Source organism: Vibrio sp. AIC-3 (genome assembly GCF_013114515.1).
Taxonomy (GTDB): Bacteria; Pseudomonadota; Gammaproteobacteria; order Enterobacterales; family Vibrionaceae; genus Vibrio; species Vibrio crassostreae_C.
In genome coordinates, this window is the sequence record NZ_VTXG01000027.1 from 1 (window position 1) to 55,984 (window position 55,984).

Annotated in this window: 65 protein-coding genes, 2 tRNA genes and 1 pseudogene (1 of these 68 cut by a window edge); 59 read left to right on the forward strand and 9 right to left on the reverse strand. The window is 43.7% G+C overall.

The features are described from left to right. Positions 1-183: 183 nt before the first annotated feature. On the reverse strand, positions 184-1,197 hold the full coding sequence (locus tag F0229_RS16740) for a porin (protein ID WP_136979967.1): 1,014 nt from the start codon (positions 1,195-1,197) through the stop codon (positions 184-186). 758 nt (positions 1,198-1,955) lie between these two features. On the opposite strand from F0229_RS16740, the gene F0229_RS16745 reads away from it, so the two are divergent. Together F0229_RS16745 and F0229_RS16750 are read left to right on the forward strand one after the other, a co-directional pair. After that, positions 1,956-2,032 (forward strand) — tRNA-Val (locus tag F0229_RS16745). A 70-nt stretch (positions 2,033-2,102) separates the two neighbouring features. Continuing rightward, positions 2,103-2,179: transfer RNA gene (locus F0229_RS16750), tRNA-Val, on the forward strand. Between the two features lie 144 nt (positions 2,180-2,323). On the opposite strand, the gene F0229_RS16755 is transcribed toward F0229_RS16750, so the two are convergent. Beyond that, positions 2,324-3,583, reverse strand: a complete 1,260-nt coding sequence (locus F0229_RS16755; protein WP_136978501.1) for an adenylosuccinate synthase — start codon at positions 3,581-3,583, stop codon at positions 2,324-2,326. A 214-nt stretch (positions 3,584-3,797) separates the two neighbouring features. Between F0229_RS16755 and F0229_RS16760 the strand changes: the two genes are divergently transcribed. From F0229_RS16760 to F0229_RS16775, 4 genes are all read left to right on the forward strand, one after another. Beyond that, positions 3,798-4,670, forward strand: a complete 873-nt coding sequence (locus tag F0229_RS16760; RefSeq protein ID WP_017059183.1) for a LysR family transcriptional regulator — start codon at positions 3,798-3,800, stop codon at positions 4,668-4,670. A gap of 275 nt (positions 4,671-4,945) precedes the next feature. Further along, a complete protein-coding gene (gene dmeF / locus F0229_RS16765; RefSeq protein WP_171733297.1) occupies positions 4,946-5,941 on the forward strand; it encodes a CDF family Co(II)/Ni(II) efflux transporter DmeF in 996 nt (331 codons plus the stop codon). Then, positions 5,919-6,335, forward strand: a complete 417-nt coding sequence (locus F0229_RS16770; RefSeq protein WP_017059185.1) for a MarR family winged helix-turn-helix transcriptional regulator — start codon at positions 5,919-5,921, stop codon at positions 6,333-6,335. Before dmeF ends, F0229_RS16770 begins: the two co-directional genes overlap by 23 nt. 619 nt (positions 6,336-6,954) lie before the next feature. After that, positions 6,955-8,679: a methyl-accepting chemotaxis protein gene (locus tag F0229_RS16775; RefSeq protein ID WP_171733329.1), complete on the forward strand. Its 1,725-nt coding sequence runs from the start codon at positions 6,955-6,957 to the stop codon at positions 8,677-8,679. A 145-nt stretch (positions 8,680-8,824) separates the two neighbouring features. On the opposite strand, the gene F0229_RS16780 is transcribed toward F0229_RS16775, so the two are convergent. Continuing rightward, positions 8,825-9,064: a PAS factor family protein gene (locus tag F0229_RS16780; protein WP_004733935.1), complete on the reverse strand. Its 240-nt coding sequence runs from the start codon at positions 9,062-9,064 to the stop codon at positions 8,825-8,827. Positions 9,065-9,303: 239 nt separating this feature from the next. Between F0229_RS16780 and F0229_RS16785 the strand changes: the two genes are divergently transcribed. From F0229_RS16785 to F0229_RS16800, 4 genes are all read left to right on the forward strand, one after another. Then, positions 9,304-10,302 carry an acetyltransferase gene (locus F0229_RS16785; protein ID WP_102321015.1) on the forward strand — a complete coding sequence of 333 codons (999 nt, stop codon included), beginning with the start codon at positions 9,304-9,306 and terminating at the stop codon, positions 10,300-10,302. 487 nt (positions 10,303-10,789) lie between these two features. Continuing rightward, a complete protein-coding gene (locus tag F0229_RS16790; RefSeq protein WP_171733298.1) occupies positions 10,790-12,979 on the forward strand; it encodes an immunoglobulin-like domain-containing protein in 2,190 nt (729 codons plus the stop codon). Positions 12,980-13,208: 229 nt separating this feature from the next. After that, positions 13,209-14,129, forward strand: coding sequence for a LysR family transcriptional regulator (locus tag F0229_RS16795; RefSeq protein ID WP_017059189.1), 921 nt, complete (start codon positions 13,209-13,211; stop codon positions 14,127-14,129). A 181-nt stretch (positions 14,130-14,310) separates the two neighbouring features. Next, complete coding sequence (locus tag F0229_RS16800) at positions 14,311-16,356, forward strand: TonB-dependent receptor (RefSeq protein ID WP_171733299.1); 2,046 nt, start codon at positions 14,311-14,313, stop codon at positions 16,354-16,356. Positions 16,357-16,485: 129 nt separating this feature from the next. Here F0229_RS16800 and F0229_RS16805 read toward each other — a convergent pair whose 3' ends face one another. Next, the gene (locus F0229_RS16805) at positions 16,486-17,229 is read right to left on the reverse strand and encodes a class I SAM-dependent methyltransferase (protein ID WP_029235856.1); all 744 of its coding nucleotides are present in this window, start codon (positions 17,227-17,229) and stop codon (positions 16,486-16,488) included. 459 nt (positions 17,230-17,688) lie between these two features. On the opposite strand from F0229_RS16805, the gene F0229_RS16810 reads away from it, so the two are divergent. The 7 genes and pseudogenes from F0229_RS16810 (at position 17,689) to F0229_RS16835 (ending at position 25,716) form a co-directional block, all read left to right on the forward strand. Then, positions 17,689-18,213: a GNAT family N-acetyltransferase gene (locus F0229_RS16810; protein WP_017059192.1), complete on the forward strand. Its 525-nt coding sequence runs from the start codon at positions 17,689-17,691 to the stop codon at positions 18,211-18,213. Positions 18,214-18,227: 14 nt separating this feature from the next. Beyond that, the gene (locus tag F0229_RS16815) at positions 18,228-18,824 is read left to right on the forward strand and encodes a LysE/ArgO family amino acid transporter (protein WP_171733300.1); all 597 of its coding nucleotides are present in this window, start codon (positions 18,228-18,230) and stop codon (positions 18,822-18,824) included. A 13-nt stretch (positions 18,825-18,837) separates the two neighbouring features. Further along, positions 18,838-19,011, forward strand: a pseudogene (locus F0229_RS21925) (porin family protein); the annotation flags it as partial. Between the two features lie 213 nt (positions 19,012-19,224). Then, positions 19,225-20,478, forward strand: a complete 1,254-nt coding sequence (sbcD, locus tag F0229_RS16820; RefSeq protein ID WP_017067000.1) for an exonuclease subunit SbcD — start codon at positions 19,225-19,227, stop codon at positions 20,476-20,478. Between the two features lie 5 nt (positions 20,479-20,483). Then, entirely contained in the window at positions 20,484-24,200 is a 3,717-nt protein-coding gene (locus F0229_RS16825) for an AAA family ATPase (RefSeq protein ID WP_171733301.1), read from the forward strand. A gap of 336 nt (positions 24,201-24,536) precedes the next feature. Then, positions 24,537-24,671, forward strand: a complete 135-nt coding sequence (locus tag F0229_RS16830; RefSeq protein WP_081324519.1) for a DUF2256 domain-containing protein — start codon at positions 24,537-24,539, stop codon at positions 24,669-24,671. A gap of 160 nt (positions 24,672-24,831) precedes the next feature. Then, on the forward strand, positions 24,832-25,716 hold the full coding sequence (locus F0229_RS16835; RefSeq protein WP_029235559.1) for a PA4780 family RIO1-like protein kinase: 885 nt from the start codon (positions 24,832-24,834) through the stop codon (positions 25,714-25,716). 147 nt (positions 25,717-25,863) lie between these two features. Here the strand turns inward: F0229_RS16835 and F0229_RS16840 are convergent, their stop codons facing one another. The 3 genes from F0229_RS16840 to F0229_RS16855 form a co-directional block, all read right to left on the reverse strand. Next, positions 25,864-26,604, reverse strand: a complete 741-nt coding sequence (locus F0229_RS16840; RefSeq protein ID WP_171733302.1) for an SDR family oxidoreductase — start codon at positions 26,602-26,604, stop codon at positions 25,864-25,866. Next, complete coding sequence (locus F0229_RS16845) at positions 26,604-28,175, reverse strand: cryptochrome/photolyase family protein (protein WP_171733303.1); 1,572 nt, start codon at positions 28,173-28,175, stop codon at positions 26,604-26,606. Before F0229_RS16845 ends, F0229_RS16840 begins: the two co-directional genes overlap by 1 nt. A gap of 293 nt (positions 28,176-28,468) precedes the next feature. Further along, positions 28,469-28,891, reverse strand: coding sequence for a universal stress protein (locus tag F0229_RS16855; protein ID WP_017063967.1), 423 nt, complete (start codon positions 28,889-28,891; stop codon positions 28,469-28,471). Between the two features lie 235 nt (positions 28,892-29,126). Between F0229_RS16855 and F0229_RS16860 the strand changes: the two genes are divergently transcribed. From F0229_RS16860 to F0229_RS16905, 11 genes are all read left to right on the forward strand, one after another. Then, complete coding sequence (locus F0229_RS16860; protein WP_017059201.1) at positions 29,127-30,257, forward strand: PcfJ domain-containing protein; 1,131 nt, start codon at positions 29,127-29,129, stop codon at positions 30,255-30,257. Positions 30,258-30,280: 23 nt separating this feature from the next. Then, positions 30,281-30,415 (forward strand): hypothetical protein, encoded by a 135-nt coding sequence (locus F0229_RS22015; protein ID WP_017059202.1) that lies wholly within the window; start codon positions 30,281-30,283, stop codon positions 30,413-30,415. A gap of 66 nt (positions 30,416-30,481) precedes the next feature. Continuing rightward, positions 30,482-30,916 carry a GNAT family N-acetyltransferase gene (locus tag F0229_RS16865; RefSeq protein ID WP_017059203.1) on the forward strand — a complete coding sequence of 145 codons (435 nt, stop codon included), beginning with the start codon at positions 30,482-30,484 and terminating at the stop codon, positions 30,914-30,916. A gap of 242 nt (positions 30,917-31,158) precedes the next feature. Beyond that, the gene (locus F0229_RS16870; protein WP_017059204.1) at positions 31,159-31,413 is read left to right on the forward strand and encodes a DUF3297 family protein; all 255 of its coding nucleotides are present in this window, start codon (positions 31,159-31,161) and stop codon (positions 31,411-31,413) included. A 492-nt stretch (positions 31,414-31,905) separates the two neighbouring features. After that, the gene (glpT, locus tag F0229_RS16875; protein ID WP_029235174.1) at positions 31,906-33,279 is read left to right on the forward strand and encodes a glycerol-3-phosphate transporter; all 1,374 of its coding nucleotides are present in this window, start codon (positions 31,906-31,908) and stop codon (positions 33,277-33,279) included. 77 nt (positions 33,280-33,356) lie between these two features. Continuing rightward, positions 33,357-34,412 (forward strand): glycerophosphodiester phosphodiesterase, encoded by a 1,056-nt coding sequence (glpQ, locus tag F0229_RS16880; protein ID WP_171733304.1) that lies wholly within the window; start codon positions 33,357-33,359, stop codon positions 34,410-34,412. A 262-nt stretch (positions 34,413-34,674) separates the two neighbouring features. Further along, the gene (locus F0229_RS16885) at positions 34,675-35,139 is read left to right on the forward strand and encodes an ASCH domain-containing protein (protein ID WP_171733305.1); all 465 of its coding nucleotides are present in this window, start codon (positions 34,675-34,677) and stop codon (positions 35,137-35,139) included. 96 nt (positions 35,140-35,235) lie between these two features. Then, entirely contained in the window at positions 35,236-36,180 is a 945-nt protein-coding gene (locus F0229_RS16890; RefSeq protein ID WP_171733306.1) for an NAD(P)-dependent oxidoreductase, read from the forward strand. Between the two features lie 28 nt (positions 36,181-36,208). Next, positions 36,209-36,712 carry an HAD family hydrolase gene (locus F0229_RS16895; RefSeq protein WP_171733307.1) on the forward strand — a complete coding sequence of 168 codons (504 nt, stop codon included), beginning with the start codon at positions 36,209-36,211 and terminating at the stop codon, positions 36,710-36,712. 112 nt (positions 36,713-36,824) lie between these two features. Further along, positions 36,825-37,205 carry an STAS/SEC14 domain-containing protein gene (locus F0229_RS16900; protein ID WP_017059209.1) on the forward strand — a complete coding sequence of 127 codons (381 nt, stop codon included), beginning with the start codon at positions 36,825-36,827 and terminating at the stop codon, positions 37,203-37,205. A 229-nt stretch (positions 37,206-37,434) separates the two neighbouring features. Then, complete coding sequence (locus F0229_RS16905) at positions 37,435-37,836, forward strand: NUDIX domain-containing protein (RefSeq protein ID WP_171733308.1); 402 nt, start codon at positions 37,435-37,437, stop codon at positions 37,834-37,836. 53 nt (positions 37,837-37,889) lie between these two features. On the opposite strand, the gene F0229_RS16910 is transcribed toward F0229_RS16905, so the two are convergent. Further along, on the reverse strand, positions 37,890-38,291 hold the full coding sequence (locus F0229_RS16910) for a YkgJ family cysteine cluster protein (protein ID WP_171733309.1): 402 nt from the start codon (positions 38,289-38,291) through the stop codon (positions 37,890-37,892). Positions 38,292-38,500: 209 nt separating this feature from the next. Between F0229_RS16910 and F0229_RS16915 the strand changes: the two genes are divergently transcribed. From F0229_RS16915 to F0229_RS22080, 29 genes are all read left to right on the forward strand, one after another. Continuing rightward, the gene (locus tag F0229_RS16915; protein ID WP_171733310.1) at positions 38,501-38,662 is read left to right on the forward strand and encodes a hypothetical protein; all 162 of its coding nucleotides are present in this window, start codon (positions 38,501-38,503) and stop codon (positions 38,660-38,662) included. Then, positions 38,662-39,360 (forward strand): pseudouridine synthase, encoded by a 699-nt coding sequence (locus F0229_RS16920; protein WP_102333290.1) that lies wholly within the window; start codon positions 38,662-38,664, stop codon positions 39,358-39,360. Before F0229_RS16915 ends, F0229_RS16920 begins: the two co-directional genes overlap by 1 nt. Before the next feature lie 65 nt (positions 39,361-39,425). Next, positions 39,426-39,800, forward strand: coding sequence for a VOC family protein (locus tag F0229_RS16925; protein WP_017068321.1), 375 nt, complete (start codon positions 39,426-39,428; stop codon positions 39,798-39,800). A 96-nt stretch (positions 39,801-39,896) separates the two neighbouring features. Then, positions 39,897-40,505: a sugar O-acetyltransferase gene (locus F0229_RS16930; RefSeq protein WP_171733311.1), complete on the forward strand. Its 609-nt coding sequence runs from the start codon at positions 39,897-39,899 to the stop codon at positions 40,503-40,505. Between the two features lie 218 nt (positions 40,506-40,723). Continuing rightward, positions 40,724-41,062, forward strand: coding sequence for a hypothetical protein (locus F0229_RS16935; protein WP_171733312.1), 339 nt, complete (start codon positions 40,724-40,726; stop codon positions 41,060-41,062). Between the two features lie 411 nt (positions 41,063-41,473). Further along, positions 41,474-41,887 (forward strand): GFA family protein, encoded by a 414-nt coding sequence (locus F0229_RS16940; RefSeq protein ID WP_017068325.1) that lies wholly within the window; start codon positions 41,474-41,476, stop codon positions 41,885-41,887. A 2-nt stretch (positions 41,888-41,889) separates the two neighbouring features. Beyond that, entirely contained in the window at positions 41,890-42,507 is a 618-nt protein-coding gene (locus tag F0229_RS16945; RefSeq protein ID WP_102333295.1) for an RraA family protein, read from the forward strand. Between the two features lie 80 nt (positions 42,508-42,587). Continuing rightward, the gene (locus tag F0229_RS16950; protein WP_029406105.1) at positions 42,588-43,076 is read left to right on the forward strand and encodes a GNAT family N-acetyltransferase; all 489 of its coding nucleotides are present in this window, start codon (positions 42,588-42,590) and stop codon (positions 43,074-43,076) included. A gap of 18 nt (positions 43,077-43,094) precedes the next feature. Continuing rightward, positions 43,095-43,940 (forward strand): MBL fold metallo-hydrolase, encoded by an 846-nt coding sequence (locus F0229_RS16955; RefSeq protein ID WP_029235170.1) that lies wholly within the window; start codon positions 43,095-43,097, stop codon positions 43,938-43,940. A 38-nt stretch (positions 43,941-43,978) separates the two neighbouring features. After that, on the forward strand, positions 43,979-44,536 hold the full coding sequence (locus F0229_RS16960; protein WP_017068328.1) for a nucleotidyltransferase family protein: 558 nt from the start codon (positions 43,979-43,981) through the stop codon (positions 44,534-44,536). Between the two features lie 139 nt (positions 44,537-44,675). Beyond that, positions 44,676-45,029: a tRNA-binding protein gene (locus F0229_RS16965; protein WP_017087128.1), complete on the forward strand. Its 354-nt coding sequence runs from the start codon at positions 44,676-44,678 to the stop codon at positions 45,027-45,029. A gap of 96 nt (positions 45,030-45,125) precedes the next feature. Next, the gene (locus F0229_RS16970; RefSeq protein WP_004733879.1) at positions 45,126-45,383 is read left to right on the forward strand and encodes a hypothetical protein; all 258 of its coding nucleotides are present in this window, start codon (positions 45,126-45,128) and stop codon (positions 45,381-45,383) included. Positions 45,384-45,481: 98 nt separating this feature from the next. Next, positions 45,482-45,898: an NUDIX domain-containing protein gene (locus tag F0229_RS16975; RefSeq protein ID WP_171733313.1), complete on the forward strand. Its 417-nt coding sequence runs from the start codon at positions 45,482-45,484 to the stop codon at positions 45,896-45,898. Between the two features lie 45 nt (positions 45,899-45,943). Then, positions 45,944-46,282 (forward strand): GFA family protein, encoded by a 339-nt coding sequence (locus F0229_RS16980; protein ID WP_102561981.1) that lies wholly within the window; start codon positions 45,944-45,946, stop codon positions 46,280-46,282. Between the two features lie 400 nt (positions 46,283-46,682). Continuing rightward, on the forward strand, positions 46,683-47,090 hold the full coding sequence (locus tag F0229_RS16985) for a VOC family protein (protein ID WP_171733314.1): 408 nt from the start codon (positions 46,683-46,685) through the stop codon (positions 47,088-47,090). Between the two features lie 151 nt (positions 47,091-47,241). Then, positions 47,242-47,673 carry a DUF2000 family protein gene (locus F0229_RS16990; RefSeq protein ID WP_171733315.1) on the forward strand — a complete coding sequence of 144 codons (432 nt, stop codon included), beginning with the start codon at positions 47,242-47,244 and terminating at the stop codon, positions 47,671-47,673. A gap of 80 nt (positions 47,674-47,753) precedes the next feature. Then, positions 47,754-48,173, forward strand: coding sequence for a GNAT family N-acetyltransferase (locus F0229_RS16995; protein ID WP_171733316.1), 420 nt, complete (start codon positions 47,754-47,756; stop codon positions 48,171-48,173). Positions 48,174-48,207: 34 nt separating this feature from the next. Next, positions 48,208-48,642, forward strand: coding sequence for a GNAT family N-acetyltransferase (locus tag F0229_RS17000; RefSeq protein ID WP_017078753.1), 435 nt, complete (start codon positions 48,208-48,210; stop codon positions 48,640-48,642). A gap of 89 nt (positions 48,643-48,731) precedes the next feature. Further along, positions 48,732-49,088: a hypothetical protein gene (locus tag F0229_RS17005; protein ID WP_171733317.1), complete on the forward strand. Its 357-nt coding sequence runs from the start codon at positions 48,732-48,734 to the stop codon at positions 49,086-49,088. Between the two features lie 36 nt (positions 49,089-49,124). After that, positions 49,125-49,598, forward strand: coding sequence for a GNAT family N-acetyltransferase (locus tag F0229_RS17010; RefSeq protein WP_171733318.1), 474 nt, complete (start codon positions 49,125-49,127; stop codon positions 49,596-49,598). An 85-nt stretch (positions 49,599-49,683) separates the two neighbouring features. Further along, the gene (locus tag F0229_RS17015) at positions 49,684-50,028 is read left to right on the forward strand and encodes a VOC family protein (protein WP_102447886.1); all 345 of its coding nucleotides are present in this window, start codon (positions 49,684-49,686) and stop codon (positions 50,026-50,028) included. Positions 50,029-50,147: 119 nt separating this feature from the next. Beyond that, complete coding sequence (locus F0229_RS17020) at positions 50,148-50,564, forward strand: VOC family protein (RefSeq protein ID WP_009846821.1); 417 nt, start codon at positions 50,148-50,150, stop codon at positions 50,562-50,564. A gap of 52 nt (positions 50,565-50,616) precedes the next feature. Further along, positions 50,617-51,036: a GNAT family N-acetyltransferase gene (locus tag F0229_RS17025; RefSeq protein WP_171733319.1), complete on the forward strand. Its 420-nt coding sequence runs from the start codon at positions 50,617-50,619 to the stop codon at positions 51,034-51,036. A gap of 88 nt (positions 51,037-51,124) precedes the next feature. Next, positions 51,125-51,532, forward strand: coding sequence for a GNAT family N-acetyltransferase (locus F0229_RS17030; RefSeq protein WP_050621388.1), 408 nt, complete (start codon positions 51,125-51,127; stop codon positions 51,530-51,532). Positions 51,533-51,599: 67 nt separating this feature from the next. After that, positions 51,600-52,181 (forward strand): HD domain-containing protein, encoded by a 582-nt coding sequence (locus F0229_RS17035; RefSeq protein WP_171733320.1) that lies wholly within the window; start codon positions 51,600-51,602, stop codon positions 52,179-52,181. Between the two features lie 34 nt (positions 52,182-52,215). Further along, positions 52,216-52,674, forward strand: a complete 459-nt coding sequence (locus tag F0229_RS17040) for a GNAT family N-acetyltransferase (protein ID WP_171733321.1) — start codon at positions 52,216-52,218, stop codon at positions 52,672-52,674. 209 nt (positions 52,675-52,883) lie between these two features. After that, positions 52,884-53,342 carry a DUF302 domain-containing protein gene (locus F0229_RS17045; protein WP_171733322.1) on the forward strand — a complete coding sequence of 153 codons (459 nt, stop codon included), beginning with the start codon at positions 52,884-52,886 and terminating at the stop codon, positions 53,340-53,342. A gap of 266 nt (positions 53,343-53,608) precedes the next feature. Then, positions 53,609-54,124: an adenylate kinase gene (locus F0229_RS17050; RefSeq protein WP_065583646.1), complete on the forward strand. Its 516-nt coding sequence runs from the start codon at positions 53,609-53,611 to the stop codon at positions 54,122-54,124. 132 nt (positions 54,125-54,256) lie between these two features. Further along, positions 54,257-54,499 (forward strand): hypothetical protein, encoded by a 243-nt coding sequence (locus tag F0229_RS22080; RefSeq protein WP_029235167.1) that lies wholly within the window; start codon positions 54,257-54,259, stop codon positions 54,497-54,499. 112 nt (positions 54,500-54,611) lie between these two features. On the opposite strand, the gene F0229_RS17055 is transcribed toward F0229_RS22080, so the two are convergent. After that, positions 54,612-54,944, reverse strand: a complete 333-nt coding sequence (locus F0229_RS17055) for a PBPRA1643 family SWIM/SEC-C metal-binding motif protein (RefSeq protein WP_171733323.1) — start codon at positions 54,942-54,944, stop codon at positions 54,612-54,614. A gap of 255 nt (positions 54,945-55,199) precedes the next feature. Between F0229_RS17055 and F0229_RS17060 the strand changes: the two genes are divergently transcribed. Both F0229_RS17060 and F0229_RS17065 read left to right on the forward strand, forming a co-directional pair. Beyond that, positions 55,200-55,916: an HAD family hydrolase gene (locus F0229_RS17060; protein WP_017066539.1), complete on the forward strand. Its 717-nt coding sequence runs from the start codon at positions 55,200-55,202 to the stop codon at positions 55,914-55,916. Between the two features lie 51 nt (positions 55,917-55,967). Beyond that, positions 55,968-55,984: the 5' end (the start) of a nuclear transport factor 2 family protein gene (locus F0229_RS17065; RefSeq protein WP_171733324.1), read on the forward strand. Its footprint extends 367 nt past the window's final position; only the first 17 of its 384 coding nucleotides appear in the window; its start codon is at positions 55,968-55,970; the stop codon falls past the right edge of the window.

The window sequence follows — 55,984 nt, forward strand, 5'->3', positions numbered from 1 at the left end:
ATATATCAAGGAACGCTCAAAAGTCCGCGCAGAGGAAGTCTAAAGAAAACATTACGTTAGACGGAATTTACGCTGAGCTTAGTGCTTAAGGTTCTGTCTATGAGATACGAATAAGTTATACAAACTAAAAAGCCGAGCATTGATTATGCTCGGCTTTACTAATATTAAGTGGATTGGTTTAGACTAAAACGCGTAACGCATACCGAGCTGTAGCTCATCTTCGTCGTTATCGCCTTGCCCACCTTCGCCCTCGTCTAACATGTTAAACTTATAACTACCAAAGAAGGCCACATCGCCAATATAACGTGCGTATTCTAGACCGATAAAGTTAATGTCGTAATCTGCAATATCGTCAGCTTCAAAGTAGCTGTAGGTCAGGTTGACGGTGTTGGCACCAAACGAGTATCCCAAGTAAGCATCGGCAGAATCGTAGTCTGAATCTTTTACGCCTAGACCTGAAATACTACCAAATTGATAGAGTGCGGCGAACCAAACCCCCTGATCGTTGGTGTACTTAACCGCACCAATATAGGCATCAGAAGTTTCTGTATCTGTCCCAACGCCATAGGTTTCATCACTTGACGCATAACCGACGCCAATATCTAACCCAATCGAAGTGCTGCCGGCGACAACTGCACCGAAGCCGTCACTTTGTGCTGATTCACTATCTGAATTGAAATTGCCATCAATTTGAAAGGTGATGTTGTCGCTTGTCAGTTCATAACGTAAAACATTTTTTGCTCGATCAGCAGTCGACACCGTGTATTCATTGATATAGCCGCTGAAGGTTTCAGCCATATCCGTCCAATCGGTTAAGTAGGTAACGGCATTATTTTGGTGGCCATAATAGACGTTACCGTGATTGGTTTGAACACCCGTATATAAGAATCGAGTGTTAATGCCGATATCATCTGATGCGCCATCTTCAGACTCTGTTAGTTCGAATTCATATTTCCCAAAAAAGGAAACATCGTCCGACGCTTTTTGTGTGCCATCGACACTTAAGCGGACACGTGATCTATCACTATAGGTGCTACTATTACCAGCACTTTTATTCGCATCAGAGAAATTCCCTCGAACTTCTGCGCGGCCGCCGATATTGAATACTGTTTCATCTGTCTCATAAATGGTCGCCGCCGATACGGCAGATGTCGATAGTATGCTCACCACTGCAATGGCGATATGTGATTTTTTCATAATTTATTCCCTATTTTTCACACTTGTATTTATCGTAAACCATAAATTCACGTATAGCATTGAATTTAGATTATTAATTCCTACAGATTATGAATATAGGCGCGCTTTACCATTATGCAAATTTCATTATGTATTACTGTGCTGTATGTATTCAAAATAGCTATGATGTGTGGGGTTGGGTTTTGAATTGCTTATAGATTGTTGCTCTTGAGGGAGATTAATTGTAGCTGATGTTTTTCGACTATAGAGTGCTATCGTATTTATGTATGTTGGTAATAACCCGGCCACTTTATATGAAAAATCCGAATTTAGTCATTGCGGCCTAGTAATTCGATGACGACGATTACAAAATCGTGGTGATTTTTATGAATGATGTATTTCAGTGAGTTACAAAGCCTCTACGTGCCTTTCACTTATAATGATCAAAATACTACGGTAACCCAATGGGCAAGCAAAATTTTTGACACTAAATATAGGCATTGATCTATACCTGTATGGTTACTGTAAAGGCCAAGAAAAACGGTATAGACAACAAAAATCCCAAATTGAACACATTAGGTTAGTTAATTGGTTGTAATCAAGGATTAGAATTTTTTCTAACTAAACTTTGTTTTTCAGCGGTTTGACGATAATCTGGGTGTAAAATCGACATGTTGTTATGTCTTTGATTGCAAAGTGAGCAAACGAATCGCAAGATGCCAGTTAATACTTGCACCATCTGTTTATCATAGATATCATCGTTGGCGTTCTAAGGGAATGCGTCCGTAGCTCAGTTGGTTAGAGTACCGCCTTGACATGGCGGGGGTCGGTGATTCGAGTTCACTCGGACGCACCATTCCTTCTTTAGTTTTTATTGCATAACTATTGAGTTTGTCACAATGGTAGTAATAAGAAATTAGAACATCGCCCGCTTAGCTCAGTTGGTTAGAGTACTTGCATGACATGCAAGGTGTCACTGGTTCGAGTCCAGTAGCGGGCACCAAATTCGTTCTTTCTGAACAAGCAAAAAGCCCACCTAGCGTGGGCTTTTTTGTGTCTGTAATTCCTTGTGTTATCTCGTTCTTTATGAACAATCAAAAAAGTCCACTGAATGTGGGCTTTGATGTAGATCTTGTCGTCTTCTAAACTAAGCGCGAATGATCATTTGCTCGCGCTCAGGACCTACCGATACCATCACGATTGGCACACCCATCAGCTCTTCGATACGAGTAACGTAATCTTGCGCTGCTTGAGGAAGGCTCTCAAACGTGCGGCAACCCGTGATGTCTTCATCCCAGCCTGCCATATCTTCATATACAGGTTTTAGTTCAGCCGTTTGTGGCCAAATTGGGTTCTCTGTATGCTCACCTGAGTAAGCGGTACAAATCTTAAGTTCAGACAAACCAGACAGGCAATCGATCTTAGTTAATGCGATTTCCGTTGCAGCTTGCAGTTCAACACCGTTACGAGTTGCTACCGCGTCGAAGTAACCCATATCACGTGGGCGGCCTGTTGTTGCACCGTATTCGTTAGAGCTTTCGCGGAAGCTGTCTTGCTCTTCCATTGCTGTTACTAGCGTGCCAGTACCAACAGACGAACTGAACGATTTAGCAACAGCGATAACACGTTCAGGACGAAGTGCAGGTAAACCGCTACCAATGCCAGCATAAGCTGCGGTTACATTCGAAGATGTTGTCCAAGGGTATTCACCGTAGACAAGGTCGCGACCTGCGCCTAACTGAGCTTCAAACAGTAGGTTTGCGTCTTGTGATTGCAGCGCTTTAAGCGGCTCAGTTACGTTGCAGATGAACGGGCGCCACGCTTTAGTTACTTCAAGTAGCCATTCTGTCATTTCAGAAGCAGTCTGGGAGAAGTCACATTGAGGGTAGAGCGCTTTAAGCTGAGGCATCTTCCAATCAAGTAGGAATTGAATACGCTGCTCTAAAATTTCAGGTTGATTCAGCCAACCGACAAGAATGCCTTTCTTCATTACACGATCGCCGTACGCTGGTGCAATGCCTTGACGTGTAGAGCCGTAAGCGCCATCGCCCAAACGCTCTTCTTCAAGCGTATCTTCAAGAGCATGTAAAGGGAGACACAGTGTCGCACGATCTGAGATCGCCATTTTCACTTTGATGCCAGCCTCTTGAACTTCTGCAATCTCTTCAGTTAGCGCAGCAGGGCTGATCACCATGCCAGGGCCAAGAACCGCCGTACAATTAGGATTAAAAATACCACTAGGTAGTTGGTGCAGTTTGAATGTACCGAAGTCATTTACCACAGTATGACCTGCATTGTTTCCGCCTTGGAAACGAATGCTAGCAGAAGCTTGGTCTGCTAAAAAATCGACGATGCGGCCTTTGCCTTCATCACCCCAGTTTGCGCCCACAACAACGATAGATGGCATAATTTTTCTCCTAACTGATTGAGGAATCATGTTAGGCCTACAAGGTGGATAAGAGAAATTAATTATCTTTATTATCTTGATAAGGATTTCATATATCCTTAAAGTCTTAAGCTACAAACGAGATTCCCTATCACGTTCGTTCCTCACTGTAGGGAATGACGATGGGGCATTCTTTACTTTTAGGGAATGATATTAGTGACACGAGAGAGAGGACATGATGCTCGATATTAATTTGTTGAAGACGTTTGTGACGCTTGCGGAGTACAAGCATTTTGGGAAAGCGGCCAATGCACTGCACATGACACAACCCAATGTGAGTTTGCACCTAAAACAACTGGAACAACAAACACGCATAAAGTTGATAGAGAGAAGCCCTTTTCAATTGACTCAAGCGGGTGAACGGCTATTGGAAACAAGCCAAAGAACGCTACTCGAACTGCAGATTTGTCAGGCCGATCTCAATGCCATTAACGACCTTAAAATAGGGACGTTAACCATTGCCGTAAGTGACATCATTTCTCGATTTTTGCTAATTCGTCCGTTCCAGAAGTTCAAAGCGCAGTATCCCGGTATTGACCTTACGCTCTTGAATACCACGTCATCTCAGGCATCGAATTTAGTTAAAAATGCTCAAGCGGATATTGGTTTTGTTATCGCCAAAGAGCAGCACAACGAGTCTTTGTATTTCACTAAGCTGCAAGAGCTTTCTTGGTGTGCGCTTGGCGATGGGTTTGATATCCGAGACTCTGATGCAGAGCTCACTTTGATTCTACTAGGTCATGATACGAGAACGCGTGACTTTATTGATGAAGGTTTACCAAGCCTTAATCTACCTAATTATAGGGTGATGGAAGTAGGGAGTGTCGATGCTCAAATCGACTGGGCAGAAGCGGGATTTGGTGTGGCTATTGTCCCGGAGTTTGCGGTATCAACCAAGCAGCACCTGCATTCGAAAGTGACACCATTGACCAACTTCTCGAGCACCAGTCTTGGTTATATTGTTCGGCAGAACCAAGTCTTGTCGAAAGCAACCAAGCAGCTGTTAGGTTGGGTGAATGATGAGATTATTTCATTGCAAAACAAATAAATACAATCATTGAGTTTGACTCAATCAGCCCACCTCGAGTGGGCTTTTTTGTCCCTGGAAAGCCTCGTTTTTACTGAATCAATAATCTTTGGAACAAACTAGCGCTCACCATCAACTATTCGTCCCGCAAATCAGAGTTTCAAAATTCATCGTTGACAAAGTTTGATAATCAAACTAAATTTCAAATTATTACTTTGATTGTCAAATTACTTGTCAATCAAAGGGCTTTATGTGCAACGATCATCTAACCACAAACACAAGCTAAGGACGCCATTTTGAGTTTTCCAACACGTCACCAACACAACTTTTCTTCACATAACAGTCAAGGTGAGAAACGCACGTTCTATGTCCTGTTATTGACCGTCGTTACCATGGTTGTCGAAATTGTTGCAGGTACTATTTACGGCTCGATGGCATTGCTTGCCGATGGTTGGCACATGGGGACGCACGCCGCAGCGTTTGGTATCACCTTATTTGCATACCGTTATGCGAAGAAACATGCCGAGAGCGAACGTTTCTCTTTCGGTACTGGCAAAGTCAGCGTGTTAGGGGGCTACACCAGCGCGATTGCATTGGGGATTGTGGCATTGTTGATGCTGGTGGAATCAGTACATTGTTTGTTTAACCCACAAGCGATTCAGTTCAATGAAGCGATCATCGTTGCTTGTATTGGTTTAACTGTGAATGTGGTGAGTATGTTTTTACTTGGCGATCACCATCATGATCACGGACACGAGCATGGCCACAATCATAGTAAGAATCACGGTCATTCACATAGCCATGAGCACGACAGCGACCATGGTCATAAACATGGCGAGCATCACGGACACCATCATGATCACAACCTACGCGCAGCCTACATGCATGTGTTGGCGGATACTCTAACTTCGCTGCTTGCGATTGTTGCGCTGCTATTTGGTAAGTTTTACGGTTGGAACTGGTTAGATGCAGCAATGGGAATGGTTGGCGCATTCGTGATTGCTAAGTGGACGATGAACCTTATGAAACAAACCAGCCCAATCCTGCTGGATGAGAATATCGACCAAGATTATCGTGACTCAGTGACCAAAACCTTAACGCCTTATGCGTCGGTCACCGATTTCCATATGTGGAAGGTGAGCGGGCATCACTATTCAGCAGCGATTACTCTTGAATCAAACAGTGATAAAACCGTCTCTGAATATAAACAAATGCTCGCCAAGTTTGATAAGATTAATCATCTTACTCTTGAAGTGCATTCAAACGACCATGCGAAATATAGAACAGCTTAACCAAATACTGACTGAGTTCTACGATAAAATGTCTTCGTGGGAGCAGTCTGTTGTCAAAGAGACGGGTTATTCCCTGGCTCAAGTACACACCATTGAAGTACTTGGTATGCATGGTGCGTTAAGAATGAAAGAGCTCGCTGAAAAGTTGGGTATTACCACGGGTACACTTACTGTTCAAATAGAAAAGTTGGTTAAAGCTGAATTGATTGAGCGCCATGAACACCCAACAGATCGTCGTGCGATTGTGGTTGCCTTGACGGATGAAGGGCAGAAGATACACGTTCACCACAATCAGCTTCACTTGAATTTGGTTAATGAGCTGACGCAAGATATCGAAGAAGATGAGAAAGCGGTGTTATTGAAGTGCCTAACCAAGATGGTAAAAGCGTTTTAGTCAGTCTTGAGTTCGCACCCTAACTCTTTAGCTGCAAAGCGATTGACTAGAAAATCAAAAGATGGACCTGACTCGAATTGAGTAGGTCCATTTTTTTCGCCGTTTACGCTCTACTGTACAATCATCAATAGACGGATTCACTGTTTAAAAACCAAGTCAAAACCTCCAATATTGCGCTTCGCTCGTGCTCTTCTGGAGAGCCAAAAAAATGTCATCATAAATAATGCATCCAAATGTGCGTCAAAGTCTTTTAATTCAATGCCTTGTATACCATGACATTCAGGCCATTTATGTTCCGTCAAATAGCTGTCTCTCACTTTTATCATTCAACTAATGTACATGTATTTAATTTGTGTTATTGATGCTTTTATCTTTAGTGAAAAGATTCATTCTCTGTTTGAATACCATTGAGAATGTCACTGCTGGTGGGCTGAACAGTCGCTAGATTTAGTGCTCATTACTGATACAAAAAATATAACAATAATCAGGTCGCGTAAGTTGGATATCCATTCTTTGATGCGATTTATTTAGATACTCATAGTTAATTTAGTAAAGACGAGCCACGTATATGAACATAAAGAAAAAGCTCTATTCGTTGGGGATGTTCTCCATCTTCGGCATGATTTCACTGCTGTTTACCACATCACAATTTGCAGACACCACCGCTCAAATGAGCGAAGCCAAACAAATTACCAAAGAGCTTGAAGTGCGTTTGCTCAACCTTCGCCGTAACGAGAAAGATTTTTTACTGCGTAGCGATATGAAATACCTCGACAAGTTCGACGTAAACTACAAAAAATTCTTAGCGTCTGAATCTGAGCTAGATACAGTGCTCAGTGATTTAGGTTTAGCCAACAGCACACACCTACGTGAAGACATCGAAACCTACCACACCAGCTTTGTTAACTTAGTTAAAGCGAGCGAAGTCTATGGGCTATCACGTGACAAAGGTATGCTAGGCGAGTTTCATGTTTTGCTCGATAACATCAGCGCGACAGCCAGTGCGGAACAAAAAATCGAGCTTTACCTGTTCAATGACTTAATTGAGAAGGGGGAGTTTGACCCGAGTGTTCTTTCTATAACTTCAAATATGAGTAGCTCAGCTGCTTTGATTGACGCTGCTCGCCAAGTGGTTGAGCAAAAGCGAGTGATTGGCTTGAAGCACAACGAAGGTCTGCTTGGGCAAGCTCGCTCGGGTTCTCATGCTATCGAAACTCAATTTAAAGAGTTCTCCGCGGTGCTAGACCAACAAACGCAGCAAGAGATGGACAAGCTATCGCTGATCAACAACATCCTTTGCGTCACGCTACTCGTGTTGATCATTCTGTTCAGCTGGTTAATCGTCCGTTCTATCATTGGCAAAATTGAGTCACTGCTTTCGGTGATTCGTAACATCGTTGATTCTAACGACGTGTCTATTCGTTCGCACCTTGATGGCAAAGACGAACTCAGCACGTTAGGCCAATACTTCAACCAATTGCTTGATCAGCTAGAAGGCTTGATCGCGGCATCTCAATCTAAGTCTCTGCAACTGACACAAAGCACGTCGAACATGCATGACGAGCTAGAGTCAGTAATCAAACAGTTTGAAGTTCAAGCAAATCACACCTCTACAATGACGACGTCAGTGCAAGAGATGGTACTCACCATTGGTGAAATATCAGAAAGCACATCAGTTGCGGCTGAAGGTGTTCATCAAGCAAAAGTGAATGCCGATAAAGGCCGTGAAGTGGTGGTAGATACGATCAGCAACATTACTCAGTTGTCTGAACGCCTTTCTAGCAGCCAAGATTCGATCAGCTCATTGAACCATCATGTTGATCAAATCGGCGATGCAGTAAACATCATCCAAGGCATTGCAGAACAAACCAACTTGCTGGCACTGAACGCAGCTATTGAGGCAGCACGTGCCGGTGAACAAGGCCGAGGCTTTGCCGTGGTTGCAGATGAAGTTCGAGCTCTTGCAAGCAGAACGCATCAATCAACAACCGAAATCACCAGCGTTGTTACAGCAATTCAAAGCCAAATGAACGCTTCGATGACCGAGATTGGTGAATGTAACCAACAAGGTCAACTAACGCTGAAAGATTCGGAAGAGCTGGATGCGAGCTTGCAACTTATCTTGAGCGACATGGAAAGCATCCAAGGTAATTCAGAACGTATTGCTTCAGCGATTGAAGAGCAGGGAGCAGTAATGGCGCAAGTGAATGACTTAATTACTGAGCTGAACACTATCTCGAACGACAATAACGCTTCGGCGCAGCATTGCTTAGTTGAAGTGGACAAGGTAGCAGAGCAAGCGAACGATATGGACCAAGCGGTCGCGCAGTTCAAGACTTCATAAACAACATAGAACTTACTAAAACAAAAGGCGTGGATCATCTACGCCTTTTTTGTGCCTGAAATTCAAATAGATAAATGACGAGAATAAAAAAACGGCCCGATCTGGGGGAAGATCTGGGCCGTTATGTTACGTATTTTAAGGGGAATTACTTATTTCGGCCTTCTAGCACATCCAGTGCCAGTTCAACCGCTTTATCAATATTGTCGCATCCCGCTAACTTACCTGAACTGATAGGACCAAGCACATTAGCGTATAACGAGAGCTGCTTGTTAAATGGCAGGCTCAACTGCTCATATAAACGCTGGCGAATCTCGGCATGTTGCTCAGGAGCGTGAGCAGCAAGGCTTTTCAAAGTGTCATAAACAAGAGTGGTGGTAGTGTTCATTCGTCTCTTTATCATTAAGTGGGAGGCGCTTATTTTATAATCTTTTCGTATTCGTTTACTGTGATATAAGTCATACAATATTATTAATGTGTTTATCTTTTCAATCTAATGAGAATAAGGCATTCCAAAATAGACTTAAGTATCTGTGAAATATAACTAAAATAATGACAGACTATCGAACACACGAACGAATTGGCGCGTTTCTGGCAAACGGTCAAATCTATAGGAAGAGGAACAACATGCACTACGACGTATTCAACGGAGACGCAGATGGCATAATCGCGTTGTTACAGCTGCGATTAAGTGAGCCAAGAGAGAGCGTGCTCATTACTGGTGTTAAGCGTGATATTAAGTTGGTCTCTCAAGTTGTTACTCAAACTATGGAGCCGGGTAAGCAAGGTGATGTTTCTTCCGTTACCGTTTTAGATGTATCGATGGAGAAAAACCTGCCTGCACTGCACTCACTGCTAGACGCAAACATCAATGTATTTTATTGCGATCACCACCGAACAGGGGATGTCCCAACTTCTAGTCATTTAGATACTCTGATTGATACCGCGCCAGAGAGCTGCACGAGCTTGCTGATTAACCAGAAGCTGAATGGTGCGCATGTGGCTTGGGCAATCGCAGCTGCCTTTGGCGACAATCTAAAAACGGTGGCGGCGCGGCTAGCGGATGAAAATGGATTCGCTCAATCTCAAAAAGAGTTTCTAGAAGAGCTAGGTACCTTGGTTAACTACAACGGTTACGGTTCGTCACTGAGTGATTTGCATTTCACGCCAGCTGAGCTCTACAAAACCCTTTATCAATACCCGAATCCGTTTGATCTTTTGGATGATAAAGACTCTGTGTTTTATCGACTACGAGATGCTTATCAAAATGATCGCCAGCAGTTATCAAACCTTGCTCCTGTTTATGAAAGTGAAGTCGCACGTGTGTTTGAACTGCCAGGTGAGACGTGGGCAAGGCGCATCAGTGGCGTATTTGGTAATGAAATCGTTAATCAAGATCCAAACCGAGCGCAAGCAGTATTAACGAAAAACCAAGACGGCGAGTCTTACACGGTGAGCTTACGTGCGCCATTATCAAATAGAACGGGCGCAGACGAAATTTGCTCAAGTTTTGCGACTGGCGGAGGAAGAAAAGCAGCGGCTGGAATTAATCAACTTAATGAACTTGATAAGGTGAATTTTATTTCACTATTGGATGCATATTATTCATCTGGCACTGACGGTTAACTGAAAAACTCCCGACGTATACATTCAAAATTCTACAAACTCTTGCTCCTATATTCCGTTATACGTGTGTATTGCTAGCACATGTGTGATGGCTATATCCAGGCTGTTTTAGTGATATCACTCGCAATGGTATCTGGTCTGAGGTCAGTGATTACGGCGTGTTTGGGGTGATTTTTGCCGATTTAAAGTTCATTTTTTCCTATCGGTGATTTTTTATATTTTTGGTTAATTATCTTAGTGAATTAAGGTTGATTAAATATTTGCATGGTCAATGCATTCGACCGAAAATAACAGTTTTTAGCATTTCAATTTGAATGAAAAGTCAAAGTCATATTGATTCTGATATTCAATCTGTGACTTAAAATCACAAGTTAAATCAAAGGTCATCTTTTCCTATAAATTCCATTACTTCTCTATAAATATTCATGATTACAATGAATTGGTTCGGTTGTGATTGGCACAGCTGTTAAGTAAGGAAGTGGGACTAATGTTGAAACGTAAAGCTCTACAATTAGCAGTATCGGTCGGCATGGCGGCTATGTCTGGCGCTGTTTATGCGAATGGTTCAGATATGACGAATCCAGACTCTGGCGTGGTGGTTGGCTATTGGCATAACTGGTGTGACGGTGGCGGCTACCAAGGTGGTAATGCGCCATGTGTGACGCTGGATGAAGTGAACCCAATGTACAACATCGTGAATGTGTCATTCATGAAGGTCTACGATGTGGCTGATGGTCGAATCCCAACTTTTAAACTGGACCCAACCATTGGGCTTTCAGAACAACAATTTATTGACCAAATCTCGGAACTCAACAAGCAAGGTCGCTCTGTGCTGTTGGCTTTAGGTGGTGCGGATGCACACGTAGAGCTAGAAACCGGTGATGAAAGAGCCTTTGCTGATGAGATTATCCGTCTAACTGAGCGTTACGGTTTCGATGGCCTAGATATTGACCTTGAACAAGCAGCCGTAACCGCAGCAAACAACCAAACCGTGATTCCGGATGCACTTAAGCTAGTGAAAGATCACTACCGCGCAGAAGGTAAAAACTTCCTTATTACAATGGCGCCTGAGTTCCCGTATCTAACGACAGGCGGTAAGTACGTTCCTTATATCGATAATCTAGAAGGCTACTACGACTGGATTAACCCACAATTTTACAACCAAGGTGGCGATGGTATCTGGGTTGAAGGCGTGGGTTGGATTGCTCAAAACAACGATGCGTTAAAAGAAGAATTCATCTACTACATTTCTGATTCTCTTATCAACGGAACGCGTGGCTTCCACAAGATCCCACATGACAAGCTCGTGTTTGGTATTCCTTCAAGCATCGATGCTGCAGCAACCGGTTTTGTACAAGAGCCACAAGATTTATACGACGCATTTGATAGCCTAACGGCGCAAGGTCAACCGCTACGTGGTGTGATGACTTGGTCTATCAATTGGGACATGGGCACCAACAAAAACGGCCAACAATACAACGAGCAGTTCATTAAAGACTACGGCCCGTTTGTACACGGTCAAGTAACGCCACCACCAGTCGAGGGCGAGCCCGTTCTTAAAGGTGTCGAAAATACGCGTGTTCTTCACGGCACAACGTTTGATCCTATGGATGGCGTGACGGCAACAGACAAAGAAGACGGCGATCTAACGTCATCAATCGATGTTGAAGGTTACGTTGAAACCAGTGTTATTGGCACTTACGTTTTGACTTACCGAGTGAAAGACAGCGATAACAACGAAACCACTAAAGCGAGAACGGTAGAGGTTTACAGCCAGAAGCCAGTATTTAATGGCGTATCTGACACAACAGTTGTGTTGGGTACTGCATTTGATGCTATGGCAGGCGTGACGGCGAATGATGCTGAAGATGGCGACCTGACAAGCACTATTACACACACTGGCAGTGTCGATGTAAATGAAATCGGCAACTACACACTTGTGTATAGCGTGACAGACAGCGCGAACCAAACCGTAACCGTTGACCGTAAAGTGTCTGTAACTGATGGTTCTAACTGTGCTGCTGCATGGGATGCCGACACCGTTTATGTTGAAGGTGACCAAGTATCTCATGACGGTTCAACGTGGGGAGCAGGTTGGTACACTCGCGGCGAAGAGCCAGGAACAACAGGTGAGTGGGGCGTTTGGAGAAAAGTTTCAGACTCTTCATGTGGTGGTAACCCAGATCCGGGCGATGACTTAGAGCTTTCGGTTTCAGGACTTCAATCACAATATGCGCCAGATAACGGCAACGTGCGTTTAGATCTGACACTGACATCAAATGAAGCATTAGATGTTACCGCTATGGTGATCAACAGTGCAGGTACTGTGGTTGAGCAAACTAAGGTTAACGTAACGGACAGCCGTGCTATTACCATCGACTTATACGATGTAGCGGAAGGGCAATATGCACTTGAAGTAGTCGGTAAAGCATCTGACGGTGAAATGGTGATGGTAAACGATTCGTTCGCTGTTAAAGACGGTGGCGGAACAACACCTCCTCCAGGTGATTACCCTCCATATGAAGCGGGCACAAACTACGCAGCGGGTGACATTGTGGTCGGCAGCGATAATGGCTTGTACGAATGTAAGCCTTGGCCATACACGGCATGGTGTGCAAGCGCTTCTTATGCTCCAGGCGATAGCCAATACTGGCAAGATGCTTGGACAAAGCTGTAGTCTGATAGCTCAACGCTAGCAATATAAAGTAGACGATCAAAGAGAGGCCATTGTGCCTCTCTTTTTTATGTTTAAACAGTTCTGACTTAGAGCTTTAAAACCCACTTAACCTTAAACTCTGCTCAGCATATTGCTCTAGATCAAAATAGGAGTGATTATCAATTGTATTACATGTTAAGAAATAGCACTATGCGCACATTGAATTTTATATATTGTTAATATTTGCATAATGAATCTTGCTCAAGTCGACCTCAATCTACTCGTTATTCTTAAACACCTTCTTGAAGAGAAGCACGTTTCCAACACGGCATTGGCGCTGGATATGAGCCAACCTACGGTGAGCCGATCTCTGCAAAAACTGCGTACCGTTTTCAATGATGATCTATTGGTGCGAGCGGCTTATGGCTATGAGTTAACGCCAAAAGCAGAAGCCATTAAGCAAGATCTCAATTCGGTACTGACACGTTTAGAAAAGCTGGTACATGGCGATGTATTCGAACCGCAAAGCAGTGACAGTACGGTTCGCTTCTTTGGTTTAGTGCCTAATGTCGCGCACTTGCTGCCCAAGGTAGTTGCGGAGATACGTCAACAAGCGCCAAACATGACTGTTGATATCGACTCGATTCCTAAACGACACTTTGAGCCTCTGTTATCCGGTGATGCGCACTTTGTGTTGTCGACCCACGAGCCGTTAAGTTCAGAGCAAAATTTGTATCGAATGTTCGTGATTAGCCGCGATTACCGTTTGCTGATGAGTAAAAAACATCCTTTGGCGGACAAAGAGATCACGGTTGATGACTTGTTGAATAGCCAACTTGGTCAAATCTCACTGCAAGGGGATAAGAAGCTCTCGATCGAAAGTCGATTTAAAGATCTTGGCTTGATTGATAAGCAGCGCCAGCTGTCCATTCCAATTCAGCTTTCCAATTTTAACGTCGCGCCGGATATGGCAGAAGCAACCGACATCATCTTTCATTTACCGACACCTTTTGCTCAACAAGCCGCTACGCAAAGAGATCTTGTTTGTAAACGCGTGCCTAAAGCGTTGCGCCACCCATCAGAAGACGTCTACTTATACTGGCATAAGCGCTTTCATAACGACCCGATGTGTCGCTGGGTTCGCAATATATTCAAAGAGCTTTATACATAATCCATCTGCAGGGTGAATGAAAATTACGAATACCTATCGAGTTGGATATAGATCTCTTTCATTATTTGAATGGTGAATAACGAGAATCGATTTTTGGTATGAAACTTTCGTTGATAAGCGTGATAGTTGGTTATTTAATGCAAACCATTATCATTACCAATCACATATAAGAATGAATATCATGTCTGAGAGATCTCTTTTGATTCGCAAACCTCTTTTGGTTCGTAAACCCCTTTCGATCGCAGTCGCTGTTATTTGTACCTCACTTTCAGCTAACGTGTTGGCGCAAGAAGAAGCGCAAGCAACAGATGAGCAAATGGTTGTTACGGCAACTCGTACCGAGATGGCACTAAAACAAGCGCCAGCTTCAATGTCGGTTATCACCGCGCAAGACATTGAAGAAAGCCCTGGTATTACCTTGGCAGACATCGTTGCCGAATCAACGAGTGTTGAGTCTGATTTTGATAGCACACGTGCTGGCCGTCAGATGATCTCTATTCGTGGTATGGATTCAGATTACACTCTTATCATGGTGAACGGTCGTCGTTTAAGCTCTGCAAGTGCCATCATCCGTGGTAACGACTTTGACCTATCAACGATTCCTGCTGATTCGATCGAACGTGTTGAAATAATCCGTGGCCCAATGTCTGCACTTTACGGTTCAGATGGTATGGGCGGTACAATCAACATCATCACTAAGGCTCCAGAAAACGATTGGAGCTCTACACTGAGCATGGACACTTCATCTCCACTTGATGGTGATGGAGGGGAAGAGTATTCGATGGGCTTCACGACATCTGGTGCGTTGATTGAAGACGAGTTGTTTGCTCGCCTTTCTGTTAACCAGACAAGCCGTAACGCTTGGCAACCATATTCTGGTACACACAGCTTTGGTTACGATCGTTCAGATGTAACAGCTCTAGAAGAACGTGACACGTTAAGCTTACTTGCAAGCCTGACATGGAATGCGACAGATAACCAAACCATCGATTTCGATTTTGGCTACAGTGATGATGAACGTGAGTCATCTGCGGAAAACGTATCATCTGTGATTGAGTCTGACACACGTGTTGTACGTCAGAGCCAAGCGATCACACATAGTGGTTTTTGGAGCTGGGGTGACACGCAAGTACGTTATTCACGTGAAAATGTGACAGATAATGATGCTGCGGACTCAGATACTAACTATAGCAGTGACATCGAAGAGCTGACTCAAATTGTTGAAGCTTCGGCGACCACTTATCTTGGTGATAGTCACACCGTAACGTTTGGTATGGACTACCAGTTGAGTGAATTAACCAACAAAGAAAACTTAGTCAATGGTACATCTGAAGCTTATCAAGGTGCGTTATTTGTTCAAGACCAATGGTTAATGACGGATCAACTAACGGCAACCATTGGTGGTCGTTTAGATAAGCATGAACTGTACGGTGAAGAGTTCAGCCCACGTGTGTACTTGGTTCATCAAACAACGAATGACCTGATCATCAAGGGTGGTGTGGGTAAAGCATTTAAAGCACCAACATTGACTCAAAATCAGACAGACTACACAGTTAATAGCTGTAAAGGCGTATGTGATTTACATGGTAATGAAGATCTTAAGCCCGAAACCAGCTTGAACTATGAGATCGCTGCGATTTATAGCCAACCTCGTTGGAATGTTGAAGGTGCCTTATTCCGAAATGAAATCAACGACCTAATTGATCGTGATGAAACCTATTGTGAGAACGGCGGAGTGTTTGAATCGGGTAAAGGTTGCGCTGATAGTTCAAGCTCAACTGGCTATGTGAATGGTAAGCGTACTTATACAAACGTATCAGAGGCTGTAGTTCAAGGTGCTGAGCTTACAGGCCAATTCCAAATTACTGATGAATGGGGTGTGTCTGGTAATTACACATTCTTAGACACTGAAGATAAGTCTACTGGTGACGAATTACTTGAGCGTTACAAGCATTCGGGTTTAGTTAAACTGAACTGGAGCCCAACTTACGATCTAAGTACTTTCGTGAGTGCGCGTTACCGTGGTGAACGTCAGATCGAAAGCGATCTAACTCAAGACGCTTACACAACGCTGAACCTAGGTGCTGTCTACAACGTGAATGCTTCAGTACGACTACGTGCAGGTATCACGAACTTAACTGACGAAGCTGTATCACAAGAGCTAGAGAGCATTGGCTATGTTGAAGAGCCACGTACTTACTACGTAGGTATGACAGCGGACTTCTAATTTAGAGTTCAGTAACTGATAGCTTGATACAAAAGAACCCACACTGGCTGATGCTCTAAAAGGAGAATGGCGAGTGTGGGTTCTTTTTTGATCTATAGATTTGGTTTAATTTGCCGTTTATCTATTAATCTAGATTTTGACACATGTGATCAGCGCATTACCGGACTGAGTATCCCAAGGAATCAGCTTGTCGTAATCGTGCTCGAAGATATTAACCTCGAAGTAGGGCTTCAATATCTCGATTAACTCTTTAAACGAGAATGCCACCATTGGGTGTTCATCATTCCACACTTGAGTTTCACCAGCAGTCGTCTTTTCGATGCTAAGCTTTAGCGCTTGCTTATCACCCTGACCAGAGTAATACCAACCAGAACGGAACGTGAAATCGTCTTTGTCTTGGTTTGTTGTGTGTCTAACAAACAGGTCGTTGCTGATCTTGTCTTTATCAACCACGTTAAAACAGAAAATACCTTCTGGCTTTAACGCACGATGCACACTTTCAATACACTCTTTAAGCTTCTCAAGGCCATCGTTGTAATGGATGGAATACAGGAAGCAAGTGATAAGATCGAGTGGTTCCGTGACCTCAAAGTTACTCATGTTTTGTACTGAGAACTTGGCTTCCGGGCAGCGAACTTCTGCGATATCTAACATCGGCTTGTTAAGATCTAGGCCACCGCTTTGGTAACCGAAATCAATAAAATGACGAACGTGTGGGCCAGTGCCACAAGCTAAGTCGAGGTGTGTTTTTCCTTCATTTCCAAAGATTTGATGGAGTCTACGTACGCAGTTACTTTGCGCTTGGTAGTCAATATCTACACACATTAAATCATAGTAACCGGATAGGTCGGTATAGAGTGCGTTGGCGGACATATTTGCCTGCAGCATAAGCTGAAAAATTAGGGTGGCGCATCATATACCGAAATTGGAAAATCGCAATCAAATATTCGATCAATGAAAGCGTTTTATTTTCTAACTTATGGTCGTTTTAAATGAGACCGTTTAAAGGGATGTTTAAGCTGCCAACAACATCAGTACGCGTGTCATCGCTATTCACTTTGCCCTGACTACTTATTCGTTAACTAAAACAGGTGTTGCTCCCTCAATGCAGCGACCATACGGGCTTTGCGGAACGCTTTTATCACGAGACGAGATAGGAAAAATATGGTATCTAGGTAAACCCAGTGTGACATTTATAATTTTATGATTAATCAGTAATTTTACTGATTCAAACCGAGTTCTTGAAAAGGAAACAATTCAGGAAAGTGGGCTGTTGATAAAAACCAAATCACTCAAGCTAAATAAGCGAACTAAACAAGGAGAGTTGAAACAATGACATCAGCAATAAATGCACAGGGTTCAATGGAAAATAGAACAGCATTGGAAAGCAGTGCTTCAATAGAAATTAAGGTGGATGACTTGTCGGGTGGGGAAGTCATTGAATTACTTGAAGAGCACCTCGCTGATATGTACGCCACTTCGCCAGCCGAAAGCGTTCATGCACTGGATCTAGATGGGCTCAAGTCACCAGAGATTACTTTTTTCAGTGCTTGGAAAGACAGCCAACTACTTGGGTGTGTTGCCATTAAAGAGCTAAATACCCAACACGCTGAACTCAAATCGATGAGAACCTCACAGTTTGCTCGAAAGTCAGGTGTTGCGAGCCAACTTTTACAGCACGTATTGGATACAGCAACCGCCCGCCAGTATCAAACAATCAGTTTAGAGACCGGCTCAGAAGACTACTTTAAGGCTGCGCGTAACCTGTATGAAAAGTTTGGCTTCGGATACTGTGAACCCTTTGCTGATTATGTGTTAGACCCGCACAGCCAGTTTATGAGTATTGAGTTGCGTTAAGAGACTAGCCTTAGATGTCGACTTACTTTGCAGGTTTCTCCCTTGGCCTTTCGCTGATTCTTGCGATTGGCTCTCAAAATGCGTTTGTTTTAAAGCAAGGGCTTAAGAACCAACACGTATTGGCAGTTTGTGCTGTATGTGCCATTTCTGACGCCTTACTGATTAGCTTTGGCGTGACGGGCCTTGGCGCAATCGTTAAACAGTTCCCACAAATTGAGCAGTTCGCCCGTTATGGTGGCGCTATCTTTTTGGGTGTCTATTCATTCTTAAGCTTCCGATCAGCATTTACCGAAAACCACGCCTTAGAAGCCACGGCAGAAACTAAAGACTCATTAACCAAAGCGATTGCGATGTGTTTGGCGTTCACTTGGCTTAACCCGCATGTGTATTTGGATACTGTGGTATTGCTGGGGTCTATCTCAACTCAATATCAACCGGATCAAATGTTGTTTGGCGCTGGGGCGGTATCGGCGTCATTCGTGTTCTTCTTTTCACTTGGATATGGCGCTCGCTTCTTGGCTCCAATGTTTAAGAACCCGAGAGCGTGGAAGGTGTTGGAATTTGTCGTTGGCGTGATCATGGCATCTATTGCAATATCTTTGATTGTCTAGCTGCGCGTAATTAGGCTTCCATTTTGGTATAGGTGTTGAATACACGCCAGTAGAAAGCCTAACCTTACGTTTAATCTCACAAGCAGATGCAGTAAATATCGAATTCTTCGGCCCGAATGGTAATAGACTGGCAAGCCGTGATGTAGCGTTTAGCACAGTAACTCTGGGCGCTTCGTACAATTTTTGACGACCTCTGTGAAATAGCTTAAAGCTAAAGCTATGGACACCTAAAACCGCTCTAACGTTGAGCGGTTTTTTTATGTCAAAAATAACGATTGGTCACGCTATGGGCGGAGTTGGTCCAAAGCCTGAAATTAGTTGGTTTTCACAAGCTTATAAAAGGGAATTATCTCGACTATTTTGGTAGATTAAAGGTATTACCGACTTCCAGTGAGCAGCAATGAAGATTCTTCACACGTCCGATTGGCACCTTGGCCAAAACTTCTACAATAAAAGCCGTAAGAATGAACATGAACGGTTTTTACAATGGTTACTTGAGCAAGTTACAGAGCACGACATCGACGCGATCATTGTTGCTGGCGACATTTTCGATACCAGTACACCGCCGAGTTACGCTCGTGAGATGTATAACAAGTTTGTGGTCGATTCGAACAAGATCGGTTGCCAATTGGTGTTATTAGGTGGAAATCACGATTCAGTCTCTGTGCTTAAAGAGACACAACAGCTGCTCAAATACATGGGCGCAGACGTGATTCCTAATACCAATGAAGATCATGCGACTCAGGTTGTCGAACTAAAAGGCAAGAACGGCGATGTAGAAGCGCTGGTTTGTGCCATTCCTTTTATTCGCCCTCGCGATGTGTTGATGAGCCAGGCGGGTGTCACTGGCGTTGAGCGTCAGAAGCAACTCGGCGATGCAATCAAACAGCATTATCAAAGTGTTTATGATGCGGCGGTTGCTAAGCGCGCGACGTTTGTAAACAGCGAGCACATGCCGATTATCGCTACCGGTCATTTAACGGCGATGGGTGTCCAACAATCGGATTCTGTGCGTGATATCTATGTCGGCAACCTTGATGGTTTCGCCGCTGATGGCTTCCCAGACGCAGACTATATCGCACTTGGTCATATCCATCGCCCACAAGTGGTGGCAAAGCGTGAATACATTCGTTATTCAGGCTCTCCAATCCCACTAAGTTTTGATGAACTTAAGTCTCAGAAACAAGTGTGTGTTGTTGAGTTTGTTGAAGGTGAGCGCACCATTTCTCAATTGCCTGTTCCCACATTCCAACCTCTAGCTGAAATCAAAGGCGACTTGAGCGAGATCGAATCTCAGCTGAACCAATACATAGGTTTAGATAGCGAACAAAGCGTGTGGTTATCGATCGAAGTGCAAGCGCAAGATTACCTTTCAGATCTCCAAGAACGTATGCGTGCATTGACCGAAGGCTTGAACGTTGAAGTACTTCAACTGCGCCGTGCAAGAGAGCGTCGTAATCAAGCATTAGAGCAAGAGTCGGCAGAAACCTTATCTGAACTGAGCCCGATGGACGTGTTTAGCAAGCGTATTGCCTTAGAAGAGTTTGAAACGGATTCTGAAAAAGCGCGTTTAGAGCGCATGACGGTGAAGTTTAAACAAGTGATGGTTGAAGTGTCTGAGAGCGCTCAAGCGCCAAACAAAGTAGAAGAGTAACCAGTATGAAGATTTTAAGCCTAGAATTTGAAAACCTGAACTCTTTGAAAGGACGTTGGAAGCTCGATTTCACCCAATCACCGTTTGCAGAAAATGGTCTGTTTGCGATTACTGGCCCAACAGGGGCGGGTAAAACCACCATTCTTGATGCGATTTGTTTGGCATTGTTCCACCGCACACCGCGTTTAAAGAGCATCGCTAAAGGCAACAACGAATTAATGACGCGTGGCACGGGTGAGTGTTTTGCTGAACTGGAATTTGAAGTTCAAGGTAAAACGTACCGATCTAATTTCCACCAAAAGCGAGCGCGTGGAAAACACGATGGCGCATTGCAAACGCCAACGTGCGAGTTTGCCGATGCGGACACCGACAAAGTCTTAGAGACCATGTTGACCAAGAAGACCAAGCTGGTGGAGCAGGTTACAGGGCTCGATTTCTCGCGCTTCACTAAATCCATCATGTTGTCTCAGGGGGAGTTTGCGGCGTTCTTAAATGCCAATGCTAACGACCGTGCAGAGTTATTGGAAGAGTTAACAGGCACAGAAGTCTATAGCTTGATTTCAGAGCGTATCTACGATCATTTTAAGTCGAGTGAAGAGTCACTTAATCACCTTAAAGCGAAAGCAGAAGGTGTGAGCTTACTGTCTGAAGAGCAAATCAAAGAGCTAACCGCAGAACGAGAAACGTTAGAAGCCGAGCAGAAGCGTTTGTCTGAGCAGTTAAAAGAGTGGCAAGCGCATCTTAGCTGGTGGAAAGACGTGACAAAAGCTGAGCAAACTATCGCGACCAGTGAGCACGATCTTAAAACAGCTCAAGATGAACTAGACCGTAACCAACCTGCGCTAGAGCGTTTGGCAAACAGTGCACCAGCTGAAAAGCTGCGCCCAATGCACAAAGATTTAAGGCGTTGCGAACAAGAGGTGAACACTACTCAAGCTCACCTAGATAACAGCACCAAGTTACTTGCCGTGCGTGATGCAGAAAAGCAAGACGCGCAAACTAAACTGACGCAAAGCAGTGCGATTGTCGAACAGGTAAAAACCGAGCAACAAGATCAAGAGAAGATCATCGATCTGGTGCGTCCGCTAGATAACCAAATCGTCGTACTCAAAGATAAACAAACTGCGGCCGTTAATGCAGCGAATACGCTTAACGAGCAACATACGCAGCAGCGCAATCAACAGGTTGTTTTAGTCCAAAAAACAGATGCACTGAAGCAACAAGATAAACTCAGCACTGAGTACCTAAATACGCATCAAGCTGACCAACATCTGGAAAAATACCTAGGTCAGTGGCAAGCAAAGGTCGAGCAAGTTCGTACTCTAGAGCGCCAGCATTCAGAGCAGTTGAATTCAGCGAAGCAAGCTTTGTTTGCAGTTGATGCACATCAAACGATCATCAAATCCGCGCAAGATGCTAAAGCAACGCAAGATAAAACTTTAGCTGAATTGGTTGTTCTCGAGAGTAGTGCAAAGCAACAGTGGGAAGCCTTGCAAGGCAACACTAGCGAGCAAGTGTTGAATTCGCAAAAAGATCTGTTGGAGTTTTGGAATCGCAATACGCACTCATTACTCGAGATCAATCGTGGTTTCCTAAATGCCCAACAACAGCTGCACGCAAAAACACAGGCACATCAAACCAACACCCAGTTGGTCGACAAGCTTTCGAAAGAGCGTGAAGTGTTGCTTCTGCGATACCAAGAAAAAAAGACCTCACTTGAACGTTTAGTTCGCTTAATTGATCAAGAAGGTGACCTTGCGAAATACCGAGCGTCATTGAAGCCAGGTATGGATTGTCCATTGTGTGGTTCAACAGACCATGCGATCGAACAATCACAAAGTTCGAAGGATTTGAATGCCCAGAAAGAGCTTGAGGAACAAGAATTAGCAGCGATTCAGAAAGAAGGCCAAGAGCATCGTCAGCAGTTAGATTCTCTTACCCTTGTGATTGTGGCGCTTAACGATGACATTCAACGTGCGCAAGCGGATATTCAACAAGCTCAGCTGAATTGGCAAGGCGTCGTCGGCAAGCTTCAACAGAGCTTATCGGATTTCGTTGGCACGGCTCCTGAACTGGCGCTGCTAGCGATTAACGATTTAGGAAATGAAGCTACGGTTACGACCTTTGCTCAGCAGTGTGAACTTCAACTAAGTCAGATCTCACAGCAACTCAAAGCGTTGAGTGATGCTAAAGCGCATTATGCCGAAGCTGAGAAACAACGCCTGTCTGCGAGTGTCGAAGCTGATAAAGCGCAGTCTAATTTAGAGTTAGCTGAGCAGCGCTTAGCGGATCTGAATAAGCAAAACCAAGTCGCAAACGAACAAGTGACTCAGATAACTCAAGCGAAAGAGCAGCAATGGAACGCTTTGAAAGAGAGCATTGTTCAAACTTCTATCGAAGCGCCTGAACTTGAACATATCGATGATTGGTTTACTGCGAAATCGCAAGCATCAAGCACATGGCAGAAAACCAAACAGCAACAGGCCGATATTGAGAAGCAACTGATTACTCAAAATGCCGAATTGAAAACGTTAGACGACAAGCTAAGCAGCGCTGAGAAAGAGCTTGCGACACTGACGCAACAGAGTGAGTCTTTAGTGTCAGAACTCACTCGTGTAACGGCTGAAAGAACAGAGTTGTTTGGTGACAAAGACATTCAAGCCACCAGCAATGCGATGAAGCAAAGAGTCACTGAAGCAGTAAATGCATTTGATGCCGCGCAGTTAGTGCTTAACCGCAGCGAACTTGAACATCGAACCGAGCAAACCAAACACACTGGTTTCTCGGACGAGTTAGTCAGTAAGCAATCGAGCTACACACAAGCGTCGAATGCTTGGTTAGAAGCGCTGAAAACTAGCCCGTTCGAAGATGAGGCTAATTTTGAAGCAGCGTTGTTAGATGAAGAGGTTAGAACTCAACTTCAAAGCCTGAAGAAGTCTTTAGACGAAGCGATTGTCAGTGCGCAAGCTAGGTTGAACGCCGCCAAAGCGACACAAGTGGATCTACTAAATCACGAAAATGCGAAAGCATGGCAAGAGCAAGACCAACAGCAAGTTGAAGAAGCGACGACTGAGTGTCAAAACGCACAACAAAGCCATGCAACCAAGATCGGCGCAATTTCTGCCAATCTTGAAACGGATAGCCAGAACCGCAGCAATCAGCAAGATCTGTTTAAGCAGATCGACGAGCAACAAGTCGAGTTTGATGATATTTCACGTCTGAACTCACTTATCGGCTCTAAGAACGGCGATAAATTCCGTAAGTTTGCCCAAGGTTTAACGTTGGAAAACTTGGTGTACCTTGCGAACAAGCAGCTACAGCGTTTGCATGGTCGTTACGAGCTTAAACGCAAAGCCGACGATGGTTTAGAACTGCAAGTGCTCGACACATGGCAGGGCGATGTGATGCGTGATACCAAGACGTTATCAGGTGGCGAAAGCTTCTTGGTGAGCTTGGCGTTGGCATTAGCGCTTTCTGATCTTGTGAGCTACAAAACCAGTATTGATTCTCTGTTCTTAGATGAAGGTTTCGGCACGTTGGATAGTGACACATTGGACATTGCCCTTAACGCGTTAGATAACTTGAATGCATCAGGCAAGATGATCGGTGTCATTAGCCACGTTGAAGCACTGAAAGAGCGAGTGCCCGTTCAGCTTAAAGTGACAAAACACTCTGGCTTAGGTGTGAGTGAGATGGAGAAGCAGTACAAGGTTGTCGCTTAGGTTGTTACTTTGGTTCTTGCTAAATTTATCTGCGCAGAAATAGAAACAGAGCTAGATGAAGCAGATCCCCGACTCAGTCGTTCCTCCTTCTCGAGGATGACGGAGTCGGGAGTAGTCACAAATCACTACGCAGTCACTCCTTAAAGTCAGGAACGAACGTCATAGAGAACTAGGCTTTGTTCGTATTGCCTTCGTCATTCTCTAAAGCGAGGTACGAACGTAATAGGGAATCTAGATTTGTTCGCATTACCTTCGTCATTCCCTAAAGCGAGGTACGAGCGTAATAGGGAATCTCTAGTAAACGCAGGAAGTGGATGCTTCAAGAAGGGAACGGCCATGCACAAGAAACCCCATTTACCGACTAAGATATGTCCTGTTTGCCAAAAGCCTTTCGCATGGCGTAAAAAATGGCAGCGCTGTTGGGATGACGTGATCTACTGTTCTGAACGTTGTCGTCGTAATAAGTCTTAGTCCCATAATCTGAATAGATCAGGTCAATCCTCATGATCTAAACCCGTTAACTCCAATATTTCCTTCCTTTGTCGTAATTTTGATGATCCTTTAATCGTTTCGTCATTCATTTCTCAAGTTAATATTTCTATCTGTAAGATAAGTGATGTATAAAGGCGGCATGAAGATACCTAAAAGAATACAGCCTTTAGTTGACGACGGTTTAGTCGACGAGGTGACAAGCCAACTCATGAGTGGCAAAGAAGCATCGGTGTACATTGTGCGCTGCGGCGATACGATCCGTTGTGCCAAGGTATATAAGGAAATAAGCCAACGCAGCTTCAAAAAAGCGACCGCGTATCGTGAAGGCCGAAAAGTCCGAAATAGCCGCCGCGCTCGAGCGATGGAAAAAGGCTCTGGCTTTGGTCGTGAACAACAAGAAAAGGTTTGGCAAAGTGCTGAAGTGGATGCCTTATATAAACTGGCAGAAGCGGGTGTTCGTGTGCCTGTCCCTTATGGTTGCTTTGATGGCGTACTGCTTATGGAGCTGGTCACTGACGATGAGGGTTACGTTGCACCACGTTTGAACGATGTCGTTATGTCAGCAGAGCAAGCGATCGAAGACCACGCCGTGATGATGACTTACGTAGTTAAAATGCTGTGTGTTGGTTTGATCCATGGTGACTTGTCTGAGTTCAACGTATTGGTGGATGAGTACGGTCCAGTAATTATCGACCTACCACAAGCGGTTGACGCTTCGGCTAACAACAACGCTGAGTGGATGCTGGCTCGTGACATCAATAACATCCGTGACTATTACGCTCAGTTTGCTCCTGAACTGGCAAAAACCGAGTATGCCAAGGAAATGTGGGCGCTGTACGAGAAAGGCGACTTGAAGCCAGACAGCAAACTGACGGGTGAGTTTACGGAAACCGACGACTTGGCTGATATCGAAGCCATCATGCAAGAGATAGACGCTGCGCGAATTGAAGAACAACATCGACGCGAGCGAGCTAAAGAAGAGAAAGAAGGTGTTGACGATACTAAGTTCAATTGGGCTGAATAATCGTGATGATCAGTTTTGATCTTTAGCTAGATATCAACCAAACGCCTTTTAAAACAGAGGCGTTCTTTCTAAATAAAAACCCAATGGAGCTTCAACTCTGTTGGGTTTTCTTTTTTAGCACTAATGAAAGACGGACACTCGTATCAATTACCAATTTAACTGTTCACCATCGTAAGCGTAGAAGTGCCCACTGTTATCCGGTGTAGCAGTGCGAATAATATCGACCAACTGATGGGCGACATAGCTTGACTCAAACAACTTACCTTCAAGGACATTGGTCTGAAAAGGCTTCGACAGAGCTGTGTCTGTCGTGCCCGGGTGCAGAGCCAACACGGTGCCTTTCTTAATGGTGCGTTGCCATTCGATCGACATGGTTTTGATAAACATATTTAGGGCTGCTTTCGATGAGCGGTAGCTATACCAACCGCCTAATCTGTTGTCTGAAATACTGCCAACCTTTGCGGATACCACAGCAAACTTTGGATTGTCGCTCGCTTTAAGTATCGGCGTGAAGTGTTTTGCTAATAACAAGCTGGGCAGGGTATTCACAGAGATGTTTTTGAGGAAAAACTCAGGGTCGATGGAAGACAAGTTCTTTTCCGGTCCAAGATCTGGAGTGTGGAGCATACCCACGCAGTTGATCAGCCAATCAAGTTGTTCAAACTCAGAACTCAAGCGCTTAATATCAGCTTCGTCGGTGGCGTCGACTTTGTGCCAGCTCAAGCGATTGTTTTCTAGTTCCGGCTGTTGAGAGTGGTAAGTCGCGTCTACATGCACATCAAGAAAATCAAACCGAGAGAGCTCAGATAATAGGTGTTTAACCACAGCGAAACCAATACCGCCGCTCCCACCGACCACCAATATGTGTAATCTGAGTTGCTCCACCATTATAAGTTCTCCAAGTTTGTGATTCGTTGTTCAGCAGTATCGAGAATCGCTTGTTGTGATTGCTCATCCATGTTGTCCCAAGAGCGATATAACATGCCCATACGTGGGTTGCGGTTTAACGCATCGCGGTGCTGGTCCATAAAGCGCCAATACAAGCTATTGAAAGGGCAAGATTGCTCGCCGCTGCGTTCTTTTATCTTGTAGTGACAGCCTTTGCAGTAGTCACTCATGCGGTTGATATAGGAACCGCTGGCAGAGTATGGTTTGGTTCCTACGATCCCGCCATCCGCAAAAAGTGCCATACCTCGCGTATTTGGCATTTCAACCCACTCAATCGCGTCGACGTAAATACCGAGGTACCAACTATCGACTTGGTCAGGGTCTATACCCGTGATTAAACAGAAGTTGCCAGTGATCATTAACCTTTGGATGTGGTGCGCGTAAGCAAACTCAAGAGACTGGTCAATCGCATGCTTCATGCAGTTCATCTTGGTTTGTCCGTCCCAAAAGTAATGGGGCAGGTTATTATGTGCTGAGTAATGGTTTTTGTTGGCGTAAGCAGGCATGTTTGCCCAATAGACGGCGCGTATGTACTCTCGCCACCCCAGTATTTGGCGTACAAATCCTTCGACCTGTGCAATATCGATGCTTGGCTTATCTGGTGAGCTGTCTCGAAGACAGGATGCTTGGTAGGCCGACAGTGCTGCATCAATCACTTCTTTAGGGCTCAGCAGTTTACTGTTCAGCGAGAACGATATACGGCTATGATACAAGCTCCATTTAGAGTCGTGCTCTGTCGTCATCGCATCTTGAAACTGCCCAAATAACGGCAAGCAGACTTGGCAGAAATGAGCGAGTAGAGACAAGCTTTGTGCGCGGTTCACCGACCATAGTAACTGGTTACCGACTTGACCAATGGTTTGTACTTGGTGACGTTCGATACGTTGCAAAATGTCGGTTATGTCATTGGTAAACATTAGCGGCTGAGGCAGGTTTTCGATGTCTTGTTTCTTGAGTTTCTTTCGATTGTTCGCGTCGTAATTCCATTTGCCGCCAACGGGCTTTCCGTCTTCTAACAAAATGTCGAAACGCTTTCTCATTCGGCGATAGAAGTGCTCCATCATGATGTGTTTGTCTTTCGGAAACTGTTGTTCGATCTCTTCGAATGGAAAGAGGAAGTGTTCTGTATCACAACAACCTTTGGTCGCATTGGTGAGCTTGAGCTTGTTCATCTGCTCTAAAAGGCGATATTCATCTGGCCTTTGATATTCGAATTTCTCTGCGCCGAATTCGTGTACATAGTGCTTTAGAAGTGTGTCTAGGTTTTCAAATTGCGTTGTGTCGTCAAGAGTAAGGTGGAGTACTTGATGACCTTGTTCTTTGAGTTCGTTAGCGAAGTAACCCATCGCACAGAAAAACGCGGCCACTTTTTGAACGTGAGAGGCAACATAATCTGTTTCTTGTTTTAGCTCAGCAATGATGTAAATAACGTCATCGTTAACCTGTCTAAACCATGAATGCTCAATGTTGAGTTGGTCACCTAATACAAGTCGTACCGTTTTAAATTTCATAATGCGTCCTGGTTTGTGAGGCTTGTTGTGACTGCGTTACCGCCTGTCCATTGATTGATGAAGGCATGGTCTGGGTCGTACATTTCAGTACGTTGATTCAAATCGAAATGACGTGATTTGTTAATTATTAGACGCTTACGAGTTGATAGGCTGACAAGATCACAAATGACTACTCTAAGTGGGAAATAGGAGATTTCGATCAGGATGAGTGTGTTGAAGAGGATATCAAGCCAACCAATAATACCGATAGAGGTTGGCAATGCCGGTTATTTTTGAGTGTCGAACTGGAGCTTCTATTCCATTGGAACAACGAGAATATCGATAGGGGAAGTATCGATGATCTGTTTAGAATGGGAGATGAGCTTATGCCAAAAATCATGGTGATGGCCGCATAGCAATAGGTCAACGCCGTTGGCTTCGATGGCATTTTTGAGCTTATCGTTCAAATCACCCGTTCCCACGAAAATGTGCTTGATTGGGTGTTTGGCGTAGGCTTCAAACTCTTTCAAATGCTTAACGGCATCTTCATTGATGGGTAAATCACCGTCATTTCCCTGAATATCAACGAGCTCTGGATAAATTTCTCCATGCGTACCATCGATATAAACAAATGAAATGCCAGCCTCCAGTTTATCAGCGAAGAAGGTCGCTCTATCAATGAGAATCTTGGTGTCGTCAGACAGTTCAAGTGCGACCAGAATATGTCGGTAATCCATAATTAAAGCCTCTTGTTGTGAGTTATGTAACAAGCATAGTTTCTGTTGACGCAAATGATATCGAAGAGATCTCATATTCCGTAAAATCATCATTCAATGTTCTTCTAAGCACTATCGTATTTATATCGCTTTGATTGGTAAGAAATTTACAAAAGGTTGATATAGTGGTTGAAGCGCTAGCTTATGCTGTTAGATAGGCTTGATAGTTCAATGCGCCAATAACGAAGAGGCATCAATGACAGCACTACTAACCATTCCCACTCGAACATTAGGTTTCGACTACGATATTGAGATCCGAGACTGGTCTCAAAAGCTCGTCGGCTTTCATGTGTTTGAAGATGGTAGACGACCGCTTGATGGAGGCATTGGGCTGAGCCTCAACCTTGTTGAACAGTTTGACGTGAATGGTCGTTGGCTAAATTCATTACCTGCGCGTTATCGTGAAATCACCGACGACTTTCCAGAATACCAATACCAGATGTTGTGGCTTGCTGCGAATACTTATGAAGCCGCGCAATTGCTTGAATTAAGGCCTGTTATTTTGGCTTTGATCTGCATGAAATACAGTGTCGACAACAAGAAAGCACTGGCACTAAGTCGCTTAGGGCAGAAGAAGATCCTTACCAAGTTGGGCTTAGACGGCAGCAAGGCGACACTCAAATTCATCGACAAGCTAGAGCTTCATTACAATGTTGGTGATGAACTCGACCACATTGTTCGTATTCTCGAACCGCTGCAAAGACGAGTCCTTAAGTTTAAGCATTACTCAAAAGTTGGATACACAGCCCTGCGTTTGGACCAAGTTCATCCATTTCTAACTGGCAGCCGATTAGGGATTGCAATGGTGGAAGAGGGTAGACTTAATGCACCGTCGAAGATGGCGATGTTCCAAGATGCGATATTGTTAGGGCAAGATTTGGAGATGGATGATCCACTGCGTGCGATTACCAGTCAGAACTCTTTTGCGATGTTTGAGCAACTGCATGACCGCTGGACGGAGCAACGCCAATTACGACGCTTGGAGGGTAACTGCCCAATGGATAAAGACATCCCTTATCCCGTTCCTTTACTTGGCAATGACAACATTCATCCGCTCACGGATTATTACGACCTTGAACACGAAGGCATCGAGCAGAAGCACTGTATTGGCGTGTATCACAACCGAATCATGAGCGATCGTTATGTGGTGTTCCGCATGCTCAAGCCTCAGCGTTTAACCATAGGTTTACGCCGCGTCCCGAGCAAAGCATTTCCTTTTGAAATAGACCAAATCTGCGGAAAACGAAATGCACCTCCGTCGGAATCCGCTCGCCAAGTGATTCACGACTGGCTAGAAGCGAGTAAGCAAAAATATCCTAAGCAATAGCCATTAAGTAGAAGGAATACAGGATGTTTCAACAAGGCGATCTTTGCCCTCATTGTGGTTTGATTATTGTGATGCCTACGGATCTGCAAGGTGAATGCCTAGGATGCGGCGAAGAAATTAATCAAGACCCAGCAGACGATTACGACGAAGAAGAGTAGCTTTACCTACACTTAGATTAAACAAGGCTAGGATAGCCGAATTACTCTCTTTAAAAGGACGGAAAAATGCAGAAAGTAATCTTTAGAAATTGCGATGAAAACTCACCTTATTGGCATGAGTTAGAGGGCTTATTTCAAAGTGAATGGTCTGATTTCAAGTTTAAAGATACATATAAAGAAAACGTACAACTCCCTCCAGTAATAACAGTACTTCGCGATAATGTGGTCATTGGTGGCTTGGCGTATTCCTATTTTCAAGAACCTCACCAAGTTCGTGATGTAGTGTGGATCAACGCTGTGTTTGTCGACCCTCAATGGCGCGGTCAAGGCATTGCCAGTGAACTGATTAATCGTGGTGTCAGACAGGTTTCTTCTGCAGTGCAAACTCAACTCTACGCGTACACCAATATCATGGGTCTCTACCAAGGGCTAGGTTGGTCAATCGTAAATATCGAATCAGAACCGAACCATAAAGTGATGAGTATTGAGCTTAATCGATAAGCTCGGAATAAAAGCCTGATATTAGTTTATCTGCCGTTCGAGTAATGAATTTCTCCCTTTCATCCATAATGCATAAACCTGTTAAATTTTCGTTGAAACTCATGCCGATATCGCCTTTAAATCAAACAACTAGCTGTTGATTAAAACGATCAAGACGATTTATTGCAGCAGTTGTTGAGCACAAAGCCTATATTGACTAGAATGACGCACTTTTTTTATTTACGTACATACAGGTAATGAACATGAGCGATACTAATTCAAGACCAGCTTTACCAGATCATCTTGCAGGCAACCCACGCAGCCCACACCACGTTGCTGAGTGTTTCGAATACCCAATCGGCATTCGTCTAAATGGTAAAGAGCGTACTGATGTTGAAGAATACTGCATCAGCGAAGGTTGGGTTAAGATCCCTTCTCCAAAAGCGCTAGATCGTTTTGGTCAGCCAATGCTTATTACTCTAAAAGGCACTGTAGAAGCTTTTTACATCGACGCATAATCATGTCGTGTGGCTAGCTAATACTTCGAGTAATTAGCTAATGTTTGCTTAATTAGCCGACATCAAGCCACCAAGCGTTATTACCTAAAAGGGTCTAGAGAAATCTAGACCCTTTTTGTTTGCATTGATTTTAGCGAACTTCTTTAATCAATAGCCCAAACCACCTTCATAAAACCAAAATTGTTGTTATTCACTATGCATTCGCAGTAATAACAAAGTTGTTGTTGGTTGATTTATGTTCGCTCGCTCTTTTTGGATTTATTCGTACTCGAAAGTTCTGATGTTTAATTAAACAGATACAAACAAAAATATGAAGCGCAGTCTAATTAAATGAAACTAATATGCTGTATTTAAAGTTATTTTTTGTTAATAACTACCTCTATCACAGAAATTAATCCTGAAGCACATACAATTCCCTTGATTTCGAATGAGCGCTAAATTTTTCGTTCGAGCATTTAAATTCTTCCTTCGCCCAATAATTATGAGGTTCTTATGTTTGGAATATTCAAACCTATGGCGCATATCGATCGCTTGTCATCAGATAAGATCGATAGCACCTACACACGACTACGATGGCAGCTGTTTCTTGGCATCTTCGTTGGCTATGCGGGGTACTACTTAGTCCGTAAAAACTTTAGTTTGGCGATGCCTTATCTCATTGAACAAGGTTTTAGCCGTGGAGAACTAGGGGTTGCATTAGCGGCGGTATCTATCGCTTACGGCTTATCTAAGTTCTTAATGGGCAGTGTTTCTGACCGTTCTAACCCTCGTTACTTCCTCAGCGGTGGCTTGTTAATGTCGGCACTGGTGATGTTCTGCTTTGGCTTTATGCCTTGGGCAACAGGCAGCATCACTGCGATGTTTATCCTGCTGTTCTTGAATGGTTGGTTCCAAGGTATGGGTTGGCCAGCTTGTGGACGAACCATGGTTCACTGGTGGTCACGAAAAGAACGTGGTGAGATAGTGTCAGTATGGAACGTTGCTCACAACGTGGGTGGCGGTTTGATTGGCCCAATGTTCTTGTTGGGGCTGTGGGCTTTTAACGACGATTGGCGAACCGCTTTTTATGTTCCTGCATTTTTTGCCACTCTCGTTGCTGTCTTTGTTTGGTTTACTGTAAGAGATACACCTCAATCTTGCGGCTTACCACCGATTGAAGAACATAAAGACGATTACCCAGACGACTACGATACGTCTCATGAGAAAGAAATGACGGCGAAAGAGATCTTCTTTAAGTACGTTTTCTCTAACAAGCTGTTGTGGTCAATCGCTATTGCCAATGCGTTTGTTTACCTTATCCGCTATGGCGTACTCGATTGGGCTCCAGTTTACTTAAAAGAAGCAAAAGACTTCTCTGTAGATAAATCATCTTGGGCTTACTTCTTGTATGAGTGGGCAGGTATCCCTGGCACCTTATTGTGTGGTTGGATTTCAGATAAGTTATTCAAAGGCCGACGTGCACCTGCAGGTATCTTGTTCATGGTTCTAGTGACAGTCGCTGTGTTGGTATATTGGCTGAATCCAGCAGGTAACCCAACGGTTGATATGCTGGCACTGGTTGCGATTGGTTTCCTTATCTATGGTCCTGTAATGCTGATCGGTTTGTATGCACTGGAACTTGCGCCTAAGAAAGCAGCGGGTACAGCGGCTGGTCTAACGGGTTTGTTTGGTTACTTAGGTGGCGCGGTTGCTGCGAACGCAATACTCGGCTTTATGGTTGACCATTACGGCTGGGATGGCGGCTTCATTATTTTGGTCGGCGCTTGTGTGGCTTCAATCATCTGTCTGCTTTACGCCTTCTTAGGTGAGCGTGCGCACCATAAACAAAAAGATCTCGAACGAGAGAGAGAAGCGCTAGCTCAGTAGTGTATTTACTGAATCACATCTATAAATAACAACAGAGGCAGGTATATCCTGCTTCTGTTTTATCAAGGGAAACAATAATGAAAACAACGTCACTGTCTCTGACCTTATTAGCACTAAGTTTATCTACAAATGCGTTCGCCGATCCTTTAGTGATTGCGCATCGCGGCGCTTCTGGTTATTTACCTGAACACACTTTACCCGCTAAAGCGCTCGCTTACGCAATGAAACCCGACTACATCGAACAAGATGTCGTGATGACCAAAGACGACCAATTAGTGGTTTTGCATGATCATTATCTAGACCGCGTCACCGATGTCGCGGATCGCTTTCCAGATCGTGCACGTGACGATGGCCGCTACTACGCGATTGATTTTACGCTCGCTGAGATTAAATCCCTGAAAGTGACCGAAGGCTTTAACCTCGATGACCAAGGTAAAAGAGTGGCAGGGTACCCAACGCGCTTCCCAATGTGGCAGTCTGATTTTCGTGTCGCTACCTTTGCAGAAGAGATCGAGCTGATCCAAGGCCTAAATAAGACCTTAGGTTATGACGTGGGCATCTATCCTGAAATTAAAGCACCTTGGTTCCATCGTCACGAAGGCAAAGATATCTCCAAAGCGGTACTTGCAACCTTGCATCAATATGGTTACCTATCAAAAGACGACAAAGTGTATTTGCAGTGTTTTGACGCCAATGAACTTCAACGCATTAACGATGAGCTCATGCCAGCGATGGAAATGGATCTTAAGCTCGTTCAGTTGATGGCTTATACAGATTGGAATGAAACCATGACGTACCAAGGTGACAAAGCAACGCCGTACAGTTACGACTGGATGTTTGAAGCTGGTGGCATGGAAAAAGTGGCGTCTTATGCGGAAGGAATAGGCCCTTGGAAGCCAATGTTGGTGGACGATGCATCGACCAAAGATAACATCATTATTAAACCGTTAATGAAGTCAGCAAAAGACGCGGGCTTAGATGTTCACCCGTACACGTTCCGTGCTGACCCAGGAAGAATCCCAGCTTATGCTGATAACTTTGATGGCATGTTGGATGTCTTCTACAACCAAGTCAAAGTTGATGGTGTGTTTACCGACTTCCCAGACAAAGCGGTCGACTTCTTGAACCGTTAATACCCCGTCAGTTACAAGCTATTAGTAACGAGATACTAAGAGCCAAAAGCACCGACTAAAGGTGCTTTTGGCTCTTCTTTCACTTTTTGGATCTCCTTGTACTGGCCTCGAAATCCTACCTATATTCTTCTTTCTCAGCCCGCATTTTGATATTCACTCGGTTTACAGCTATAACCTGACTTGATAGGTTACTCCCAATGCAGCCAGATGCTTAATCTATAAGTGTTTATCGGCTCAACCTGATATTGAATTTGGAAAGATCATGGAAGAAAGAAGCAAAGCTTATCTTGATAGCTACCTCAACACATTACCAGCAGACGTTGCTTCGCAATACACCTCCTTTAGTGCTGATTATTACTGCGCCGACGAGTACAACGCTAACCTCTGCGCACAGTTGATTTTAAAAGGTGAAAAACAGGCGTCCTGCGGCCTTGAACACTGGTATACCCATGAAGGCGAGACGAGACCCATAGTTGGTCACTTGCAAGTCGTCACCGATTGGGATGGTAAGCCCGTATGTATTGTTGAGATCACGTCGGTGTCGTCGTGCAAATACAACGAAGTGACGGCGGAGTTTGCTGCTGCCGAAGGCGAGGGTGACAAAACACTCGAATGGTGGAAAGAAGCTCACTGGAACTTCTTCTCTCGTGAATGTGAAGAGCTCAAAATCTCACCAAGTGAAGACATGTTACTTATGTTGGAGCGTTTTAAAGTGGTTTATAAATAGTGAAGTCCCAGCGCGTGATGTGTTGAATCGGAAGGCATGGCACTTTGACCTTCATTTGACCAACGCCAGATGATTAACAATCACAAGGAGAGTGATGTGAAAATAGCGATATTGGATGACTACCAGAACGTTGTAAAAGACCTCGATTGCTTCAACAAACTCGAACAACACGATGTCACTGTATTTACCCAGACATACTCAGAGCAAGAGCTCGTCGCTAAGTTGGTCTCGTTTGAAGCCATTGTGCTCATTCGTGAAAGAACCGAGATCACCAAAACTTTGTTATCGCAGCTCCCAAACCTCAAGCTTATTAGCCAGACGGGTAAAGTGAGTAACCATATCGACCCGCAAATGTGTGAACGATTTGGCATCACCGTTTTAGAAGGCCGAGGCTCGCCAGTTGCGCCCTCCGAGTTATGTTGGGCGTTGATTATGGCTGCATCGCGCCACATTCCCACTTACGCTTCAAACCTTAAACAGAACCAGTGGCAGTATTCTGGCTCGTTAGGGCTAGGTCGAACTTTGAAGGGCTTAAAGCTAGGTATTTGGGGCTACGGCAAGATCGGCAAATGCATTGCACAATATGCCCAAGTATTTGGGATGCCTGTCGTAGTGTGGGGTAGCAAAGCTTCACGCGATCAAGCGCAAGCAGATGGTTTTGAAGCAGCAACAACTAAACAAGACTTCTTCCGAGAAGTTGATGTGCTTTCTTTGCATTTGCGTTTGAATGATGCGACCAGAGGATGTGTTACGGCACACGACCTAAGCTTGATGAAGCCGGACTCACTGTTTGTGAACATCAGCCGTGCCGAGTTAGTCGAACCGATGGCCCTGTATCATGAACTACGCGAGATACCGACCAAAACAGCCGCTATTGATGTGTTCGATTGTGAGCCAGTAACAATAGACACCGAACCGCTATTGTCCTTACCAAACGTCACAGCGACTCCACATTTGGGCTATGTTGAACAAAATAGCTACGAACTCTACTTCGATATCGCTTTCGACAACATTCTGTCCTATCAAAGAGATGGCTTATAAAGGCGCGATGACTAATGCAGGAGGCAAGATGACAAAGCTAATCGAATTAACAGAAATAGTCTTATTCGACTGGGGCAATACGCTGATGGTCGATTTCCCAGACGCACAAGGGAAGATGTGTGACTGGGAAACGGTACAAGAAGTGAGTGGTGCTCGTGCATTACTGGCTGAACTCTCCAAAAATCATCAAGTCTACGTTGCCACCAATGCTGGTGATTCCAGTAAAGACGACATCATTCGTGCCTTTGAGCGCGTTGGCCTGTCTCAATATATCTTGGGTTACTTTTGTAAGGCGAGCATTGGCTTTTCTAAGTTCGAGTCGGGGTTCTATCCTGCCATTATTTCTAAGCTCGGTGTTGCACCACCAGACATCACCATGGTTGGCGACACTATAGAGAAAGACATTTACCCAGCACTTGAAGCGGGTTTGCACGCGGTGTGGTTGAACACGGAAGGAGTTGAGCTTAAGTCACAGCATCCGAATGTCATGCAAGTTCAATCCCTAAGCGAACTGTTGGAAAAGCGCGATTAACTCTCTGATATTAAGTTCAGATAAAGCGCTTGTCTGTTTTGACGCAAGCCTCTCATCTCTTTGCTGTTTAATCTTCTAAGCTAACTTTAGTTTCCACTATGAGGGCTAGGTTATGAGTATCGAACGTCATGGAATATCGGTTGGAATTGAACGTGTTAGCGGTGAAACCATCGTTGTGTTTAAAGCGAAAGGCAAACTCACACACGATGACTATCAAGCAATGATGCCAATTCTAAATACCACGCTAGAAGAACTCGATTCATCTAAACTCAAGATGCTGGTCGACATCTCCACCTTAACGGGTTGGGAGTTGCGTGCTGCTTGGGATGATTTCAAACTGGGATTAGAGCTCAATTCGAAGATAGACAAAATCGCGATTTATGGTGATAAAAGCTGGCAAGAAATGGCATCAAAAGTCGGCAGTTGGTTTGTGTCGGGTGAGATTAAGTCATTCGAAGACCATGACTCTGCGCTTAAGTGGCTAGTCGATTGATTCTATCTACGGACCGCTAGCGAACAACCAATAAATAACGCTAATGACGGTTAACGAGCATTGTGCTTAAAAGCTGTCATTTTTTGTTTTGGCTATGATATTTCCTATTCGATTCAATAGAGTATATTCATTCCAGCGTGTAACATACCCAGGCTTTGTTTGGTCGCGACTAATGGTGTGGCTTGATTCAGTAAGAACGAGAACTAAAACAGAAATAAGGTCTAACGACATGCATAAGGTAATTGATAAGCTGGCTTGGATATTCATCAAAGACGGCAAGCTGTTGATGGTCAGATCAAAAGGCAAAGAACTGTTCTATCTACCGGGTGGTAAGCGTGAAGCTGGCGAAAGTGATGAGCAAGCACTGGTTCGCGAAATCAAAGAAGAGATCTCAGTTGATTTAGTGCCTGACTCCATCAAATACGTCGAGACGTTTACAGGCCAAGCTGATGGCAAAGCGGAAGGCGTATCGGTGCGATTGACTTGCTATCTTGCTGATTATACTGGCGAACTGTCTCCAGATGCTGAAATCGAAGAGCTTAAGTTTGTTGATGGCAACGATAGAGCGGTATGCTCATTGGCGGCACTGGTTGCGCTTGATTGGTTAGAAGCGAACCAATATTTGGCTTAAGGTTTTATCTGATATTAGCTCATGCTGAAGATTGCTCTTCAAAAGATCATCGCTTACGAATAGCTTGAAGGGCGGCTGTCTTTCATCAACAGGTCGAGTTTCCTTTGAGCTTTCTTCGTGTCTTGTAAATCCACCACCTCAATCATTTCACACTCATCTCGTACCATCTCATTAATTAGGCTTGGGTAGTGTCGGCAATCTTCTGGTCGGTCTAAGTAAATGCTACATGTGTACTTGGCTTGAGCCTTGGTGTCTTTCGTCGGAACCAGCTCCAGAAAAGGGCAGCGAGTTAAACGTTCGCCAGATACAGGGTCGAACCAGATCTCGCTTCCTCGAACATATTCAAAGATGTCTGGGTTGAACAACTCCCACAAATCGATCTCTTCTTGAGTCGCGGCAAGGTCGCCATCTCCGTATTTGATACAGCATTTTCCGCATTGATTACAATCTTTCATTATCGACTTCATAAGTTGGTGAGCTTTTATCATTTTACCACTGATAGGCGTGGCACGTTGATTTTGTTGTTCATGGTTAAGCCGTTACGGGGAGGGATCTTGGAATGGCGGTGCTTAAAATCAATTTATCTATGCACCACCACTCCAATCAAAGCTGTAAACAGTGATACAATTTGCGCCTCTCACGTTATTCAAACAAAGGCATCAAGATGAGAACCGTATACACCGCCGAAGGCAACATTAACGCAAAGAAACAAAAAGAGGCTTACCCAAAGCTCGCTTTATGTGACAAGTGCGTTGGTGACTATGTGGTTATTGAGCAACATGAACGAACTTACAAGCCTTGTGCTAAATGTGGTGCCGATGATTAATGCGCCTTGATAAATACCTATGTAAAAGCACTGACCTAACCAAGCCTGAAGCGATTGAACGCATCCATAATGGCGAGGTGAACGTAAACAGTGAAACAGTCACCGATGAATCGACTCAGGTTCATGAAACCAACGCCATCTTGTTTAATGGCATGCCGCTTAAATTGCGTGAATTTCGATACCTCTTAATGCACAAGCCTGCGGGTACTATCTGTTCTAATGTCGATGAAGTTTATCCTTCATTGTTCAACTACATCGAGATAGACAAAGCATCAGAACTGCACATCGCAGGGCGCTTAGATGCCGACACCACAGGTTTAGTCTTAATTACCGATGATGGGCGCTGGTCATTCAATATTACGCTGCCAACCAAGTCTTGTAAGAAGGTGTATCGCGTGACATTGTCACGAGACATCAAAGACGATGTCGCTGATAAGTTTAAAGCGGGCATTCAATTGCAGGGCGAACAAAAGCCGACGCGTCCGGCAGAGCTCGAGGTGATTACCAGTAAAGAAGTGCTGTTGACCATTACAGAAGGCAAGTTTCATCAAGTAAAACGAATGTTTGCTGCGGTCGGGAATCGAGTTGTTGGCCTACACCGTGAACAGATTGGTGACGTTCGTTTGGATGTTGAAGCAGGCCAGTGGCGTTATCTAACTAAAGCCGAAGTCGACTCATTTCAGCAAGACTCTGAATAAACACCGTAACCACTTAAAGCGTTAAGCGTGTCAGCACAAGAACATCAACACTATAAGGATGTAGGATGGAAAACCTCAAAGTCTCAGAAATTAAGTCTTTCGTGCCCGCGAAAGACTTCGATTTATCTAAGCGTTTTTACCAGTCAATCGGCTTCGAAGTGATGTCTGAATTTCACGATATCGCCTATCTACGACACGGCAGTTGTGCGTTCCTTCTGCAAAATTTTTATGAATCTGCGCACTGTCACAATTACATGATGCACTTGCTGGTTGAAGACGTAAAAAGTTGGTATCAACACATTCAAAACTCTAATGTAGTGTCGGAATTTGAAGTCAACGTTTCCGAGGTTGTTGAACAGCCTTGGGGAATGCTTGAGTTTTGTATCACTGACCCAAGTGGTGTGCTGTGGCGTGTGGCTGAAAACATCAGGCCGCGTTAATTCATCCAACTTGCATTAAGGCGAGTGAAAACTTCAAATTATCCATCTGTTTCTTTATTTATGCCGACATAAGGCAATGATCAAATAGGTTCAAACATGGATATAAAGGCTAAAATGCACAGCCAAGACGTTTACTACTGTGACGACGTTGATTTGGTTGCTGAGCAAACTCAATGCTTAGAAGTGCTATACGATTTCAACCATACTCGCCCGAGCGAAGGTGATAAACGACAACAAATCATGAAGCAACTGTTCGCCGAAGTCGGTGAGGGCTGCTACATCGAGCCGCCGTTACACGCGAACTGGGGGCGTCACACCCACCTAGGCAACAACGTATACGTGAACTTCAATCTAACTCTGGTCGACGACACAGACGTATTCATCGGCGACAACGTGATGATTGCGCCTAACGTGACCATAGCCACTGGTACACACCCCATCAGCCCAGAACTCAGGCTAAAAGCAGCGCAGTTCAATGTTCCCGTTCGTATTGGCAACAATGTATGGCTTGGCGCGCGCACCGTCGTACTTCCCGGTGTCACCATTGGTGAAAACTCAGTAATAGGCGCAGGGAGCATCGTTACCAAAGACATCCCAGCAAATGTAGTTGCAGTCGGTAACCCATGCCGTGTGGTACGCGAAATCAACGAACGCGACCGAGAGTATTACCACAAAGATCGCCGCATTCCTGATGAACTAAAGTAAGCGACTTTTCGCAGTATTGTGAGGGTCTCACGGCACGTCATGCTATACAGAAAAATTCTACATTTTCCACATAGCTGAAATTAGCTGTGACATAAGCCATTATTATGTAATGGCTTAGTTGCATATTGCCTGTCTATCTTAGAAACTAGACCGAATTATTCTGGGTTTTAGTGCAGAATTTTTCTGTTTGATAGCTGTTATATGTACAGGGAGTTTCAATGAAGGGTTTTCTCAAAGGGATTTTAGCTTATCTTGTTGTGATCTCGGTAGCTCTGCTAATTTCTCGCAATTTTTTTGATTACCTATCCACAATAGACTTGGTTGACTACATTGCATATGCCGGGGTTTTACTTGTTGTATTGGCAGGCATTACATTTGATGGTAACAATCCAGCTAATCAAGACTTTTTATCGTTAATGATTCATCGTGAACTTGTGTCCCGAACCAATGACTTTCAAGACGAAAGTAATAAAGTAAGTTTTGCAGTTAATGTCGGATTGATAGGTGTATTTTTACTTATTACTAGTGGTGTAATGGCTTGGCATATTAGTAAGTAAAACATATAACAAGGCGCCTAAATCTGAATTGTAAACGCGTGCCGAACTCAGACATGGTACACATCCACTCACAGCGTAGCTAAGCGTTATGCCTCGTAATTCTTCCTGAGTTAAAGTAACTATCCATATCTAGTTTAGGTTCACGGTGCCTTTCTTAACTATTTGGTAGAGTGGCATTTCAATGAGCATGGGGGTTTTGTAATGGGAACTGTAATCGGTTTGGTGATTCTAGTTGCTATAGATTGGTATCTTGTTCGTAAAACAGGGCTTCATATTCATAATTGGATTTCTAAAAAGTATGCCGCGTATCTGTCGAAGAAGGGAAACAAAAAATAACCTTTCTTATTAAGTCATCGGTATAAAAAGCGTTATCTGCTATTCATTTCACACACTGCAAAGATTGGAGGATTCATGAAAGGTAAAGGAAAGTGCCTATGTGGCTCAGTTGAGTTGGAAGTAGAGTACGCCAGTAATGAATTGGGGGCTTGTCATTGTAGTATGTGTAGAAATTGGTCTGGCGGTCCGATGTTAGTCATTGATTGCTCTGATTCCGTCAAAATATCAGGTGAATCAAATGTAGTGAGATATAAGTCATCCGATTGGGCTGAGAGAGGGTTCTGCGGTAAATGTGGTACTCACTTGTTTTACTTTTTAGTGCCAAATAATCAGTATCACCTTCCTGTCGGTTTATTGATGTCTGGGGATGACTACAAGTTAACTCATCAGATATTCATCGATGAAAAGCCCGAATACTACGAATTTAAAAATGAAACACATAATATGACTGGTGCAGAGGTATTTGCCCACTTTGAAAGTGGAGAGTAAATATGAAGCGAGATTTTTCTAAATTAGCGACAACCGATTACGGAAACATACTAAGTAACGAGCACTTTATTGACTTTAGTATTGGTCCTCTTTGGCAGGGAATGCCGCCAATTTTTGGAGAAGCGTTTACTGTCCAGTTAACGTCTGGTGATAATTTAATGCTTCATTCAGCCATATACGAAGCACCAAAAGGTTCCATCATTGTAGTGGATGGAGTTGATAGCGAATATGCAGTAGCCGGCGGTAATGTATGCGCAGTCGCTAAGAGTCGAGGTATCAAAGGTTTTATTATTGATGGTGTCATTCGAGATTTGAATGAAATTTCAGATATGAATTTTCCAGTTTTTGCGAAAGGTGTTCATCCAGTACCGGGAAAGAAAGAGGTCTATTCTGAATTGGGTGCTCCAATCACTTGCGGGGGAGCAAAGGTGTATACGGGAGATATCATTGTTGCTGATGTAGAGGGTATTGTCGTTATTCCTAAATCAAGAAAAGATGAAGTGTTTCTAATGGCTTCAAAGAAAGCAAGTGACGAAGCTTCATTAACACTCGCTGAGTGGGAAACGAGTCATAGGGCTAAAATAGCCCAAGCAATAACGTCTGCGAAACAAAAAACTTAATTGGTGCAGCAAGTTGATTTGTAATGCGTGGCATTTGTCATCAATTAACAGGCGTTAGGCGACAACGAATAAATTCATCCATGGAGAAGAGAGTGATCGTACGGACTGCGACGAAAGAAGACTCAAGTGTCTTGTTAGAGTTTATTGAACAAAAAGCTGACTTTGACCGGAGTATGAAAGGGTTTAGTGGTGAAATCTCGACAACTATAGAGAAAATCGAACGCACATTATTTGGTGATTACGCATTTGCCCATGCATTAATATTAGAACGGAATTGTGAGCCTTTTGGCTTCGCACTGTATCACTATCGATATTCATCCTTCAGTGGAGAGCCATCAATCTGGCTTGACGACCTATTGGTTACAGGAAATCAAAGATCACAAGGGTATGGCCGTGAACTTATGTTGGCTTTAAAGTCACAAGCGGAGTCATCATATGCCTCTCACATCTCATGGACGGCAAGTCCACATAATAAGAAAGCGCATGATTTCTACAAAAGGTTGGGTGCAGAGGTTGAGCGAATGGATGGTCAAAGACCTTATTTTCGTTGGGCAATGTGCGATTCGTAAATGAATCAAAAGGGAACTATGAAAATAACGACGCTGGTTGATAACTCTCGACTGGATAACAGGAAAGATTTAGCCGTTGAGCGCGGACTATCACTGCATATTGAAACTGAATCGCTAAAGATCTTGTTCGATATGGGAAGTGGCGATACGTTTTGTCAAAACGCACCATTACTGGGTATTGATATTAAAGATGTAGACCTCGCTGTCATATCACACAGGCATCATGATCATTGTAATGGCACCGCTGATTTTGTTGCTCATAACTCTAAAGCCAAAGTGTTTCTGAAAAATTGCGAACAGAAAAGCTATCATTTCCGGGCTTTCGGTTTCAAAAGTGATGTCGGGATCAATCCGGACTTACTAGAAAACAGCAACGAGCGGTTAGTCTTCGTTAATCGTACTACTGAGATCGCCCCAAATGTCTTTGCTATCACAGATATTAGCGTGAAACACGAACAACCTAAGGGTAATAAATACCTTTATACACAGTCGGAAAATCGACGGGAGCGCGACTCATTTGATCATGAATTACTGTTAGTGATTAAAGAGCCAGATGGTTTAGTTATATTCACGGGATGTGCGCATAGTGGCGTTCTTAATATGGTTGATACAGCGGTTACTCTGTTCCCAGGAGAGAGAATAAAAGCGGTTGTCGGGGGCTTCCATCTAGTGGGCTTACCATTGTTCAATAGTATTGGTGGCACAAAGCAAGACATTAGAGATCTTGGATTGACGTTGTCTCAATACCCCATTGATAAACTGTATACAGGGCACTGCACAGGCAAGAAAGCTTATGAGTTGTTGAAAGAAGTATTAGGCAAGCGTCTGGAAGCAATGCCGACAGGTCGGCGTATTCATGTGTAGCGTTGGTCAAACCTTAGATGGATGTTAGTTAGGTCACGATGAATAAACAAAAACTAAAGAACCTCATTCAACAAGTTCCTGAGCTAATCGATACAGCCAAAGTATGTCGTGAGGTGGGCTTGCCAAACTTCTATATTGCAGGCGGAGCTATCACTCAAATCATCTGGAATGATATCGAAAACAAACCGCTTCTAGACCAAGTCAAAGACTTCGATGTTGTCTATTTCAATAGTACCTCAGCTATCACCGAAGATGAGTTCAAAAACCGCATTCGTTCGCGGTTAAGTCATTGTGTCGACGTGGACGTGAAGAACCAAGCGACCATTCATGAGCATTACGCTAAGAAGTTCGGTTGCTTCATTCAACCATACGATCGTGTTGAACAAGGTATCGAGTCTTGGCTCTCTGCATTTGCTATCGGGTTTACTTTGAATGATTCAGGCGGCATCAAGTTGTTTTCACCATACGGTGTAGAGGATGCGTTTGATATGCTGATTAAACCGAATAAGCGAGCAATGACAGAAGAAAATTACAACAAAATGACCACTGGCTATAAGGCTCGATGGCAGCAAGTAAAAGTGCTTCCTTGGAATTGATCTATAAAGCTTTGTGGGATCGCTCTTAACATTGGGTATTTAATTCAGTTTGGCGTCAGTGGTAAATTTGAATCTAGTCTCAGCATTGTTAGTGACTTAGTTGTACGTTATGTGATTTGGAAACAACGAGGTCTGGTTTATGAAATACGCTCCAATTAAAGATGAAATTACGTTTGATGATTTCGCAAAATTAGATATTCGTGTCGGCTTAATCGTAAAGGTTTCTGAAGTCGCTAAATCAGATAAGCTGATGAAACTCACCGTCGACTTTGGCGATCATCAGCGATCAATCTTGGCTGGCATTAAACAAGAGCGAGAAAACCCGAAAGAAATCGAAGGCAAGCAAGCTTTGTTTGTTGTGAACTTGCCTGAAAGAAAGATGGCGGGTGAAGTGTCTCAAGGGATGTTGTTTGATATTGGTTATGAAGACAAATTAAATCCGTGTTTAGCTTGTCCTGAAACCGAAATGCCTAATGGTGCTCGAGCTGGGTAACGTACACATAAACGTGAACAATAATGTAAGACGGAATAACGCGTATCTTAACTTAAAGCGAACATCATAGATGGAACACAAAACAGGGTACAAGAGATGAAAGCTGGTACGCCAAGAGATTATAGCGAAGACATGTATAACGTTTATTTTGAAGTTGGAGAGTGGGAAGGAACGGCTCTCAGCATACTTGAGTCGTTTGTTGGTCAGTCACCGTCAACGTCTATTTCACATTTGGAGTTTGGATATGAACTTGCGATGCCTATCCAATGTGTACCAGATCTCGTGAGGCTTTTGACTGAGAAAAATATCGCTATTTATCAGATCGTACGTGGTAACAAGATACTAGAGTCATAAAGATATTGGTCGAAGTAGAACAGTGAATTAATCGAGATTGATTCGTTATACATGGTACTTATCGTTGAAGGTTGGATTTCTTTCTTAAGGAGTTTTAAGTGGGTCAGGAAGTAAGAGTAGGTGTAGCTGCGGTTATTCTACGTGAAGGACGAGTACTACTTGGAGAACGAATTGGTTCTCATGGGGCTCATACGTGGGCAACGCCGGGCGGACACCTTGAGTGGGGTGAAAGTATCGAAGAGTGTGCCAAACGCGAAACACTCGAAGAGACTGGCTTAGTTGTTAGTGCATTTGAGAAGCTGACTTTTACCAATGATATTTTTGAGAAAGAGAACAAGCACTATATTACGCTGTTTGTTGTTGCTTCTGACGCTAGCGGCGAACCGCAGGTGACAGAACCTGATAAATGTAAGCAATGGAAATGGTTTAAGCTCGATGAGTTACCAGAGCCATTGTTTCTTCCTCTGACGAATTTGCTTAACGATCCGGTCATCCTTGGGAAGCTAGTGCAGTAATACAAATTGTTAGGCCGTTGCTATGTGAATACAGGAAACAATCAAATGGAATTAAAGTGTCACTGTGGAAATGTGAGCTTAGAACTGAGCTCGCTTCCAGACGAAGTCGGGGAGTGTAATTGTTCTATCTGTCGTCGTTATGCTGCCGCTTGGGCGTATTTTTCTCCAGAGCAAGTTCAAATCAACTTGAGCGAGAAAACTGAGTTTTATTGTTGGGGCGATAAAGAAGTCGAATTTCATCGCTGCAAGTCATGTGGATGTTTAACGCACTATGTAACGACAGAGAAATGCTCCGCAGATATCTTGGCCGTGAACATGAGAATGGTCGAAAATGAAGTGCTTGCAAGCATCCCAGTTCGTAAGATCAACGGCGCAGCGTACTAAGTCAACTAACAAGGTACTCTCACTGCGCCTTGCAGTATTGAAACGGTAGGTTTGGTCGTATTAAGGAGATGTTCGATGTTCAAGTGTCCAAATTGTGGGGCGTCGGTTTCTATTAAAGATAAATCAAAGTTGCATCCTTCCAAACACATGCCATGTAGACAATGCGCTCAAGTATTGAAGCCTTTTACTATTTATTACTACTCACTCTTTTTTGTTGCTCCTTTTACGGTTTCGACTTCAATGAATTATGCTGGGTTTAGCACTTTTGGTGCCATGGTGCTTAGTTTTACATTGTTTTACGTGTTGTTTGTGTGTCAGCCAATAAAGAAAGTAACGCAATAGCCCTCTAGCATTAAAAGAAGAGGACTAATCAGTAATAAAATAATGAGACAGGTAAATCATGACATTACGAGTAGTTCCGGAGCTTTATTGTTTCGATATTAATGTGAGCAAATCCTTTTTTGTCGATGTGTTAGGGTTTGAAGTGAAATACGAGCGGCCAGATGAGGAGTTTGCTTATCTAACGCTTGATGGTGTTGATGTGATGCTTGAAGGGATTGCGGGCAAAAGTCGAAAATGGCTTTCAGGTGATCTGGAGTTACCTTTAGGGCGTGGCGTTAACTTTCAATGGGATGTTATCGATATCGAACCACTTTATCAGAGAGTTAACGAAAGCGCCGCTGATTCTATTTACTTAGCGTTAGAGTCGAAGCCTTATCAATGTGGGGGTTCGATCGTGACTCAGAAGCAGTTCATCGTTCAAACTCCTGACGGTTATCTCTTTAGGCTCTGCCAAGATATTCATTAAATCATGACCTTGTGGTTGAATACCAAATACTGGTCTCTGTTCTGCATTATTTGATGGACCAAACGTATTAACTGAGTACTAAGGTTGCATTGCTCACGCCCCAGTAATGCGTTATACAAATACGGTAATTAAGAATGAATGAGGATATGTAGTGAGCCATTTACCAGACGAAAGCCAAAAACGATTCATAGCGATTTTAAGCAAAAAGATGGATTTAGGAAGAACATTGAACGTGCTAGGGCACTTGAGCGTTGGCCTATCTAACCTATTAGAAAGTGAAGAGGCTTGCTACGTTGACTATGAAGACTTGGATGGCAATGTCCACCCTAATTTATCTCATTATCCTTTCATTGTTTTGAAAGCCGACAATTCAAACAAGCTTCGAAAAGTGCGTAAAGAAGCCTTCAGCCGTGGTATTAAATTTACCGATTTTACGAGCTCAATGATCGAAGGTGGTTCTGTTGAGCAGCAGCAACGAACCAAAGAAACCAAAGAAGAAGATCTTGAGTATCTAGGTGTATGCCTGTTTGGTGACACGGAAATTCTACGTGAGTTTACAAAGAAGTTTAGCTTGTATAAGTAACTCACTTTAGTGGTCTAGCTATCTGCTAGTAAGTACACCGAACATGTTACATAAGCCGTTAATCCAGAGATAGGAAGTCAATGGAATACCAATTAGATATTGAGCCTTCCGATGAAGACATTAATGAAGTCCGAGGCGGGTTAATCAAACACAACACACCGTTTCTGGAAGGGATAGCCAAGTCTCAAGTTGCGTACTACGCGATGGAGGAAGGCAACAAAGTTGGTGGCATTATCGCTGACCTTTGGGGAAACTGGTTACTGATTAAGTTCCTCTGGGTCGACGATTCGATGAGAGGAAAGCAAGTCGGCAGTGATCTACTTGAGCGTATTGAAGAGTATGCACAGTCTCAAGGTTGTACGTCGTCATTGGTCGATACATTAAGTTTCCAAGCGAAGCCTTTTTATGAGAAACGAGGGTATGAATGCCAGATGGTGTTAGAAAATTACCCTGTAGATTCATCGCTATCGTTTCTCACCAAGTCGCTCGTCAAAAAGTAGCAAATAAAGACCCCGTATATACAAGGAGAGTAGAGTGGTAAACATTCGGGAAATGGCAATTTCAGACTACGACTCAGTGATCGCGTTGTGGTGCCAGACAGAAGGCATGAGTATTCGCGATGCCGATTCGAAAGAAAGCATTGCGAGCTATTTAGATCGTAACCCCGGTCTAAGTTTTGTGGCTGAAAGCAACAACGAGATCATTGGCGCTGTGTTGGTCGGTACGGATGGACGTCGTGGGTATTTACAACATTTAGCTGTCTCGGCCAACTTCAGAGGGCAAAAGTTAGGTTGTAAGCTTGTCGCAGAGGCGGTCAACGCCCTTGCAGGGTTAGGTATCCCGAAGACCCACTTGTTTGTCTATAACGACAACATCAATGCTCAACAGTTTTACGAAAAATTGGGCTGGTTTCCTCGAGATGAAGTTCGAATGTACTCGTTTAATAGCTCGGATAATAGTAACGTTTAGCCTTAAAGGTTCGCGCTGGCTGAGCTTGAATTTGTAACAGATTCGCGTGCATCTTCCCAATATCAAAACAATCCTTGGAGTATTTAGAAATGTTGTTTTCTAGTCTGTCTAAACCATTGGTTCATGGCTCCGAGTTATGTTCTGAACTGGTCAATTTCTTAACCGAGCATAAGAGTGATTTCGAAGAAAAGTTAATCCCTGATCTGTCATACATCGATGATATGGCACATGTGGTGAACGGCATTAAAATCAAAGACGTTCTACACATCAATGCCAATCAATACCGACTTCAATATTCGTTTGATTGGGAGCTGTTTCTAGGTTGTTCAGATAGGAACGAAACCGGTGTAGAGAATGGAAGCGTTCTATTCACACTTGAGGATGATAACGTTCTTAATATCAACTTCCCAAACTACGGTTCTCGAGACACTAGCGATGAGCTCTAGTCGGTTTTTCGTGCGTGTTATACAGAAGGAACAACAATGATAACTATCGAAAGGCTTGAAGATTCACATGTGGCGTTAGTTCAGGCCATCCAACTCGCCGATGAACAGGTTAAGTTTGCTGGCACAGCTGCAGAGTTTTTATTAGACGGCAGTGAAACCACGCACTTGCACGTGATTAAGTCTAATAACGAAGTTGTTGGTTTCTTTAAGCTGGATATCGCTTACGCAGATTCTTATGAGTTTTGCCCTGAAGGAAGCATTGGGCTAAGAGCTTTTGTGCTTGATAAAAACCAGCAAGGTAAAGGTTTAGGAACAGGCACTGTGAAGGCTTTGTTTCCATATTTAAAAGCGAATTACTCAGCGTATGAGTCGATTTATTTAACCGTGAATTGCAAAAATCCCGCCGCATTCAACTGTTATAAGAAAGGCGGCTTCGAAGATACCAATGAACAGTATTTAGGTGGCGCAGCAGGCCCGCAATTTATCATGCGCGGTCAAATCGCTTCGTAATATTAAACCGATTAATTATTGATGAGAAACACCTGCACAGCTGTATGCAGATTGAGAGTCTTAAAGAACTCGAAAAGGAAATTTGATGAAAGTTCAATATCTTGAAGTGGTTACCCCAGAAGTCGATGTTGTTTGTGCAACATACGCTCAGCTCTACAACGTGAAGTTCAGTGGTGCAGATGTGAACCTTGGTGGGGCGCGCACTGCAAAGCTATCTAATGGTGGGGTCATTGGCATTCGAGCACCACTTCGTGAAACTGAAGGACCAACTGTTCGTCATTACACGCTGGTTGAGGATATTCAGTCTGCAGTAAATGCAGCCGAGAAATTAGGCGCCGAAGTTGCGTTGCCGCCAATGGAGTTACCACGTCACGGCATGTGCGCCATTGTTATTCAAGGTGGCGTCGAACTCGGATTCTGGCAATTATAAATGATGTATACCTTTTAGATTGTGACGGACGAGATACTACGATTTATGATGAGACACCTAGTGTCTTTGCCTGCTTCATGGCATCATTCCACGCAGCTAAAACCCCAACAAGGTATGTTATGAAACAGAATATTGTCCACATTGCACTCGTGGTAAAAGACTACGATGAAGCGCTTGATTTCTATGTAAACAAGCTTAAGTTTGATCTCATCGAAGATACGTATCTACCAGAAGAAGATAAACGCTGGGTTGTTGTTGCTCCACCAAATTCAACCGGTGTGAGCCTGTTACTTGCTAGAGCTTCTAAGCCAGAGCAACACGATTTCATCGGCAACCAAGCTGGTGGACGCGTATTCCTATTCTTAAACACCGATGATTTCTGGCGTGATTACGAACGCATGACGTCTTTGGGCATTAACTTTGTCCGAGAGCCTAAAGAGCAAGGCTACGGCACCGTTGCTGTGTTTGAAGATCTTTACGGTAACTTGTGGGATCTGCTTCAGTTAAACCCTGAACACCCTATGGCTAACAGGTAGAAAAGCTTAGTCAACAACCTTAATTCTGGTCATACGGATAGGCAGGAGCGACATGGAAGTCACAAGGTATCAACCCAAGTATTTAACCGCTTTACAGGCGCTCTATCTAGAATCAAGACAGGACACCTTTCATTGGGCTGATGCCGACGCTTTTGAGTTATCCGATTTCGAATTAGATACAGAAGGTGAGCAGATATGGGTGGCTGTTTCTGGCGACAAGGTTTTAGGTTTTGCCTCTGTTTGGGAACCTGAGAGTTTCATCCATCACCTCTATGTGTGCCCGCGAACGCTACGTTCTGGAGTAGGCTCTGCTTTACTCAATACCTGCAAACAACATTACACTGATCTGACTTTGAAGTGTTTGACTACCAATGAAAATGCGGTTGGCTTTTATCAGTCGCAAGGCTTTGTAATCTCGTCCACAGAGGGAGAGGGATTAGAGCGTTATCACTTAATGACTTACCAAGTTTAGTAGTAATAAGCTTAGTAATAACAATCATGGCGATCACAATCTCTGCAATTACAACAAGGGTAATCAAGTCGGGAGCTAAACAGAGAATATGGAAATAAAACAGCTGTCAGCGATGGAGGTACTTCCGGTTAGGCATCAAGTGCTTTGGCCTGATAAACCGATGTCGTTTTGTATGGTGCCAGATGACGAACAAGCAACGCATTACGGCGCGTTTATTGGTGAGCAGTTGGTTTGTGTCGCGTCTATCTATATCCAAGGCAATGAAGCGAGGCTGAGAAAGTTTGCCACGCTGCCTGAATTCCAAGGGCAGGGAATCGGTTCAAACGTGATTGAGCATGCGATCTCTAACCTCAAAGATTTAAACATCCAATATTTTTGGTGCGATGCGCGCACAACGGCTTTAGGTTTTTATCAAAAGTTTGGGATGGCTGTAGAAGGCTCTGAATTTGAAAAATCGGGTGTTGCGTATTACAAAATGTCGGTTCATTGGGAGTAACGCTTCTCTTTCGTTAGGTTAACCCTCCGCACCGCTAAATCATCAACTTAAGTTAAGGAAGCTCATCGTGGAAGAAATCAAAGGCATTCTCCAATTCATGGTCGAAATTGAACAATTAAAGGATGTTCATCGTCAAACAAAACCAGTTGGATTGGACCGATATGAAAACTCGGCAGAGCACAGTTGGCACGTCTGTTTGAGCGCACTCATGTTGAAAGATTATGCCAATGAAGAAATCGATATTACGCGAGTGATGAAGATGCTGTTGATTCATGACCTTGGGGAAATCGATGCCGGAGACACCATCATTTATGCCAGTGAGACCGAAGAAAACAAGCTCAAAGAGAGAAACTGCGTCGAGCGCTTGCTGAATTCATTGCCAAGCTATTCAAGAAGCGAGTATTTGGAGTTATGGCTTGAGTTCGAAGCGGGTGAGTCACCGGAAGCCAGATTTGGTAAGGCGATCGATAGAGTGCCACCTTTGCTTCATAACATCCATGGTGATGGTCACAGCTGGAAGAAGCACAACATATCCAAAGACAAAGTACTGACCTTTAATGGCGAGCGTATCTCTAAAGGCAGTCGTGCTCTATGGAAAGAACTAGAAGTGCAACTTGAAGGTGCTGCGGACAAAGGGTTGTTAAAATAAAGTATTGAAAGGCCATGAGTTTTACGAGGTTCAAATGAAATACTTAGAAGTTGATTCTAGCGAAATCCCAATGGTGTTGCTACTTGAAGCTGATCCGTCAGAAGCAAGTATTGCGTCATACCTAAGCGAATCTTGGTGTTACGCGGCTAAACAAGATAGTGAGCAAGGTAACGAGATTGTCGGTGTCTGCGTCGTTAAGCCAATCGGGGAAAATATCGTTGAAATCTTTAACGTCGCGGTATGCCTTAAGCATCAGCAACAAGGCATTGGTTCCGGAGTGTTGAAATTCACATTGAATCAGTTAGCTCATAAACAGGTTAAACGCGTAGAGTTAGGGACCGGCACATTCGGTTATCAGCTTACGTATTACCAACGTGCTGGCTTTCGCGTCGATTCTGTCATCAAGAACCATTTCATCGATCATTATCCTGAACCTATCTTCGAACACGGCATTCAACATCAAGACATGCTGAGGCTATATATCGAGCTCTAACGATAATCTTAAATATAACATTAATATCTTATTTTCTATTGTTTACAAGGCTATATGCAAACTTCAAGTTCTAACTCTTGGTTAAGGCTTCATGAGTCTCTCTGCTAGCAGAGAGCGGAAACGTGTCTATACTGACATGGGTTACGTCGCTGATTTTAGAAGTGGCGCTACGAATGTAAGTTTGATTAGGTTAAATCTCAGAGGTGACGATGAAAAAATTACTACCACTATGCGCCATTTTACTCTCGGCATCATTTTCAGCTGCGGCTTCGGATGGTTTGATTAAATACCAAAGTAATTACTCAGTGAAAGAGACCGCTGACCGCTTTGAAGAAATCGCCAAAAGCAAAGGTTTGACCTTGTTTGCGAGAATCGACCATCAGAAAAATGCGAGTAAGGTTGATCTTGACTTGAGACCAACGGAAGTCATCATCTTTGGTAACCCAAAAGTAGGGACACCATTAATGCAATGCGCTCAAGATGTCGCGATAGACTTACCGCAGAAGGTGTTAGTCACGGAAGATTCCAATAAAAAAGTATGGTTGTCTTACAACGATCCTAATTACTTGGTAGAGCGTCACGCAATCAATGGCTGTGACGAAGTGGTTAAGAAGATATCGGGTGTACTAAGCAAGCTTTCAGAAGCGACAGTGGCGAAAGCTGAATAACCGAGCCAATAGGCACTCATTTAGACCATTAATGGGTGCGACTTGACGATGATATAGCTTCCCAATCAACGTTTGGCTGCATTGACAACTAAGCAACAATATATAAAAGTAGTTTTATGAAACTGAATTTAGCGCCATCTAACCAACGAATTATCATCATTCCATAGGAATGGTGGGATTGTTGATGCGCTTTGTTTATCGAACCCACCCGTAAGGTGGGTTTTTTGTCGCTGTCTTATGGGTTTTATCTGAATAGAGGAAGTCATATGAAAAAGATCGCGGTTTTTGGCAAGCCTGGGAGTGGAAAATCCACAATCAGCAAGGCGTTAGCACTAGCTACAGGCATAGAGCTTCACCAGTTAGATTCTATTGTTTATAAGGCCAACGGAGAGTTTGTTGAACGTGAAGTATTCGAGCAGGCTCATGAGAGCATACTTAAGTCAGAAAGCTGGATCATCGATGGTTTTGGCCCTCTAGGCTCGTTCAACACACGTTTAGATGCAGCTGATACCTTGGTTTATATCGACCTTCCTTATTCAATTAGCTACTGGTTTGTAACCAAGCGAATGCTCAAAGGTCTATTCGTTAAACCTGAAGGCTGGCCTGATGGAAGTTCAGTTATAAAAGGCACGATACAAAGTTATAAGACACTAAAACTGTGTCCTAAATTTTGGAATGACGACTTTAAAGCGCAGTTAGAATTGCGCGCTAAAGAGAAAGAGGTTTACATCATCAGAAGCGTGACTGAATTGAATAACTTTGTTCATCAACACGTCACTTAACAGTCGAGAGCTTACCTTTCTTTGGAACGCTTTAATTTGCTCATAACTTCATGAAAATATATAGATTTAACTCAACATGTGGCATATTTGCCATGTGTTGAATTTGTGCTTTGAATTAAGGCTATAGATATTATGTATGGAAGTGAGAAGACGAGAGCGTTCTGCTGTAACTGTAAGGAACTTACACTGCATAGGTACACGATGTTCAGTAGCCAAGTGCAAAAGGCACCACAAGCTGAAGATAAAGAACCGAGCTTACTCCAACGAATTTTATCGGAGTTTCTATCTTTTGGTGTTACAGGTTCGGGCGCGACAGGTGATTACAAATGTACCCAATGTGGAACATATCTGAATACACCAGACAACCTCGACTGAGGTTGTGAGTTTGTGAGTTTGGCTTAGGCAAATAAAAACGGGAAGACCTCAATGATCTTCCCGTTAGATATTACTTAACTCATCGTGCTATTGGCAGTTTGAGTGAGAAGCCTTATGCACAACACTTCTTGTATTTTTTACCGCTGCCGCAAGAACACGGATCGTTACGGTTAGGGGTCTTTTCAAACGTCATCGTTTTTGGCTTGTTCAGTAGAGTATCAAGCTCGATGGTGTTCTCTTCTTTGTCTGCGTCGACTGTAACAGTAACGAAGATAGAATTTTCAGCGGCTAGTGCTTCAACTTCTGCTTTGCGCGCTTCAGTTTGAACCATTACTACGATTGGAGATTCTTCAGTACCCGCTTTCACATCGCGGTTTACGTTGTAGCCAGCAAGAACGTGGTTCTGTCTTGTTTCGATACGGCCTTTGAAAAATAGTTTCGACATTGGGTACTCATAAAAAATGTTGAATGGCGCTATTTTTAACGACGATAGCGCAATGGAGGGGGGATTATACGCATATATTGCAATTGATAAAGCAGTGATGTGAACAAAGGCTGTTTGGTTATTGTTTGCTAGTAACGGTTTGCTCTCTAGCATTGTTCGGATTGGACTAATTTTCAAATTCAAGACAATAAGATTTCCCTAAATAGGCTTATGAATGATAAATTCAAATTATTAATCGAAACAAAGAGATAGTGTATGAAGTTAGATGCCATCCTGTGGGATTACGATGGAACCTTAGTCAATTCCGTTCCAAAGAATATCGCAATCACAAAAGACATTATCTCTTTAGTCGCGCCACACTTGTCAGGTGATAACTTACCTAAATATTTGCTCAGCGAAGCGCTTTATCATGAAGCCAACCACGGGGCTAAAAACTGGCAAGCCTTATATGTCGATTATTACGGTTTATCACACGATGAAATGTTGATCGCTGGTGGAATGTGGGCAGAGCATCAAGAGAAAAACCAAACAGCCGTTGCCTTGTTTGAAGGAATGGAAACCGTGGTTAATCAGTTTGCTCATCTTCCACATGGGATCTGCTCTCAAAACTCTCAATTGAATATTCGTGGTGTGCTCGACAGTTATGGCATTGGTGATTTGTTTAAATCGGTCGTGGGCTATGACGATGTCTCGAACGGTAACCAAAAACCCCATCCATTTGGTGGTGTGAAATGTGTCGAGAACATATTTGGCGCCGATCCGACTAACGAGCTTTGTTTGATGTACATCGGTGACCATGAAGCGGACACACAGTTTGCTCGCAATATTGAAGCCGCGCTGGGTAAAAACGCAAAAGTGATTGCCGTTGCAGCAGGTTATAGCCGATCGAAACCTGAAAATTGGCAAACCAAGCCCGATTACATTGCTAACAGTGTCGATGATCTTTTAACGATCATTAGCAAGTACGCATAACGAAGCAGACATTTAAAAATCACCACACGTAAATAACTTTAAGGAAGAATAATGACACCAAAACAAGT

Excerpts from the sequence above, each read along its gene's own strand:
- F0229_RS16740 (WP_136979967.1), bottom strand. The coding sequence starts at position 1,197 with ATGAAAAAATCACATATCGCCATTGCAGTGGTGAGCATACTATCGACA.
- F0229_RS16755 (WP_136978501.1), bottom strand. The coding sequence starts at position 3,583 with ATGCCATCTATCGTTGTTGTGGGCGCAAACTGGGGTGATGAAGGCAAA.
- F0229_RS16760 (WP_017059183.1), top strand. The coding sequence starts at position 3,798 with ATGATGCTCGATATTAATTTGTTGAAGACGTTTGTGACGCTTGCGGAG.
- F0229_RS16770 (WP_017059185.1), top strand. The coding sequence starts at position 5,919 with ATGCGAAATATAGAACAGCTTAACCAAATACTGACTGAGTTCTACGAT.
- F0229_RS16775 (WP_171733329.1), top strand. The coding sequence starts at position 6,955 with ATGATTTCACTGCTGTTTACCACATCACAATTTGCAGACACCACCGCT.
- F0229_RS16780 (WP_004733935.1), bottom strand. The coding sequence starts at position 9,064 with ATGAACACTACCACCACTCTTGTTTATGACACTTTGAAAAGCCTTGCT.
- F0229_RS16785 (WP_102321015.1), top strand. The coding sequence starts at position 9,304 with ATGCACTACGACGTATTCAACGGAGACGCAGATGGCATAATCGCGTTG.
- F0229_RS16790 (WP_171733298.1), top strand. The coding sequence starts at position 10,790 with ATGTTGAAACGTAAAGCTCTACAATTAGCAGTATCGGTCGGCATGGCG.
- F0229_RS16795 (WP_017059189.1), top strand. The coding sequence starts at position 13,209 with ATGAATCTTGCTCAAGTCGACCTCAATCTACTCGTTATTCTTAAACAC.
- F0229_RS16800 (WP_171733299.1), top strand. The coding sequence starts at position 14,311 with ATGTCTGAGAGATCTCTTTTGATTCGCAAACCTCTTTTGGTTCGTAAA.
- F0229_RS16805 (WP_029235856.1), bottom strand. The coding sequence starts at position 17,229 with ATGTCCGCCAACGCACTCTATACCGACCTATCCGGTTACTATGATTTA.
- F0229_RS16810 (WP_017059192.1), top strand. The coding sequence starts at position 17,689 with ATGACATCAGCAATAAATGCACAGGGTTCAATGGAAAATAGAACAGCA.
- F0229_RS16815 (WP_171733300.1), top strand. The coding sequence starts at position 18,228 with ATGTCGACTTACTTTGCAGGTTTCTCCCTTGGCCTTTCGCTGATTCTT.
- sbcD (WP_017067000.1), top strand. The coding sequence starts at position 19,225 with ATGAAGATTCTTCACACGTCCGATTGGCACCTTGGCCAAAACTTCTAC.
- F0229_RS16825 (WP_171733301.1), top strand. The coding sequence starts at position 20,484 with ATGAAGATTTTAAGCCTAGAATTTGAAAACCTGAACTCTTTGAAAGGA.
- F0229_RS16830 (WP_081324519.1), top strand. The coding sequence starts at position 24,537 with ATGCACAAGAAACCCCATTTACCGACTAAGATATGTCCTGTTTGCCAA.
- F0229_RS16835 (WP_029235559.1), top strand. The coding sequence starts at position 24,832 with ATGAAGATACCTAAAAGAATACAGCCTTTAGTTGACGACGGTTTAGTC.
- F0229_RS16840 (WP_171733302.1), bottom strand. The coding sequence starts at position 26,604 with ATGGTGGAGCAACTCAGATTACACATATTGGTGGTCGGTGGGAGCGGC.
- F0229_RS16845 (WP_171733303.1), bottom strand. The coding sequence starts at position 28,175 with ATGAAATTTAAAACGGTACGACTTGTATTAGGTGACCAACTCAACATT.
- F0229_RS16855 (WP_017063967.1), bottom strand. The coding sequence starts at position 28,891 with ATGGATTACCGACATATTCTGGTCGCACTTGAACTGTCTGACGACACC.
- F0229_RS16860 (WP_017059201.1), top strand. The coding sequence starts at position 29,127 with ATGACAGCACTACTAACCATTCCCACTCGAACATTAGGTTTCGACTAC.
- F0229_RS22015 (WP_017059202.1), top strand. The coding sequence starts at position 30,281 with ATGTTTCAACAAGGCGATCTTTGCCCTCATTGTGGTTTGATTATTGTG.
- F0229_RS16865 (WP_017059203.1), top strand. The coding sequence starts at position 30,482 with ATGCAGAAAGTAATCTTTAGAAATTGCGATGAAAACTCACCTTATTGG.
- F0229_RS16870 (WP_017059204.1), top strand. The coding sequence starts at position 31,159 with ATGAGCGATACTAATTCAAGACCAGCTTTACCAGATCATCTTGCAGGC.
- glpT (WP_029235174.1), top strand. The coding sequence starts at position 31,906 with ATGTTTGGAATATTCAAACCTATGGCGCATATCGATCGCTTGTCATCA.
- glpQ (WP_171733304.1), top strand. The coding sequence starts at position 33,357 with ATGAAAACAACGTCACTGTCTCTGACCTTATTAGCACTAAGTTTATCT.
- F0229_RS16885 (WP_171733305.1), top strand. The coding sequence starts at position 34,675 with ATGGAAGAAAGAAGCAAAGCTTATCTTGATAGCTACCTCAACACATTA.
- F0229_RS16895 (WP_171733307.1), top strand. The coding sequence starts at position 36,209 with ATGACAAAGCTAATCGAATTAACAGAAATAGTCTTATTCGACTGGGGC.
- F0229_RS16900 (WP_017059209.1), top strand. The coding sequence starts at position 36,825 with ATGAGTATCGAACGTCATGGAATATCGGTTGGAATTGAACGTGTTAGC.
- F0229_RS16905 (WP_171733308.1), top strand. The coding sequence starts at position 37,435 with ATGCATAAGGTAATTGATAAGCTGGCTTGGATATTCATCAAAGACGGC.
- F0229_RS16910 (WP_171733309.1), bottom strand. The coding sequence starts at position 38,291 with ATGAAAGATTGTAATCAATGCGGAAAATGCTGTATCAAATACGGAGAT.
- F0229_RS16915 (WP_171733310.1), top strand. The coding sequence starts at position 38,501 with ATGAGAACCGTATACACCGCCGAAGGCAACATTAACGCAAAGAAACAA.
- F0229_RS16920 (WP_102333290.1), top strand. The coding sequence starts at position 38,662 with ATGCGCCTTGATAAATACCTATGTAAAAGCACTGACCTAACCAAGCCT.
- F0229_RS16925 (WP_017068321.1), top strand. The coding sequence starts at position 39,426 with ATGGAAAACCTCAAAGTCTCAGAAATTAAGTCTTTCGTGCCCGCGAAA.
- F0229_RS16930 (WP_171733311.1), top strand. The coding sequence starts at position 39,897 with ATGGATATAAAGGCTAAAATGCACAGCCAAGACGTTTACTACTGTGAC.
- F0229_RS16935 (WP_171733312.1), top strand. The coding sequence starts at position 40,724 with ATGAAGGGTTTTCTCAAAGGGATTTTAGCTTATCTTGTTGTGATCTCG.
- F0229_RS16940 (WP_017068325.1), top strand. The coding sequence starts at position 41,474 with ATGAAAGGTAAAGGAAAGTGCCTATGTGGCTCAGTTGAGTTGGAAGTA.
- F0229_RS16945 (WP_102333295.1), top strand. The coding sequence starts at position 41,890 with ATGAAGCGAGATTTTTCTAAATTAGCGACAACCGATTACGGAAACATA.
- F0229_RS16950 (WP_029406105.1), top strand. The coding sequence starts at position 42,588 with ATGGAGAAGAGAGTGATCGTACGGACTGCGACGAAAGAAGACTCAAGT.
- F0229_RS16955 (WP_029235170.1), top strand. The coding sequence starts at position 43,095 with ATGAAAATAACGACGCTGGTTGATAACTCTCGACTGGATAACAGGAAA.
- F0229_RS16960 (WP_017068328.1), top strand. The coding sequence starts at position 43,979 with ATGAATAAACAAAAACTAAAGAACCTCATTCAACAAGTTCCTGAGCTA.
- F0229_RS16965 (WP_017087128.1), top strand. The coding sequence starts at position 44,676 with ATGAAATACGCTCCAATTAAAGATGAAATTACGTTTGATGATTTCGCA.
- F0229_RS16970 (WP_004733879.1), top strand. The coding sequence starts at position 45,126 with ATGAAAGCTGGTACGCCAAGAGATTATAGCGAAGACATGTATAACGTT.
- F0229_RS16980 (WP_102561981.1), top strand. The coding sequence starts at position 45,944 with ATGGAATTAAAGTGTCACTGTGGAAATGTGAGCTTAGAACTGAGCTCG.
- F0229_RS16985 (WP_171733314.1), top strand. The coding sequence starts at position 46,683 with ATGACATTACGAGTAGTTCCGGAGCTTTATTGTTTCGATATTAATGTG.
- F0229_RS16995 (WP_171733316.1), top strand. The coding sequence starts at position 47,754 with ATGGAATACCAATTAGATATTGAGCCTTCCGATGAAGACATTAATGAA.
- F0229_RS17005 (WP_171733317.1), top strand. The coding sequence starts at position 48,732 with ATGTTGTTTTCTAGTCTGTCTAAACCATTGGTTCATGGCTCCGAGTTA.
- F0229_RS17010 (WP_171733318.1), top strand. The coding sequence starts at position 49,125 with ATGATAACTATCGAAAGGCTTGAAGATTCACATGTGGCGTTAGTTCAG.
- F0229_RS17015 (WP_102447886.1), top strand. The coding sequence starts at position 49,684 with ATGAAAGTTCAATATCTTGAAGTGGTTACCCCAGAAGTCGATGTTGTT.
- F0229_RS17020 (WP_009846821.1), top strand. The coding sequence starts at position 50,148 with ATGAAACAGAATATTGTCCACATTGCACTCGTGGTAAAAGACTACGAT.
- F0229_RS17025 (WP_171733319.1), top strand. The coding sequence starts at position 50,617 with ATGGAAGTCACAAGGTATCAACCCAAGTATTTAACCGCTTTACAGGCG.
- F0229_RS17030 (WP_050621388.1), top strand. The coding sequence starts at position 51,125 with ATGGAAATAAAACAGCTGTCAGCGATGGAGGTACTTCCGGTTAGGCAT.
- F0229_RS17040 (WP_171733321.1), top strand. The coding sequence starts at position 52,216 with ATGAAATACTTAGAAGTTGATTCTAGCGAAATCCCAATGGTGTTGCTA.
- F0229_RS17045 (WP_171733322.1), top strand. The coding sequence starts at position 52,884 with ATGAAAAAATTACTACCACTATGCGCCATTTTACTCTCGGCATCATTT.
- F0229_RS17050 (WP_065583646.1), top strand. The coding sequence starts at position 53,609 with ATGAAAAAGATCGCGGTTTTTGGCAAGCCTGGGAGTGGAAAATCCACA.
- F0229_RS22080 (WP_029235167.1), top strand. The coding sequence starts at position 54,257 with ATGTATGGAAGTGAGAAGACGAGAGCGTTCTGCTGTAACTGTAAGGAA.
- F0229_RS17055 (WP_171733323.1), bottom strand. The coding sequence starts at position 54,944 with ATGTCGAAACTATTTTTCAAAGGCCGTATCGAAACAAGACAGAACCAC.
- F0229_RS17060 (WP_017066539.1), top strand. The coding sequence starts at position 55,200 with ATGAAGTTAGATGCCATCCTGTGGGATTACGATGGAACCTTAGTCAAT.